We start from the raw sequence: 56948 nt of genomic DNA, 5'->3' as shown, positions 1-56948 counted from the left end.
CTCTTTTGCCATCTTTCAATTCTCCAGAAAAGGAAAAGCAATACGACTCGAAACACCAAGACGCGACGGACGGAACAACAAGCACCAACCGCGCACCCGTAGATGGTGCCCATGGCGGGAATCGGACCCGCGACCTCTCCCTTACCAAGGGAGTGCTCTACCACTGAGCCACATGGGCAGAATTCAGCTCAACACCGACCGGCCTGCACACCAGCACACCCGCGCTTGCCCATGAACCGCTGGAGCGGGAGACGGGAATCGAACCCGCGTCATCAGCTTGGAAGGCTGGGGTTCTACCATTGAACTACTCCCGCCTCGCGCCGCCGGCACCCACGCATCACGCAAGCAAACCGACAACGACTCTGCCGTTCATCGCAAACACTGGTGGAGAGGGCTGGATTCGAACCAGCGTACTCGTAAGAGGGCAGATTTACAGTCTGCTGCCATTAACCACTCGGCCACCTCTCCACGGTGAGCCGGCGATTATGCCATGATTTTTTGACACTGGAAGCCATCACATCCTGCCCGCCTCCAAGCCTGAAGGCCCTCTCACCCGATTGTTCCTTGCGGGCCTCGTTCACCAGGCAATTTCACCCCTCCCCCGCGCGCGCAGGAAGGCATTGGCCTGGCTGAAATGCCCGCACCCCAGGAACGGTTGGGGGCCGCGCAAAGCCGACAGCGGCGAGGGGTGGTTGGCGGTCAGCACCTGATGGCGCCACGCCGATGCATCGGGGGCTGGCCCAGCATTCCCTGGCGCGAGAACTTGCGCGAGGGCCTGCGCCAGCGCCTTTTGCGCGTGCGCGCCCCACAGCAAGAACACCACAGGGCGTTCTTGCGCCGCCACGGCGTGGATGATCTGTTGAGTAAGCACCTCCCAACCCAGCCCCGCGTGGCTGGCCGCCCGGCCCTCTTCCACGGTCAGGCAGGTGTTCAGCAGCAACACGCCCTGATGCGCCCAGCCCTGCAGAGAGCCATGGGGCGGCCAGGCCCAGGGCGCGAGTTGTGGGTCCCGCGCTAATTCCTTGTGGATGTTGCGCAGCGAAGGTGGCGACTTGACGCCGGGCGCGACGGAAAAAGCGAGCCCTTCCGCTTGCCCCGGGCCGTGATAAGGGTCCTGGCCCAGGATGAGCACGCGCACCGCCTGCAGCGGGGTGAGTTCCAGCGCACGCAAGGGTTGGGGCGGGTAGATGATGGCACCAGCTTCCAGGCGCGCACGCAGCGCACCGGCCAGGGACTGGCCGGCCTCGCTGTCGAAAAAAGCGCCCGCCAGCGTCCGCCAATCCGGCGTCAGCGGTACGAGCCAGTCCGCAGGCGCCCAGCGACGCAGTCGCTCGGTCGCAAACAGCCCGTGCGCAGCCGTCAGGTCGTCCCTATCGCGCATGCCGACCTCCGCCCGAACACCGTCAGGCAAACAGCTCGGCCAGCGCCAGCCCCGGCTCGGGCGCGCGCATGAAAGCCTCGCCGACCAGGAATGCGTGCACGCCCGCGTCGCGCATGCGCGCCACGTCGGCGCGCTGCAGAATGCCCGACTCCGTCACCAGCAAGCGGTCGGTCGGCACCTGCTCTCGCAAGGCCAATGTCGTCTCCAGCGACACCTCGAAGGTGCGCAGATTACGGTTATTGATGCCGATCAGCGGGGTCTTGAGCTTGAGCGCCCGGTCCAGCTCGGCGCCGTCGTGCACCTCGACCAGCACGGCCATGCCCAGCGTGTGCGCGATGCTTTCCATGTCCCGCATCTGCGCATCGTCCAGGCAGGCCGCGATCAACAGCACGCAGTCGGCGCCCATGGCCCGCGACTCGTAGATCTGATAGGAGTCGACCATGAAGTCCTTGCGCAGCACGGGCAGATCACAGGACGCCCGCGCCTGCTTCAGATAGTCGGGCTGGCCTTGGAAGAACTGGCGGTCGGTCAACACCGAGAGACAGGCCGCGGAGACCTTGCCGCCCTTGGCAGCATCACCCTCGGCATAACTCTGCGCGATGTCCGCGGGAATGAAGTCCGCGCGCAGCACGCCCTTGCTCGGGCTGGCCTTCTTGACTTCGGCGATCACCGCCGCCTGGCCCGCCGCGATCTTGCCGCGCAGCGCGCCCACGAAGTCACGCGTGAGCACGCGGCTTTCGGCGTCGGCGCGCACGGCCGCCAGCGAGGTCTTGCGAACTGCCGCCGCGATTTCCTCGCGTTTGACGGCGACGATTTTTTCCAGGATGTCACTCATGCCGGTTCGCCTTTCTCACGTCATGCCAGCCGGCTGGCCACGGCCACCAGTTGCGCCAGCTTGACCTTGGCCGCGCCGCTGGCGATGGCGGCCTGGGCCTTCAACACACCCTCCGCCATCGAAGCCACCACATTGGCGGCATACAGCGCCGCGCCGGCGTTCAGGGCCACCAGGTCACTCGCCACGCCAGGTTGGCCGTCCAGCACGCCGAGCAGCATGGCGCGCGAGGCTTCGGGGGTCTCGACCCGCACCTGACGCATGCTGGCCATCTGGAAGCCGAAGTCCTCGGGATGGATTTCGTACTCGCGAATCTGTCCGTCCTTCAGCTCGCCGACCAGGGTCGCCGCGCCCAGGCTGATCTCGTCCAAGCCGTCCTTGCCATGCACAACCAAGGCATGCCTCGCCCCCAGGCGCTGCAGCGCACGCACCTGGATACCCACCAGATCGGGATGGAACACGCCCATCAGGATGTTGGGCGCGCCCGCCGGGTTGGTCAGCGGCCCCAGGATGTTGAAGATGGTCTTGACGCCCAGTTCCTTGCGCACCGGCGCGACGTTCTTCATGGCCGGATGGTGGTTGGGCGCGAACATGAAGCCCACGCCGGTCTCGGCGATGCAGCGCGCGATGGCCTCGGGCTTGAGGTGGATGTTGACACCCAGCGCCTCCATCACGTCGGCGCTGCCGCTCTTGCTGGACACGCTGCGCCCGCCATGCTTGCTGACCTTGGCCCCGGCCGCCGCCGCGACGAACATGGCGCAGGTGGAGATGTTGAAGGTATGGGCGCCGTCGCCACCCGTGCCCACGATGTCCACGAGGTGCGCGGTATCGGCCACCTCGACCTTGGTCGAAAACTCTCGCATCACCTGGGCGGCGGCGGTGATCTCGCCGATGGTCTCCTTCTTCACGCGCAGGCCGGTGGTCAGTGCCGCCATCATCACCGGCGACATCTCGCCGCTCATGATCAGCCGCATGATGTGCAGCATCTCGTCGTGAAAAATCTCGCGGTGTTCGATGACCCGCTGCAAGGCTTCGTGGGGGGAAATGTTCATGGTCCGTTCCTGCATCGTCGTCCGACGGGAAAGTTAAGGTATGGGACGGTCGGACAGCGCCAGGCGCAGACCGAAGCCGAGGAACATGGCGCCGGCCACGCGATCAATCCAGTGGATGCTGGTGCGCACCCAGGCCCGGCGGGCCAGCCAGGCCGCAGCCAAGGCCCAGCCGAAGTTCACGGGGATGCTGACCAGGGTGAACAGGCAGCCCAGCAGCAGAAAGGCCAGGGTCTTGTGCGAGGACTCGGGCACGATGAACTGGGGAAGAAAGGCGAGGAAAAAGATCGCCACCTTGGGGTTCAGCGCATTCGTCAGAAAGCCGCCGGCGTACACGGCGCGCAAGGAGACCCGTGCCTGGCCGCGGGCCATTCCGAACTCGTCACCTAGCCCAGAACCTTGAGGCGCCCGGGACAGCAAGAGTTTCACGCCCGTCCAGCACAGGTAGGCCGCGCCCACCCACTTGAGCACGGTGAACGCCGTGGCGGAGGTCGCGAGCAGAGCGCCCAGGCCCAGGGCGGCGGCACTGACATGCACGAAGCAGCCTGTCGTGATGCCCAGGCCCGCCACCACGCCAGCGCGCGCGCCTTGACGCAGGGCGCTGCTCGCGATGTAAAGCACGTCGGGCCCCGGCGTGAGGTTGAGTAGCAGGCCGGCCAGCAGGAACAGAGGCAGGTGCAGGATGCCCAAAGAGGTGAAATCGAGCGCGATCATGGCTTGGGCCGCTCCAGGAAGTTCTTCAGCATGGCGTGCCCGTGCTCGGTCAGGATGGACTCGGGATGGAACTGCACGCCCTCCACGTCGAGCGACTTGTGGCGCAGGCCCATGATTTCACCGTCGTCGGTCCAGGCCGTCACCTCCAGCTCGGGCGGGCAGCTCGCGCGCTCCACGGCCAGGGAGTGGTAGCGGTTGACGGTGAATTTCTCCGGCAGGCCCGCGAACACGCCTTGCCGCGTGGTGCTGATCTCGCTGGTCTTGCCGTGCATCAGTTGCCGCGCCCGGACCACCTTGCCGCCGAAGGCTGCGCCGATGCTCTGGTGCCCCAGGCACACACCCAGGATCGGCAGCTTGCCCGCGAAATGCTGGATGGCCGCGATCGAGATGCCCGCCTCCACCGGCGAGCAGGGTCCGGGCGAGACCACGAGCCGGTCCGGCTGACGCTGCGCGACGCCATCCACCGTGATTTCGTCGTTGCGGAACACCTCGACCTCGGCGCCCAGCTCACCGAAGTACTGGACGAGGTTGTAGGTGAAGCTGTCGTAGTTGTCGATCATCAGGAGTTTCATGGCGGTGCTTCCTTTCACTCCAAACCTTCTTCGACCAGTTCGGCGGCACGCAGCAAGGCACGCGCCTTGGCCTCGGTTTCCTTCCACTCCAGCTCGGGCACGGAATCGGCCACCACGCCTGCGGCGGCCTGGACATAGAGTCGCCCGCCCTTGACCACGCCGGTGCGGATGGCGATGGCCAGGTCCATGTCACCCGCGTAGCTCAGGTAGCCGCAGGCTCCGCCATAGAGGCCGCGCTTGCTCGGCTCCAACTGGTCGATCAGTTCCATCGCGTGGACCTTGGGCGCGCCTGTCAGCGTGCCCGCCGGGAAGGTGGCCTTGAGCACGTCCATGCTGCCCATGCCCTCCTTGAGCAGCCCTTCAACATTGCTGACGATGTGCATCACGTGGCTGTAACGCTCCACCGCGAAGGCCTCGGTCACCTTGACGCTGCCGATGCGCGCGATGCGGCCGATGTCGTTGCGCGCCAGGTCGATCAGCATCACGTGCTCGGCACGCTCCTTGGGGTCGCTGACCAGCTCCTGCTCGGCGGCCAGGTCCGCCTCGGGCGTGGCGCCACGCGGACGCGTGCCCGCCAAAGGACGGATCGTGATTTTCTGGCCCCCGTCCACCTTTTCCTGCCGCACCAGGATTTCGGGCGAAGCGCCCACGACCTGGCTGTCGCCGAAGTCGTAGTAATACATATAGGGAGAGGGATTGAGCGTGCGCAACGCGCGGTAAAGCGAGAGCGGGTGCGACTCAAACTTCTTGCTGATGCGCTGCCCCACCTGCACCTGCATGAAGTCGCCGGCGGCGATCAGCTCCTTGGCACGCTCGGCGGCCTTCAAATAGTCGGCATTGGCGAATTCACGCTCGGCCGGGTGATGGGCACTGGGCGCCAGCGCCGTGATGGGCGGGGCACTGGCCGGCTGGCGCAGGCGATCGCGCAGTTCGCGCAGGCGACGCCTGGCTGCCGTGTAGGCCTCGGGCTGGGCCGGGTCCACGTACACGATGAGGTAGAGCTTGCCCGACAGGTTGTCGATGACGGCCAGTTCCTCGCACTGCAGCAGCAGGATGTCGGGCATGCCCAGGGTGTCGGGCGGGCAGGATGCCACGAGTTTCCTTTCAATGTGGCGCACGACGTCGTAGCCGAAGTAGCCGGCCAGCCCCCCACAGAAGCGTGGCAGGCCCGGCGTCAACGCGACCTTGAAGCGCTGCTGGTAGGTCGTGATGAAGTCCAGCGGATTGCCGCGGTCGGTTTCGACCACGTTACCGTCGCGCACGACCTCGGTGCGGGCCTGCGCGCCAAAGCCGCTGCTGCGCAACCAGACACGCGCGGGCAGACCAATGAAGCTGTAGCGCCCAAAGCGCTCGCCGCCGACGACGGACTCCAACAGGAAGCTGTTGCGCCCGCCGTCTTGCACATGGGCCAGCTTGAGGTAAAGCGAGAGCGGGGTTTCGAGGTCGGCGAAGGCCTCGGCGATGAGGGGAATGCGGTTGTAACCAGCCTGCACCAGGCTTTTGAATTCAAGTTCGGTGATCAAGGAAGAGCCTCCGGCTCGTGCGGACCTCCCCGCTCAGGGAGGGTCACGCGTTCATTCGGTCAGGCCTCGCGTCGCGAAACCCAGGAGCGCGCGGCGCGCGCCGCGCATCAGCAAGACATGCGTGCAGGCCGACGCCAGGGCCAGGCTCCCCGGTCGCTGCAACCTTTGCTGATGAGGCGATGAATGAACATGACCCGCTTTATAGCACCTTCGGCCCGCGTCTCGCCCTGGGGTTTGGTCGGATGCCAGCCCACGCCTTCAACGCGCGCGCGCGGCCAGATCTACAGCCCAGGCCTCCAACTCCCCCGCGTTCAGCGGATGGCTGTAGAGGTAGCCCTGCCCCTTGTTGATGCCCAGGTACTGCATCAGCGCAGCCTGCTCCAGGGTCTCGATGCCTTCGGCCACGGTCTGCAGGTGCAGAGCCTTGGCCATGCGAATCGTGGCCTCGATCATCACGCGGTGGTAGTTGCTGTCCAATGCCTCGCCGACGAAGGAACGGTCCACCTTGACCTGGTTCACGGGCAAGGCATGCAGGCAGGACAGGGAGGAATACCCCGTTCCGAAATCGTCCAGCGACAACGCCACGCCCAGCGCACTCACCTCCCGCAGCACGCTCTGAACGCCCTCGTCCTGCGCGGCCAGGCTCTCTGTCACTTCCAGCATCAGGGCTTCGGGGCCGATGCCCGTGCTTCTGAGCAACTCGGACAAGCGTGCGACGAAGTCGGTCTGGCGCAGCTGCGCGCGCGAGACGTTGACCGACACCATTTGCGGCGCGCGCTCGCCCAGCATCTGGCGCAGGCGCACCAGCTCATGACAGGCCGTGCGCAGCACGCGCTCACCCAGCGGGCCGATCAGGCCCGAGCCTTCAGCCACCGGGATGAAGGCCAGCGGGGAAATCAAACCGCGCTTGGGATGATGCCAACGCGCCAGCGCCTCCACGCTCGCGAGCCGTCCCGTCGCCAGGTCGATCAAGGGCTGGTAGACCACGCGGATTTCGTCGCGCGCCAAGGCCTGGCGCAGATCGTTCTCCAGCTCCGCGTCGTCGTGCACGCGCTTGCGCAGCGAGGGCTCGAAAAGCTCGTAGCGCCCGCGCCCCTGGCGCTTGGCCTCGTACATCGCGATGTCGGCGTCGCGCAGCACGCTGTCCGGATCGTCGGCCATGTGGGAGGGCGTGACGATGCCGATGCTGGCCGTGGAGCTGACGCGGTGGCCACCGATCTCGTAGGGTTCGGCGAGGGTGATCAGCAGGCGCGAAGCGACCACCTGGGCGTCCTGGTCACTGCGGATGTTGTCCAGCAACACCACGAACTCGTCGCCACCGATGCGCGCCGCAAGCTGCTGCGCGGGCTGGCCCGTCAGCACATCGATGTCGCTGGCCTGGACGAAGGCATCTCCCGCGCGCAGGCTTTCCTGCAAGCGCCCTGCGATCTGGCGCAGCAGCTCATCGCCGGCGGAATGGCCCAAGGTGTCATTGACCTGCTTGAAGCGGTCGAAATCCATGAAGAGCACGGCGAAGCCGTAGCCCGTTTCCCGACGGGTGCGCTCCAGCGCGGCGCGGATGCGGCGCAGCAATTCGGCGCGGTTGGGTAGGTGGGTCAGGCTGTCGATGCGCGCGCTCTGACGCAACTGCTCTTCCAGCTCCTTCTGCGCGCTGACGTCGTAGCACACCCCCGCCATGCGCGCGGCGCGACCCCGGCCGTCACGCGACACCACCGTGCCGGAAAACAGCATCCAGCGCCAACGGCCGTCAGAGTGGCGCACGCGCATCTGCACATGCATGGGGCGGCGCGAATCGCGCAGATTGGCACGCAGGGCCCGCGACATCGCGTCCAGGTCTTCCGGATGGATCAGCGCCACCAGGGTCTGTGCCGTCAGATCCAGTGAGCCGCTGGCGTAACCGAGCAGCGCGTAGAAGCGCTCGTTCACTTCCAGGCGCCCGCTGGCGAAGTTCCATTGCCAGACCCCCAGGGCCGCGCTTTCCACCGCGATCGAGAGCAATTGCTGCTGGTCACGTTGCTCGGTCACGTCGATCACGCTGGAGGCCACGCCCGTCATGCGCCCCGCCGCGTCGCGCAGGGGCTGCGTGTTGGTCAGCAGCCAGCGCACGGGCGCACCCGGCAGAACGATGCCGATGGACTCGGCGCGCAGCGGCTGACCCGTGCGCAATGTGCGCACGGTGGGCCGGTCTTCCTCCGGGTAGGGCGTCATGTCGGCGCGCACGGCGGAGACGTTGTGGCCCGACAGCCCCGCGCGTCCCACCAAAGCGTCGACCGGCAGCCCCAACATCTCGGCGGCCAGCACATTGCAATCCAGCACCTTGCCGTCCAGGTCCTGCAGCACCACGCCCACCGGCACGGCGTCAATCAGCGCGCGCAAGCGCAGGCGCTGGCTCTTGGCCTCGGTGATGTCGGTGGCCACCACCGTGCATCCCAAGTGCTCGCCCAGGGCGTCGCGGATGGGCTGGTAATCCACGTCCAGCCAGGTTTCACGCCCGTCCTCGGCGCGGTGCAGTACCTCGGAGCGCACCGGCTGGCCCTGACTCAAGGCGTCCAGCACGGCATTGGCCCGGGCCTCGCCATCCTCGCCTTGGCCGAGCAACACGCCCTGGCCGCCGATCACCTGCTCGCGCGGCAAGCCCTTGCCACGCTGATAGGCGTCGTTGCACCAGAGTACGTGGCCCGCGCCATCAAGCATGGCCACCCAGTTGGCCGTGCGCTCGGCCACCAGCGCCAGTTGGCGGCGCTGCTCCGTCTGTCGGCGCAGGCGGTCGTTCTGCGCGCCCACGAAACGCACCAGCGGCTCGGCCACGCCCAGCAGCAGAAGCAGGAGGAGCAGCAAGGTGACGAAAAAGGCGGTCTGTATGCCCCGCACGGTTTCGGCCGCGTGGCGCCGGGCGGCGTCTTGCAGCTCCAGCTCCAGACGCTGCAAGGTGTCCGTGAAGGCGTCCAGCTCGACCCGCAGCCGCGCGATGGCCCGGTCGCGCCGCGCCGCGTCTGCGGCATCGACCTGCCAGAGCAGGAACTGCGTGCGGTACCAGAGTCGCTCTCGCTGGTCCTGCCAACGCGTGATGGTTCGCCACAGCGCATTGGCCGGATCGGTGACGGGTCTATTCACGACCTCGGCCTGTCCAGCCAGCAGTTGGTCCAAGGCCGCGGCCTGGGTCTGGGTGAGGTGCACCGTCTCGCTCAGCGCCTGGATGCTGACTTCGGGCGGGTCCAGGCTCGCCTGCAAGCGCGTGAGCTGCAGCCGCAAGCGCTGCGCGAGCATGTCCTGCAGCGTGGTCGCGCGGATGATGTCGGCATCCACTTGCCGCACCTGCTCCAGGCGCATCTGCTGGCGGCTTTGCAACCAGGCCACGAGCCCGACGGCCAGGAGCACGAAATACAGCGCCATGCGCACCCGATGGTGGGTGCGCGCGCGGCGCCAGGCCGAAGACGCGCCCCACCCACGCGCGCGTTTCGCCGGGGGCGCGGCGCGCGCCGGCCCACCGGCCGTGGCGGAGGAAGCATCCGCCATGGATGCGGTGATGGCTTGGCCGTCCTCAGCGAACCAACCGCTGGGCGCCTCTTGCGCAGTCTCAGCGACCCAGGTGTCCGCGTCTGCGACCGTCCGCCTGTCTGCTTGCCGTTGGGCGCTGCGCCACATCCACCACCTTCGCCCCATGTCCACATACCCCTATGGTTTTCCTAGCGTAGCAGGACGGGGCCAGGACCAAAGCCCTTGGATGACGGGCTTAGGCCGTGCTTTTCCGGCTAAGCCAGGGCCCGGCGCATGGCATCCACCACGACCTTGTAGTCCGGTTTGCCGAAGATGGCGCTGCCGGCCACGAAAGTGTCCGCGCCCGCATCGGCCACGCGCCGGATGTTGTCGACCTTGATGCCGCCGTCCACCTCCAGACGGATGTCCTTGCCCGAGGCCTCGATGCGCTTGCGCGCGGCCTCGATCTTGCGCAGCGCCGAGTCGATGAAGCTCTGGCCGCCGAAGCCCGGGTTGACGCTCATGATCAGGATGAGGTCGATGTCCTCGATCACCCAGTCCAGCACGTCCAGCGGCGCGGCGGGGTTGAAGGTGAGGCCAGCCTTCACGCCCTTGGCCTTGATGGCCTGGATGCTGCGGTGCACATGCGGGGAGGCATCGGGGTGGAAGCTGATCAGGTCCGCACCGGCCTCGGCGAAGGCCGCCGCCAGGGCATCGACCGGCTGCACCATCATGTGCACGTCCAGCGGCACGGGCGTGCCGTCCGCGCGCTTCGCATGGGGCTTGAGCGCCTGGCAGATCATGGGGCCGAAGGTCAGGTTGGGCACGTAGTGGTTGTCCATCACGTCGAAATGGATCCAGTCCGCGCCGGCGGCGATGACGTTCTTGAGTTCCTCGCCCAGGCGGGCGAAGTCGGCCGAGAGGATGGAGGGGGCGATGCGGTAGGGCATGGGTGGAGAGGATCTGAGGGCGGGGGCCCGGAGGCGGGCCGTGGTCAGGTGGAGCCAAATCGCATTTTCGCAGGTAGGATGCCGGCTTGCCGGCCCCAGGCCGTGTCCAGACCATACGCCACCCGTCATGTCCGCCCCCACCGACATCCTGATCGAAACCCAGCCGCGCCACCTGCCCGAGCAATCCGATCCGGCACGTGGCATCTACGCCTTTGCCTACACGATCACCATCACCAACCGGGGCGACGTGGCTGCACAGCTCATTTCGCGCAGCTGGAACGTGAACGACGCCAATGGCCACACCGAGAAGGTGCGCGGCCTGGGCGTGGTGGGCCAACAACCCTTGCTCAAACCCGGCATGCGTTTCGAATACACCAGCGGCGCTCGCCTGCGCACGCCCACCGGCACCATGCACGGCAGCTACTTCTTCGTGACGGAGGAGGGCGAGCGCTTCGACGTGGACATCCCGCTCTTCGTGCTCGACGCCCTGAGCACGGGCGGCGGCCAGCGGACCCTGCACTGAACCCCGCGCCAATACACGGCAGGCCATGGCCCTCGGCGAATTCGAACTGATCGCTCGCTACTTTCAACGCCAGGCGGCGCCGGTCCATCCAGCGGTGGCGCTGGGCATCGGCGACGATTGCGCCCTGCTGCAAACGCCGCCCGGCGCGCAACTGGCCATCAGCAGCGACATGCTGGTCGAGGGCCAGCATTTCTTCCCCGACGTCGACCCCGAAGCGCTAGGCCACAAGGCCCTGGCCGTCAACCTCAGTGACCTGGCCGCCTGCGGTGCCCAGCCATTGGCCTTCACGCTGGCGCTGGCGCTACCGGACAGCAACGTCACGCGCGAGGCTTGGATCAAGGCCTTCACCCACGGTCTGTTCGCCCTGGCCGACGCCCAAGGCTGCACGCTGATGGGTGGCGACACCACGCGCGGCCCGCTCAACATCTGCATCACGGTCTTCGGTGCCGTGCCCACCGCGCAGGGCCGCAGTCAGGCCCTGCTGCGCTCGGGCGCCAAGGCGGGCGATGACATCTGGGTCAGCGGCACGCTGGGCGACGCGCGGCTCGCGCTGCTGGTTCTCAAGGCCCAGCGCGGCGAGCGCAGCCCCAGTGCACAGCGCTGGTTGCAGCTGCCACCCGAGGTGCTGAAGTTGGCCCGCGCCCGGCTGGAACGCCCCTCGCCGCGCGTGGCCCTGGGCCTGGCGCTGCGCGGCATCGCCAGCGCCTGCATGGACCTGAGCGACGGCCTGGTCGGCGACCTGCAGCACATCCTGGAAGCATCGGGCTGCGGCGCGCGCCTGCTGGCCCCGGTGCTGAGCGAGCTGCTCGCCACGCACCGCCTCAACGGCACGGTACTGACGCCGCCTGAACGCCTGAGCCTGGCCTTGTCAGGCGGGGATGACTATGAATTGCTGTTCACCGCGCCGTCCACCCAACGCGCGGCCGTGATGGCCGCGGCCGTGTCAGCCGACACGCCCGTCACCCGCATCGGCCAGATCGAAGCGCAGGAAGGACTGCGTGTGGTCGACGCCCAGGGCCAGCGGCTCGCAGGTCGCTTCGCCTCCTTCGACCACTTCGCGTGAGCGCCTCAATGCCGGCCGATGTACAGGCCGGCCAAGGCGCGCTCTCACCCCGCCGCGAGGATGGCTTCGAGCGCGTCGATGAAGCGCCTGGCCACGTCAAAGCCGCTCTGCTCACTGATTTCCTGAAAGCAGGTTGGGCTGGTCACGTTGATCTCGGTCAACTGCTCGCCGATCACGTCCAGGCCCACGAGCAGCAGTCCCCGCGCGGCCAGAATGGGCCCCAAGGCTGTCGCGATCTCGCGATCCCGGGCCGTCAACGGCTGGGCCACGCCCTTGCCGCCCGCCGCCAGGTTGCCGCGCACCTCCCCGCCCTGGGGAATGCGCGCCAGGCTGTAGGGCACGGGTTCACCACCGATGACGAGGATGCGCTTGTCACCCTGTGCGATGGCAGGGATGAATTTCTGCACCATCAGGGTCTGCGCACCCTCCAGGTTCAAGGTTTCGATGATGCTGCCCAGGTTCAGACCATCGTCCTTGACGCGGAAGATGCCCATGCCGCCCATGCCGTCCAAGGGCTTGAGGATGATGTCGCGGTGCTGGGCATGGAAATCGCGCACGGCCTGGGCCTCGCGCGTGACCAGCGTGGGGGCGATGAATTGCGGGAACTCGAGGATGGCCAGTTTCTCGGGATGATCACGCAAGGCGCGCGCCTTGTTGAACACGCGCGCGCCCTCGCGCTCGGCCTGTTCCAGCAGGTGGGTGGCGTAGAAATACTCGCTGTCAAAGGGGGGGTCCTTGCGCATCAGCACGGCGTCGAAGTCACGCAGGGCCACGTCGCGCACGGCGGACTCGTGGAACCAGGCATGGAGATCGCCGGTCAGCGTGATGTCGCGCACCCGCGCCCGCACCGGACCGCCAGCGCGTCCATCGGACGCCCAGCGCAGTTGGCCGGGTTCGCAGGCCGCCAGTTGGTGGCCCCGGCGGGCAGCCTCGCGCATCATGGCGTAGGTGCTGTCCTTGGCGGTCTTGAAGGATTCGAGCGGATCGGCGATGAACAAAAGCTTCATGCCGGGAAGTCTCGCACGAATTGCAAATCGCCCGCATTGCCGGCCCGCAAAGGCCGCAACCGCCGGCCTCCTATGGCTTCAGGCCCAACCCATTGGGCTGGGTGCAAAGCAAAACCCGAGCCAGCTTTCAAGTGGTGTTTAAAATGGTCCTCCCGCCCCGCAAGCGCACTGATCTCGCACCCGGTGGCCCTGTCCAGGTTTTAAAACGGCAAACCGCCCCTCCTCTCCCGAGATGCCTCTGCGCCACTCCCCGTTCACGCTGTTCGCCTTGCTGCTGGCCCTGGCCTGGATTGGTCTTCTGATGGCCATCAGCCTGCCGGCGGACGCCCAGACCCCCGCGACGAGAGCGGGAGCGGCGCCGACGGCGCCGGCCACACCCGCACCGGCCGCCCAGGCCATGCACATCGAGGCCGATGCCCTGCGCTACGACGATCAGCGCCAAATCAGCGTGTTCAGCGGCAACGTCGTGCTGACGCGCGGCGGCATCACGATCGAAGGGGAACGCATCGAAGTGCGCCAGGACCCGCAGGGTTACCAGTACGGTCACATCACCGCCGCCTTGGGTGAACGCGCCCGCCTCACGCAATTGCGCGAAGGCATGAACGAGACTGTGGTGGCGGAAAGCAACACCATTGAGTACGACGGCCGCGCCGACGTGTTCAAGCTGCTGGGCGACGCGCGCCTGCGCCGCCTGCGTGGCGGCGCCGAGGCCGACTACATGAGCGGCCAGGTCATCGTCTACGACAACCTGCGGGACATCTTCACCATCGACGGCGCGAAGACGAATGGCGCCGTGCCCACGCGTCCCAACACCGACACCCGGGTGCGTGCCACCCTGTCCCCGCGCACGGCCGTGCAGCCCGCCCAGACCGGCGCCGCACCGGACCCGAACGGGAACACGGAGTTGAACCTGCGCAATGACCCGCGACTCGCGCCGACGCCCGCGCGCGGCGCCCGTTGAACGCGCCCTTCCGGCCATCTGCACACGCATGAGCGAACTCCACCCCTCCCCCACGAACCCGGCGCCGCCCGCCGCCCCGAGCACCACGGGCAAGGAAACGGCCACCGCCCTACTGCCCGACACCGCCGGCCCCGACGCTGCGCAACCCAGCCGTCTGGAAGCGCGCCACCTCAAGAAGTTCTATGGCAGCCGCGAGGCCGTCAAGGATGTCTCGCTCGCCGTGCGCCGGGGCGAGGTGGTCGGCCTGCTCGGCCCCAATGGCGCGGGCAAGACCACCAGCTTCTACATGATCGTGGGCCTGGTGCGCGCCAGCGCGGGGGCCATCGAAATCGACGGCCAGCGCGTGGAGCACATGCCCATCCATCAGCGCGCGCGCATGGGCCTGTCCTACCTGCCACAGGAAGCGTCCATCTTTCGCAAGCTCAACGTCGAGGACAATGTGCGCGCCGTGCTGGAGCTGCAGCATGACGAACACGGCAAGCGCCTCAAGCGCGACGAGATCGAACGGCGCCTCACCAGCCTGCTGCAAGACCTGCGTGTCGAAAAGCTGCGCCTGTCCCCCTCGCTCGCGCTCTCGGGTGGCGAACGGCGCCGCGTGGAGATCGCGCGCGCGCTGGCCACGCAGCCGCGTTTCATCCTGCTGGACGAACCCTTCGCGGGCATCGACCCCATCGCGGTGATCGAGATCCAGCGCATCATCAGCTTCCTGAAATCGCGTGGTCTGGGCGTGCTCATCACTGACCACAATGTGCGCGAGACGCTGGGCATCTGCGACCACGCCTACATCATCAGCGAAGGCCGGGTGCTGGCCGAGGGCACACCCTCAGAGATCATCAACAACGCCGATGTACGCCGCGTGTACCTCGGCGAGAACTTCAAGATGTGATCCCCATGCCCATCCAGCCCGTCAACGCGCGCAGCAGCGTCCTCCCGGGCGCGCACCAGCGCTGTCCGGCCCACGGGTGGGAAGGCAGAAGCAGCATGCGGCACGCGCCGACGCCGCCCCAAACCTGGCCGCAGCGAGCACGCGCATGAAGCAAAGCCTCTCGCTGCGCATCTCCCAGCACCTGGCGCTCACGCCCCAGCTGCAGCAATCCATACGCCTGCTGCAGTTGTCCACGCTCGAGCTGAACCAGGAAGTGGAGCAGTTGCTGGACGAGAACCCCTTCCTGGAGCGCGCCGACGACAGCGCCGACCGCGAAGCCTTTGGCCTGGACCAGGCCGACGCCCCGCCGATGAACGACGACCACGGTGACACGGCGGGCGGCACGTCGATGGAAGTCACTTCCGATCACGCGCAGGACGCAGGCCACGAGGCACCGGAACTGTCCGGCGAAGAAGCCCCTGCGGGGGACCTGACGCGCGACGGCGACTGGGAGGGTGACGGCAGCGTGGAGCTGGCGCCCGATGACAGCGAATGGGGTGGCGATGCCCCCCCGCGCAACGGCAAGCAGGACGACGACGACGCTGCGGATGCCACTGAATTGGCGCGCGCGCACGAAACCCTGCAGGACCATCTGCGCCAGCAGGCCCTGGCCCTGCGGTTGGCTCCGCCCGACCGCGCCGCGCTGCTTTTCCTGATCGAGTCGCTCAACGACGACGGCTACCTGGAAGACTCGCTCGAAGCGCTGGCCACCAGTCTGGCGGGCGAGGACCTCACGCAACTGGGCGAGCTGCTGGAACACTTCCAGCTCGCTTTGCGCCTGCTGCACCAGATGGACCCCTCGGGCGTGGGTGCACGCTCGCTCAGCGAATGCCTGCGCCTGCAGTTGCAGCAGCGGATGCTGGAACTGCCGCCCGCGCCTGTGCCGACCACCGGCACGCAAGACAGCTGCGGAACGCTGCGGCAGACCCTGGCCCAGGCGCTGCGACTGATCGAGCAGCCCCCCGAGCTGCTGGCGCGGCGTGACCTGCGCCGACTCACCCAGCTCACCGGCGGCGCTGGCGCGGCGGGCGAGGCGCTGACGCGCGAGGCCCTGGCCGTGATCGCGCGCCTGGAGCCCAAGCCCGGACGCCGTTTCGTCGACGTGGAACGCCACATCATCACGCCCGACGTGCTGGTCCAGCGTGTGGGCGGCAATGCGAGCAACGCGCGCTTTCGCGTGATGCTCAACCCCGACGTGATGCCCCGCCTGCGCGTGCACGACATCTACGCCAACGCGCTCAAGGGGCAGCGCGGGTCGGGCGGTGGCACGCGGGATTCCAGCAGCCACGCCGCGCTGCAGCAGCGCCTGCAGGAAGCGCGCTGGTTCATCAAGAACATTCAGCAGCGCTTCGACACCATCCTGCGCGTGGCCAATGCCATCGTGGATCGGCAGAAGAGCTTCTTCGTGCACGGTGAACTGGCCATGCGCCCATTGGTGCTGCGCGAGATCGCCGACGAACTGGGCCTGCACGAATCCACCATCAGCCGCGTGACCACGGCCAAGTACATGGCCACGCCCTACGGCACCTACGAACTCAAGTACTTCTTCGGCTCCGGCCTGGGCACCGAATCCGGAAGCAGCGCCTCCAGCACCGCCGTGCGCGCGCTGATCAAGCAGTTCGTGGGCGCGGAGAACCCCAAGAAGCCGCTGTCCGACAGCCAACTCTCGGACATGCTCAAGGAACAAGGCATCGAGTGCGCGCGCCGCACCGTGGCCAAGTACCGCGAAACGCTGAAGATCGCCCCGGCAAATCTGCGGAAGACGCTATGAGCGTCTTCACCCCCAGGCTTCGCTCCCTTCGTTCGCTACGCCACCCCCCTCTGCTACGCGAGGGGGCGCAGCCGGCAGCCTGGCAAAGCCAGTTCTGCGGCTGCCGCGCTTTTACGATGCGGTGCGCACAACACCTTCTTTCTCATGAATGATCTGCAACTGTTCCTGCCCTGCGCCGCTGGCGTGGAGGATTTTCTCGCGACCGAGGTCCTGGCCATCACGGGCGTTTCCGACGAAGCCCTGCGCAAGGGTCGCGGGGGTGTCGCGGTGCGCGCCAGCTGGCACGACGCGCTCAAACTCAACCTGCACAGCCGCCTGAGTCAGCGCGTGCTGGTGCAACTGGCCCACCGACCCTACCGCGACGAACAGGACATTTACGACGCCGCCGGCGGCGTGGCCTGGGAACTGTGGTTCACCGCCAAGCAAAGCTTCAAGATCGAGCTTACCGCCCAGCACAGCCCGCTCAAGAGCCTGAACTTCGCCACGCTGCGCATCAAGGACGCGGTGGCCGACCGATTTCGCGCCAAGGGAGGCGCGCGCCCGGACGTGGACACGCAGTGGCCCGATGCGCGCATCCACGCGCACTTGACACGCGAGCACGTGACGCTCTACATCGACACCTCGGGCGAACCGCTGTTCAAGCGCGGCTGGCGCGAGGACAAGGGCGAGGCCCCGCTGAAGGAAACGCTGGCCGCGGCGATGCTGGCCGCGTCCGGCTGGGGTGGCGTCTGGAACCCAGGTGCGGCGCCACTGCCGCTCTACGACCCCTGCTGCGGCAGCGGCACCATCGCCATCGAAGCCGCGCAGATCGCCTGCCACATGGCCCCGGGTCGGCAGCGTCGCTTCGGCTTCGAACGGCTGCTGCCCTTCCAGGCCGCAGCCTGGCAACGCATCAAGGCAGAAGCCGATGCGGCGATCACTCCCCTGAGCGAGCCCCTGGTATTCGGCAGCGACGTGGCCCACCGCATGGTGGACTTCGCACAGCGCAACGCCGAGCGCGCGGGCGTGGGCAAGGCCGTGGAATTCCGCGGCGGCGACGCGCTGCAGCGCATGCCGCCAAGCTCGACACCCGGCGTGCTGCTGCTCAACCCGCCTTACAACGAGCGCATCGCGGTGGCCGGTGTCGCGCGTGGAGGCCGTGCTGGCGTGGCGGTGCAGGAAAGCGCGGACAATGGCGCGCGCGCGGTGCGTGAGACCGCGCAGACCGAGGACGGCGGCGAGTTTTTCTCCCGTCTGGCCGCGCACTGGAAGAAGAACTACGCGGGCTGGACGGCCTGGGTGCTCACGCCCGACCTCAAGCTGCCAGGCCGCATGCGCTTCAAGGAAACCCGGCGAGTGCCGCTGTGGAACGGACCCATCGAATGCCGGCTGTTCCGCTTCGACCTCGTGGCCGGAAGAATGGAGACGTCCCCCCATGCCCCCAGCCCATGACACCCGAACCCGGCAACTGACCGCGCTGCTAGGCACCGAACTGCCCATCATTCAGGCGCCCATGGCGGGCTCGCAAGGCAGCGTGCTGGCACTGGCTGTGTGCGCGGCCGGTGGCCTAGGCTCGCTGCCCGCCGCCGCGCTCACGCCCGAGGCACTGCGCGCCGAGCTGACCGTGTTGCGCGAACAAAGTCAGGGCCGCCCCTGGAACCTCAACTTCTTCAGCCATCAGCCCCCCGAGCCGGACGCGGCACGCGAAGCCGCCTGGCGCGCCAGCCTCGCCCCTTATTACGCCGAATACGGCATCGATCCGGCGCAGGTGCCCGCAGGCGCGGGCCGCAGCCCCTTCAGTGCGGCCCTGGCCGACCTGGTGGAGTCCTTCCGCCCGCCGGTGGTGAGTTTCCACTTCGGCCTGCCCGCGCCCGAACTGCTGGCGCGCGTGCGCGGCTGGGGTTCGAAAATTCTCTCCAGCGCGACGTCGGTGGAGGAAGCGTTGTGGCTGGAGCAGCAAGGTGTGGATGCCGTCATCGCCCAGGGCCTGGAAGCGGGCGGGCACCGCGGCCATTTCCTGTCGCGTGATGTCAGCACCCAGATGGGCACCTTCGCCTTGCTGCCCCAGATCGCGCGGGCGGTGCGCATCCCCGTGATCGCGGCCGGCGGCATCGTTGATGCCCAAGGCGTGGCTGCCGCCCTGGCCCTGGGCGCCTGGGGCGTGCAGGCCGGCACGGCCTACCTGCTCTGCCCCGAAGCCAGCACCAGCGCCGTGCACCGCGCCGCGCTGCAGGCCGAGGCCCGGCGCCTCGCCAAGGGCCAAGCCACGCAGGGCACGACGCTGACCACGCTGTTCACTGGCGGCGCGGCACGCGGCCTGGTCAACCGCGCCATGCGCGAACTCGGACCCCTGCACAACAAAGCACCCGCCTTTCCGCTGGCGACGGCGGCCATCGCGCCCCTGCGCGCCGCCGCCGAGAAAGCCGGCCTGGGCGATTTTTCGCCGCTCTGGTGCGGGCAGAACCTCAGTGGCTTGCCGACAGAGAGGGCCTTCGGCGCCGCCGAAGTCACCCACGCCCTCGCGCAGGGCCTGCGCGATTGACCGCCATGACAACGGTCGTGGGGGCGAGGCTCCATTCAACATCCGCTTCACCGCGCCCGTTGAAAGGCTGAGCATGAGTACGCCCGCTCGCCCAGCCAACCCTGCGCTGGTTCTCGACACCAATGTCGTGCTCGATCTGCTGCTTTTCTCCGACCCGGCCACACCCGCCTTGCGCACCGCCCTGGATACCGGGCAACTGCGTTGGGTGGCGACCGCGGTGATGCGCGAGGAACTGCGCCGCGTGCTGGCCTACCCCCACATCGCCGCGCGCATGGACTTCCACCAGCGCCCCGCTGACGTCCTGCTGGCCGACTACGACGCACAGGTAGAGTTGATGGAGGTGGCAGTCAAGGCGCCCTACACCTGCAAGGACGCCGACGACCAGAAGTTCATCGACCTCGCGTACCAGCTGGGTTCGGCCAGCGGCGCCGCCCTGCTGCTGAGCAAGGACAAGGCCGTGCTCAAGCTCAAGAAAAGACTGGCGGCACATGGGGTGATCGTCTCCACCCAACTGGACTATGCTGCGGACACCTTGGTTTTTTGCATAAGGTCAGCACCCCCCCATGAGCAACGACAGCCCGAACACAGCCCCCCACGCGGTCCTGCGCCAACGTCAGGACTATCAATTTGACATCGATTTCGGCGCGCCCAGCCCCACGCTGCTGACCGATGAAAACCCGCCGCTCGGCCAAGGCGCCGGGCCATCGCCGGTGCAACTGCTCTGCGCTGCCGTGGGCAACTGCATGGCCGACTCCCTGCTGTTCGCGCTGCGCAAGTTCAAGCAGCAGCCCGAGCCCATCGGCTGCGAGGTGCGCGCCGAGATCGGCCGCAACGAGCAGAACCGCCTGCGCGTGCTGCGCCTGGACGTGGCGCTGACGCTGGGCGTGCCCGCCAGCCAGCTGGAACACCTGGACCGCGTGCTCGCCCAGTTCGAGGACTTCTGCACCGTGGGCATGAGCGTGGCCCAGGGCATACCGCTGCGCCTCAGCGTGAAAGATGCGTCAGGCCAGCAGCTGAAGTAAGTTGAAGCGCGGTCTTACGCACGCTCTTTCGCGTTGACGAGCGGCTCAGGTGAACCGGTTGTAGGCCCAGCCACCCAGGCTGAGTAACGCGATCAACCACACGAGAACCGCCACCGCCGCCGTCGCGACGCTGACAGGACGGCCCACTCGCAGCGACATCGTCATGGCCCACGATCCTCCGCGCTCATGCGGGCGCTGGCGCGGCCCAGGCGCCATTGACGGCCACGCGCTCCACCACCCGCTCGTCCCCCAAAACAATCAACGCGAACAGCAACTCATCGAGGTTGCGCGCCTGCGCGGTCTTGCGCGCGAGCAGGGGCGTGGCGGCGGGGTTGAGCACGAGGAAATCGGCCTCGTGGCCGGGCTGCAGATTGCCGATCACACCCTCCAGCCCCAGGGCTTTGGCGGCGCCCGCCGTGTGCAGCCACCAGAGCCGTTGCGGGCTCAAGGACAGGCCCGGCTTGGCAGCACCTTCGCGCCCCACGTAGTAGGCCGCCAGCATGGTGCGAAAGGGGCTGAAGCTGGTGCCACCGCCCACGTCGCTGGCCAGGCCATATGCGTGACCCACACGGTCCGCGCCGGTGTAATCGAAGAAGCCGCTGCCCAGGAACAGGTTGCTCGTCGGGCAGACGGCGGCCACCGCGCCGCGGTCGCGCATCAGGGCACGGTCCATGTCATCGACATGGATGCAGTGGGCATAGACGGCGCGCTCGCGCAGCAGTCCGAAGTCTTCATAAACAGCAAGGTAGCTGCGGGACTGGGGAAACAACTCACGCACCCAGGCGATCTCGTCGCGGTTCTCGGCCACATGGGACTGAATCCAGACATCCTTGTACTTCGCGGCCAATTCACCGGCGCCACGCAGTTGCCGCTCGCTGGAGGTAGGCGCGAAGCGCGGGGTGATGGCATAACCCAGGCGGTCCACACCGTGCCACTTGCGGATCAAGGCTTCGGTGTCGATCAGACCTTGTTCGGTGTCATCGCGTACACCGTCGGGAGAATGGCGGTCCTGCAGGACCTTGCCCGTGATCAGGCGCAGGCCTCGCGCCTGAGCCTGGGTCATCAAGGCATCCACAGACTGGGGATGGGAAGTCGCGAAGGTCAGCGCGGTCGTGACGCCGTGGCGCTGCAGCTCGTCGAGAAAGAAGCGCGCGACTTCCGCGGCGTAAGCGGGGTCGCCAAAGCGGCTTTCGTGCGGGAAGGTGTAGTTCTCCAGCCAGGGCAGCAGACCGTCGGCAGGTGAGCCGATCACATCGGTCTGCGGGTAGTGGATGTGCAGGTCGATGAACCCCGGCGCCAGGATGCGGCCCGGCCAATGGGTGACCGGGAGCCCCGGAAAGTCTCTGGCAAGCGCGGCTTCCAGGGCACGGAAATCCCCCGCAAGCTGCACGACCTGACGTCCCGTGGCGTCCGGGCCAATGACGAGCAATCCGTCCTCATCGTAAAGAACTTGGCCTTGTTGATTGAAACGCAACAGCGCGGCTCGATAGGCATGCATCATGCCGATGAGCTTAACCTTTCCGGACCGATTCGAGCCGAAACCCATTAGCATCTTGGTTCATGCGCACCAAGCCGCCAACCGCCAACCGCACGTCGAAGAACGTCGCGCTGGAACTCGGCTTCAGGCGCTGCGCCCAGGATCTGCGCATGCTGCTCCTGACCACGCCCTTGGGCTGGCTGCTGATGGGGTGGATCTGCTGGGATCGCGTGCCCCTGCAACAGCTGGCCTGGTGGCTGGGCGGGTTCGCGATCAGCTGGATGGTCGCGCTGCTGCTGCTGACCCTCCTGCTGCGCCTGCCCTCCCCGCAACGGCGCCGCCACGGTTGGATGCTTTTCGGGGCGGCGGCACTCGATGGCATGGCCTGGGCGTCCATGGTGCCCCTGTTGCTGCGAGACAGCGGCAGCGATGCGCTCCTGCCCTGGCTGATCGTGGTTCTGTGTGGAGTCGCCGCCTTGACGGCCCCCATCTACGTGTCTTACGTCCGCGCTCACTCCGCCTATCTTGGGGGCTTGTTTGGCGTCCTGCTGGGCCATACCCTCTGGCGGTTCCCGGATCTGCCGCACCTGGGCATCACCCTGGGCCTGATCCTTGGCCTTGTGCTGCTGACTTGGCACATGCGCCGCATCGGCCATTCCGCGGAGGAAGCCATGCGCCTGCAGCTGAAAAACACCGCGAAGAACGAGCGTCTGGCTGGCCTGTTGCGTGTCGCGCGCCGCGATGCCGAGACCGACGCACTGACAGGCCTGGCCAACCGGCGTCAGCTGGACAGCACGCTGTCGAGCCGCTGGCAGGCCGGCGGGCTCAACGATCGGCGGGACCGGCCGCTCTCGGTGCTGATGCTGGACCTGGACCATTTCAAGCGCGTGAATGACACGCACGGACATGACGTGGGCGACCAAATCCTCAAGGCGTTCGCGGTCCGCACCAGCAAGCAACTGCGCAAACCCGACTTGTTCGCGCGTTACGGCGGCGAGGAGTTCACCGTGCTGCTGCCCGGCACCGACGCCCCCAAGGCCATGCTGATCGCCGAACGGGTGCGCGCCGCCATCGCGGGCATGCCCTTGATCGCCGAGCCGCCGGTGCCGATCACGGTGTCCATCGGCGTCGCGCAGCGCCAGCCGAACGAAAGCACGGAATCCCTGCTGGCGCGCGCCGACGCCGCGCTCTACGCCGCCAAGCAGGGCGGGCGCAACCGCGTGACGCTAGCGGAGTGAGCGCTCCGGTGCATCGCTCGGCATGCCACGGTCATTTCGGCAAGCGGGTCAGCACGCCCTCGGCCAACCAATTCATGCCCAGGATCTGCGCGTCGTCCAGCCTCTGCCCTCGGGCGATCACCACCCGGCCTTCGTTGTCGCGCACATCGTCCACGGCCTGAAAAGGGTGCAGGCGGCCCGAAGCGATGTCGCGCTGGCGAGCCAACACTTCCTCGCGCACCGAAGCCGGCACCTTGGGGCCAAAACCGTCGACGCGGATCATGCCCTCCTTCACACCGCCCCAGACGTTGCCGCTCTTCCACGTCCCGTCCAGCACGGCCCGCACGCGGCGGGTGTAGTAGTCGCCCCATTGATGGGTAACGGCGACGATCTGCGCATCGGGCGCGACCTTGCGCATGTCGGAGTGGTAGGCCACGGCCAGGGCGCCGCGCTCCTGCGCGGCGATCATCACCGCCGGACTGCCGGTGTGGAAGACCAGCACCTGGGCGCCCTGGTTGAGCAGGCTCATGGCCGCTTCGCGCTCCTTGGGCGGATTGAACCATTCGCTGATGAAGAGCACGCGCACCGTGGCCTGGGGATTGACCGAGCGCATGCCCAAGGTGAAGGCGTTGATGCCCTGCAGCACCTCGGGGATCGGGAAACCCGCCACGTAACCGGCCTGGGTGGCAAGACGGCCTGCCGCCACGCCCGCGAGGTAACGGCCTTCGTAATAACGCGCGTTGGCCGCAGCCACGTTGGGCGCGGTCTTGTAGCCGGTGATCGACTCGAACTTCACATCCGGGAATTCCGCCGCTACGCGCAGCGTCGGTTCCATGTAGCCAAAGCTGGGGGTGAAGATGATCTTGTTGCCTTGCTGAGCCAAGTCGCGGATCACGCGCTCGGCATCCGCGCCCTCGGGCACGTTCTCCACATAGCTGGTGCTGACCTTGCCACTGGCCTTGAACGCAGCCTCGACGGCCAGACGGCCTTCCTCATGCTGGCGCACCCAGCCTGCGTCGGTGAGCGGGGCGACATACACAAAGGCCGCCTTGAGGGGCGCCTGGGCTGCCCCTGGCGTCTGCGCAGTGACGGACGCGGGCGCCGAAGGCCGCGTGGACTGGGAAAAAACAGGGGGGCAAAACAAGGCGGCCGCCAACGCCAGACAGGGCGCGGCCACGAGGTTTTTGTACATGGTGTTCCTCTACATGGTCCCGGAATAAAACGCGCGCGGCCTGGGACACAGCCGCGCGCAGGCTGATTTTCCCACGAAGTTCCAGGGCGCCACGACGCAACGCTGCAGCGTGTTCGCATGTTGTTGCAAGTGCTTATCAATTGCAGGCGAGCCATGCCAGGGTAAGAACCCTGGAAAACTGAAAAAGTCCTCCTAGAATCCGCCCCACGCTTGAGGCAACGTCGTCGCCAGGCTGGTGCGCCGCCTCTTCCTTTCAACACGAAAAGAAGGTGCCCCCATGGTGCAGCTCTCCAGACGCCAGTTCATGAAAGTGACTGGCACCACGCTGGCGGGTTCGAGCCTGGCGCTGATGGGCTTTTCGCCCGCCACCGCCTTGGCCGACGTCCGACAGTACAAACTCTCCGCCGCCACCGTCACCCGCCAGACCTGCACGTATTGCTCGGTCGGTTGCGGCATCCTGATGTACTCGCACGGAGACGGCTCGAAGAACGTGCGCTCCACCGTGTTCCACGTCGAGGGCGATCCGGACCACCCGGTGAACCGCGGCACGCTGTGCCCCAAGGGCGCGGGTCTGCTGGACATCATCAACAGTCCCAACCGCCTGCTCTACCCCGAGTACCGCGCGCCCGGCTCCAACGAGTGGAAGCGCATGTCCTGGGACGAGGCGCTGGACCGCATCGCCAAGCTGCTCAAAGCCGACCGCGATGCCAATTTCGTCGAAAAGACGGCGGACGGCCTGACGGTCAACCGCTGGCTCACCACCGGCATGCTCGCGGCATCGGCCTCTAGCAACGAAGCCGGCTACATCACCCACAAGGTCGCCCGTTCCTGGGGCCTGCTCGCGTTCGACAACCAAGCCCGTGTCTGACACGGCCCGACGGTGGCAGGTCTTGCCCCGACGTTTGGCCGTGGAGCGATGACGAACCATTGGGTCGACATCAAGAACGCGGATGTGATTTTGATCATGGGCGGCAATGCCGCCGAGGCGCACCCCTGCGGATTCAAGTGGGTGACGGAGGCGAAGGCGCACAACAAGGCGCACTTCATGGTGGTGGACCCGCGCTTCAACCGCTCGGCGTCCGTGGCCGACTTCTACGCGCCGATCCGCTCTGGCAGTGACATCGCCTTCCTGGGCGGCATCATCAATTACCTGCTGACGAACGACAAGATCCACCACGAGTACGTGAAGGCCTACACGGACTTCACCTTCATCGTGCGCGAGGATTTCAAGTTCGACGAGGGCATCTTCTCCGGCTACAACCCCGACAGGCGCACCTACGACAAGGCCAGCTGGGATTACGAGCTGGGCGCGGACGGTTTCGTCAAGACGGATCCGACGCTGCAGCACCCGCGTTGCGTCTTCCAGCTGATGAAGAAACACTACGCGCGCTACACGCCCGAGATGGTGGAACGCGTCTGCGGCACGCCCAAGGACAAATTCCTGCACGTGGCCGAGCAGTTCGCCTCGACAGCCGTCGCGGGCCGCGCGGCCACCATCCTGTACGCGCTGGGCTGGACGCAGCACAGCACGGGTGCGCAGATGCTGCGCACCGGCGCCATGGTGCAGCTGCTGTGCGGCAACATCGGCGTGGCCGGCGGCGGCATGAACGCGCTGCGCGGTCACAGCAACATCCAGGGCCTGACGGACCTGGGCCTGCTGTCGGCCAGCCTGCCGGGCTACCTCTCGCTGCCGGGCCAGGCCGAGCAGGACTATGCCAAGTACATCGAGGTGCGCGCGCAGAAACCCCTGCGCGCCAACCAGATGAGCTACTGGCAGAACTACGGCAAGTTCCACGTCAGCCTGATGAAGGCCTGGTACGGCCCCGCCGCCACCAAGGAGAACAACTGGGCCTACGACTACCTGCCCAAGCTCGACAAGCAGTACGACATGCTGCAAGTCTTCGAGCTGATGCACCAGGGCAAGGTCAACGGCTACATCGCCCAGGGCTTCAACCCCATTGCCTCGCTGTCCGACAAGGGCCGCGTGCGCGACGGGCTGTCCAAGCTCAAGTTCCTGGTCGTGATGGACCCGCTGGCCACCGAGACCGCCGAGTTCTGGAAGAACCACGGCGAGTACAACGACGTGGACACGGCCTCGATCCAGACCGAGGTGTTCCGTCTTCCGACCACCTGCTTCGCCGAGGAGGACGGCGCGGTCGTCAGCTCCTCGCGCGTGCTGCAATGGCACTGGAAGGCGGCCGAGCCCCCGGGCGAGGCGCGCACGGACATCCGCATCATGTCCGGGCTGCACCAGCGCATGAAGGCGCTGTACGCCAAGGAAGGGGGCAAGTTCCCCGACCCCATCCAGAACCTGTGGTGGCCCTACGCGCACGCCGACGAACCCACGCCCGAGGAAGTGGCCAAGGAGTACAACGGCCGCGCGCTGGTCGACTTGGTCGATCCGGCGGACAAGACCAAGGTGCTGCGCAAGGCGGGCGAGCAGATCTCCGGCTTCGGTGAACTGCGCGACGACGGCACGACGATCGGCGGCTGCTGGATCTATGCCGGCGCGTGGACGACCGCCGGCAACCAGATGGCGCGCCGCGACAACAGCGACCCCACCGGCATCGGCAACACGCTGAACTGGGCCTGGGCCTGGCCAGCCAACCGCCGCGTGCTCTACAACCGCGCCTCCTGCGACCCCAGCGGCAAGCCCTTCAACGCCAAGCGCAAGCTGGTGGCCTGGAACCCTGCCGCCAACGGCGGCGCGGGCGGCTGGGGCGGCGCGGACGTGCCGGACTTCGGCGGCACGCTCAAGCCCGAGAGTGGCGCGGGCCCCTTCATCATGAACCCCGAAGGCGTGGCGCGTTTCTTTGCGCGCAAGGGCATGAACGAAGGCCCCTTCCCTGAGCACTACGAACCCTTCGACACACCGCTGGGCTACAACCCGCTGAACCCGAAAAACACCAAGGCGACCAGCAACCCGGCCGCCCGCGTGTTCCCGGAGATCTGGAAGACCTTCGGCGAGGCCAAGGATTTCCCGCATGTGGGCACCACCTACCGGCTGACGGAGCACTTCCACTTCTGGACCAAGCACGCCGTGCTCAACGCCATCACACAGCCCGAGCAATTCGTCGAAATCGGTGAGGCCCTGGCCAAGGAGGTGGGCGTGAAGACCGGCGAGCGCATCCGGGTCTCGTCCAAGCGCGGCCACATCGAGGCCGTGGCACTGGTCACCAAGCGCATCAAGCCAATGCAGGTCGATGGCAAGCCGCTGCACCACGTGGGCATCCCCATCCACTGGGGCTTCACGGGTGTGACCAAGAAGGGCTACCTGGCGAACACGCTGACGCCGTTCGTCGGCGACGGCAACACCAACACGCCCGAGTTCAAGACCTTCCTGGTCAAGGTCGAGAAAGCGTAAAGGGAGCACACATCATGTCATTGCAATCTCTCGACATCGTGCGTCGCTCCGCCACCACGACCCCGTCGCCCAGCATCCGCGAGGCGCATTCGGGCGAGGTCGCCAAGCTCATCGACGTGTCCAAGTGCATCGGCTGCAAGGCCTGCCAGACCGCCTGCATGGAGTGGAACGACCTTCGCGAGGACGTCGGCTCCAACCACGGTGTCTACGACAACCCCATGGACCTGACCGAGCACTCCTGGACCGTCATGCGGTTCACCGAGTACGAGAACACGGCCACGGGCAACCTGGAGTGGCTGATCCGCAAGGACGGCTGCATGCACTGCGCCGACCCCGGCTGCCTGAAGGCCTGCCCCTCGCCGGGCGCCATCGTGCAGTACGCCAACGGCATCGTGGATTTCCAGGAGGAGCACTGCATCGGCTGCGGCTACTGCGTGACCGGCTGCCCCTTCGACGTGCCGCGCATCTCCAAGGAAGACAAGAAGGCCTACAAGTGCACGCTGTGCTCCGACCGCGTGGCCGTGGGCCAGGAACCGGCCTGCGTCAAGACCTGCCCGACTGGCGCCATCATGTTCGGCACCAAGGACGCGATGAAGGACCAGGCCGCCGAGCGCATCGAGGACCTGAAGTCGCGTGGTTTTGAGAAGGCCGGCCTGTACGACCCGGCCGGCGTGGGCGGCACGCACGTGATGTACGTGCTGCACCATGCCGATCAGCCCTCGCTCTACGCAGACCTGCCCGACGAGCCGAAGATCAGCCCCATGGTCAGCCTGTGGAAGGGCGTGGCCAAGCCGTTGGCGATGTTCGCGCTCGGCGCGGCCGCGCTGGGTGGCCTGTTCCACTACATCACCAAGGGTCCCAACGAAGTCTCCAAGGAACTGGAGGATGAGATGGAACGCGAAGACCAGAAAGCGAAGGAGGCCTGACCATGCAACGCAATCCCCGCGACTTGCAACGCTACACGGCCTCAGAGCGCGCCAACCACTGGGCCGTGGGCATCTGCTTCATCCTGCTGGCGCTCTCGGGCCTGGCCTTCTTCCATCCCGCCTTCTACCCGCTCACGCAGCTGTTCGGGGGCGGACCATGGACGCGCATCCTGCATCCGTACATCGGCCTGGTCATGGCCGTGGGTTTCGTCATGATGTTCCTGCGCTTCTGGCGACTGAATGTCATCGAAGCGCGCGACAAGGAATGGCTGAAGAACGTGCGCAAGATGGTGGATGGCAACGACCACGACATGCCCGAGCAGGGCAAGTACAACGGCGGCCAAAAAGTGCTGTTCTGGGGCCTGGTGGCCTGCATGGCCGTGCTGCTGATCAGCGGCGTGCTGATGTGGCGGGCCTGGTTCGACCTGCCCGTGACGCTGGTTCGCCTGGCCTCCGTGCTGCATGCCATCGCGGCGGTGGGCATGATCGGCCTGATCATCCTGCACGTCTACGCCGCGATCTGGACGCGCGGCACCATCCGCGCCATGCTCTACGGCACCGTCACCCGCGCCTGGGCCAAGCAGCACCACCGTGGCTGGTACCGCGAGAAGACCGGCGACAATCGCTGACGACGGATTTCCGGTTCCCGCACCCACGCCGCCGATGACCCGGCGGCGTTTTGTTTTCCAGGATCCCCATGCAACGCATCCTCCAACCCGGCGACATCGAGGCGCTCGACCACACCGCCTTCACCCGCGTGCGCCTGCCCGAGCCGACCAGCCTCTACACCGACCGCGCCGCGCGTCTGAGCCAGCTGGCGGAGGGCAACCCGATCGCCGACTACCTGCGCTTCGCGGCCCGCCTGGTGCGTGCCCAAGGCAAGGTCGCGGCCACGCTGGCGCCGCTGTCCTTCAGCGACGCCCAGGTGCAACAGATCGCGCGCGCGCAAGCGCATTCCATGCCCCTGTTGCCGGCCGCCGAACACATCGATCCGACCTGGCGCGAGGTGTTGGTCCAGCTGCTGGACGCGCTGGAACAAGGTGGCGCTTCGTCGAAGCAGCCGGCCGAGCCCCTGCCTGAGGCCATCCAGAGCCTGGTCACGCGCCTGCGTGGTCTGGGCGAAGAGGATATCGACGCGCTGGCGCATCGCATGGTCACGCGCCTGGCCCTGCTGCAGACACCCGGCAAATCCACCGAGGCCGAGGAACTGGCCCTGCAACCCCTGGTGCTGGCCGCGCTGCAAGTCACGTACACCCACCGCGCCAGCCATCTGCGCGCGGCCGATGTTCCCTACACCGACCCGGCCAGCATCTGTCCCGTCTGCGCGGCCCCACCCGTGGTCAGCGTGCTGCGCATCGGCGGCCAGTCCGCCGGCCACCGCTACCTGCACTGCGGCCTGTGCGCCACCGAGTGGCACATGGTGCGCGTCAAATGCAGCCACTGCGAATCGACCGCAGGCATCCACTACCAGGGCGTCGAAAGCCAGGCAGAGGACACCGACGCAGATGCCGTTCGCAAGAACACCAGCGACAAGAAGGAACAGCAGGTCGTGCTGGCGGAAACTTGCGACCATTGCCACGGCTACCGCAAGATCGTCAACCAGGAAAAAGACCCGCTGGCCGAACCGCTGGCCGACGACCTGGCCACGCTGACACTCGACTTGCTGATGAGCGAAACCCCCTACGCCCGCGCCGGTGCCAATCCGCTGCTGGCCTTCGCCGCTGAATAACCTGTGCGAGCACACACCAACGTGATAGCCTGACGGTCCACCACCCTCTTGCGCGAGTGATGAGTTCATCCTCCACCGAATCCCCCAGTCGCGGCCCCGGCCTGCTGGCCAAGTTGCCCTCCGTCGATCGCGTGCTGGCCAAACCGCCGCTGCGCACCCTGTCCGCGCAGTACGGACTAGGCCAGGTCACCGCCACGCTGCGCGCCGTGCTGGACGGCTTGCGCGCGCAGGTCCAGGCCGGTGCACTCACGGCCGAGCAACTGGACACCCATGCCAGCACCGAAACCCTGGCCGGCACCGTCGCGCACCGCCTGGAGGCGAAGTTCGCGCCGCGCCTGCGTGCCGTGTTCAACCTCAGCGGCACGGTGCTGCACACCAACCTGGGCCGCGCCCTGCTGCCCGACGACGCGGTGCAGGCCGTGGTGCGCACGCTGACCGCACCCGCAAATCTGGAGTTTGATCTGGCGACCGGCGGACGCGGCGACCGCGACGATCTGGTTGACGAACTGCTGCGCGAACTCACCGGCGCCGAAGCCGCGACGGTGATCAACAACAATGCCGCCGCCGTGCTGCTCACGCTCAACGCGCTGGCCGCGAGAAAAGAAGTCATCGTCTCGCGTGGTGAGCTGGTGGAAATCGGTGGTGCCTTCCGCATCCCAGACATCATGAAACGCGCGGGTGCGACCCTGGTCGAGGTCGGCACCACCAACCGCACCCATGCCAAGGACTACGCCGAGGCCATCACGCCGCGCACCGCCCTGCTGATGAAGGTCCACACCAGCAATTACGCGGTGACCGGCTTCACCAAAAGCGTGTCCGAAAGCGAGGTCGCTCACATTGCCCACGCGGCCAGCGCGGCGCACCCGCAGGGTGTGCCGCTGGTGGTGGACCTGGGCAGCGGCACCCTGGTCGATCTGTCACGCTGGGGCTTGCCGCACGAGCCCACCGTGCACGAGACCATCGCCGCGGGCGCCGACCTCGTCACCTTCAGCGGCGACAAGCTGCTGGGCGGTCCGCAGGCCGGGCTGATCGTGGGCCGCAAGGACCTGATCGCGAAGATCAAGAAGAACCCGCTCAAGCGCGCGCTGCGCGTCGGCAAGTTGACCCTGGCCGCGCTGGAGCCGGTGCTGCGCCTCTACCTCACTCCCGAGCGCCTGGCCGAGCGCCTGACCACGCTGCGCCTCTTCACGCGCCCGCAGGCGCAGATGCGCGCCCAGGCCGAGACGTTGATGCCCCTGCTGCAGGCGGCCCTGGGCGCCGCTTACACCGTGGACACGGCCCCCATGTTCAGCCAGATCGGCAGCGGCGCCCTGCCCTCGGACACCCTGCCCAGCCACGGCCTGCGCATCCAGCCCGCGCAGGCCAAGGGCGCGGGCCGCGCGCTGGCCCACCTCGAATCCGCCTTGCGCGAACTGCCCCGCCCCGTGATCGGCCGTGTCGCCGACCACGCGCTCTGGCTGGACTTGCGCTGCCTGGAAACGCAAGACGAAGCGGACTTCATCGCACAGCTTGCACATTTGCAAACACCACCAAAAGCATGACCGTGCAGACCTCCAATGGCCGCGGAGCAGGCCATACGCGGGCTCCCGTGGAACCGGCTTTGCCGGGCCGCCGGGAGCGCCCCCTTGAGGGGGGTGGCGCAGCGACACGCAGTGCGCGCAGCCTGGGGGGGAGCCGCTCGTGATCGTCGGAACCGCGGGTCATATTGACCATGGCAAGACCACACTGGTGCGGGCGCTCACCGGCGTGGACACCGACCGGCTCAAGGAAGAAAAGGCGCGTGGCATCTCCATCGAGCTGGGCTATGCCTACATACCCCTGCCCCAGACCACGGGCGAGGATGCCCGCGAGGTGCTGGGCTTCATTGATGTGCCCGGCCACGAGAAATTCGTCCACACCATGGCCGCCGGCGTGGCGGGCATAGCCCACGCGCTGCTCGTGGTGGCGGCCGACGACGGCGTGATGCCGCAGACCCGCGAGCACCTCGCCATCGCCCTGCTGCTGGGTGTGCGCGAAGGCAGCATCGCCCTGACCAAGACCGACCGCGTGGACGCCGCACGCATCGCCACCGTGCGCGCCGAGTTGCAGGCCCTGCTGGCCGGCACGCCCCTGGCCGGCGCCGCGCTGTTTGAAACCACGGCCACGCGCGACGGCGACCCTGGCGTGGCCGCGCTGCGCGCCCACCTTTTCGAGCGCGCGCGCGCGCATGCGGCGCGGCCGGATGACGGGTTGTTCCGCCTCGCGGTCGACCGGGTGTTCACCCTCGCGGGCCAAGGCACGGTGGTCACCGGCACGGTATTCGGCGGCACGGCCCGGATCGGCGACAGCCTGCGCCATTCGGCCAGCGGCCAGTTGGCGCGCGTGCGCAGCATTCACGCGCAGAACCGCGCCAGCGCGAGCGGCCACGCAGGCCAACGGGTAGCGCTCGCTCTCGCGGGCATCGAGAAAGATGCGATCCAGCGTGGCGACTGGATCGCCGACGCACCCGCGCTGCGGGCCACCCGGCGCATGGACGTGCGCTTGCAGCTGCTGCCCGGCGCGGAGATCCGTGCCTGGACGCCGGTGCATGTGCACCTGGGCGCGGCCCACCACCTCGCGCATGCGGTACCGCTGGAGGGCGACCTCGTGCGCCACGGGGACAGCCAGCGAAACACAGACACGGCGGACCAACCATCCGATGCGCCCGCGGCCAAGGGGACCCGTGTGCAATTGGTTTTCGACGCCGATGTGTACGCCACGGCGGGCGACCGCTACATCCTGCGCAACGCGCAGGCCAGCCGTACCCTGGGCGGCGGCCAGGTGCTGGACCCGTATGCACCCGAACGCAAACGCCGCAGCCCCGCGCGACTGGCCTGGCTGGACGCGCTGCAGGCGGCCCTGCACGATGGCGGGCTTGCCCCCCTGCTGGACCATGCGCCACACGGCCTGACACGCAACCACCTGGCCCTGTTGCTCGGTCGCCCTCCCGAATCACTGGCCTGGCCCGCGGACGTGCTGGCGCTGCCCTTGGCCGAGGGCGATGCGCTGCTCGTCGCTACCGCGCACTGGCAGGGCCTACGCGCGCAGGTGCTCGACGCCTTAACGCGCCTGCACACCCAATCACCCGATGAGCCCGGCGTCAACGCCGCGCGCCTGCGCCGCATGGCCTTGCCGAACCTGAACGCGGCCACGCAGGCGCAGGGCGACGCGCTCTGGCAAGGGCTGCTGGCGGCCTTGCTGGCCGAAGGCGCGCTGGCGCAAAGCGGGGCCTGGCTGCACCTGCCCACGCACCGTGTCGAGCTGAGCGCGGCCGAACAGACGCTGGCCGAGCGGCTTTTGCCCGCGCTGCGCGGCGCGAGCCCGGTCGAAGGTTACGACCCGCCCTGGGTGCGCGACCTCGCGCGGGACTTCCAGGTCGGCGAGGAGGTGGTGCGGCAGTTGCTGCGTAAGCTCGCGCGGCAGGGCGCGCTGCACCAGGTGGTCAAGGATCTGTTTTACAGCGCCGAACGCATGGACGAACTGGCCGCGCTGATTGCGCGGCTGGCGGTCGAGGCGGCGTCAGGCCCGGCGCAAGAGAGCGTGGACGCGGTGGCGGTGCCGGCCACGCAGGGCGCCGTGGAGGCGGCCCGGTTCCGCGACGCCACCGGCCTGGGCCGCAAGCGGGCCATCCAGGTGCTGGAGTATTTCGACCGCGTGGGCTACACGCGCCGCGTGCGCGACGCGCACCTGCTGCGGCCCGGCGTGAGCTGGCAGGGCGTCGCCTGAGCGCATCTAGAATCACACCGATGATGCGCCGAAGGAAGGCACACGCACCCGGTGGTGCGCCCGGGCTTCAAACCCGGTAGGGGGCGTCAGTCGCTCCCTGGTAGGTTCGACTCCTGCTGCTTTCCGCCCTGAGCTCACCACGCTTCATTTCCACGCATGAGCGCCCACCCGACCGAACAAGCCAAGGCCCTGTTTCAGCAAGGTCTGTCCCTCACGCAAGCGGGTGACTGGGGAAGGGCCGAACAGTTGTTCGCGCAAGCCCTGGTCCTGGCGCCCGGACGCCCCTCGCTGATGCAGAACCTGGGCATCGCGCGCGTGGTCTTGAAGCGTCACGCCGAGGCCGAGCCGCTGCTGCGCGCCGCGCTCGACCCGCATGCGCCGGCATCACCCGAGACCTTGGGCGCCTGGCGTGCCTTGGCCCAGGCGCAACTGGCGCTGGCGCAGTACCAGCCCGCCCTCACCAGCCTGGAGCGCTGCTTCGCGCTTGGCGAAACCGGCGCCATCCCGCGCGCGCAGTACGCGCAATGCCTGTCGCGCCTGAACCGGGGTGCCGAAGCCATCACCGCCTACCAGCGCGCCCTGCATGCCGACGCTCAGCTGCCCGACGCCTGGACCGAGCTGGGCAATGAGTACCGCCAGGTCGGCCGGCATGAGGACGCCGAGCGTTGTTATCGGGAAGCGCTGGCACGCGGCGGGGACGCAGACATGCTCCACTACTTTCTGGCCGCGATGCAGGGCGATGCCCACGCGATCACCGCCACGCCGCCGCATTACGTGCGGCAACTCTTCGACCAATACGCGGAGCAGTTCGACGAGCACCTGGTGCGGCAACTGGGCTATCGCGGCCACGAACGCCTGATTGACCTGCTGCCGCCCGAGGCGGGAACGCGCTTTGCGCGCGTGCTGGACTTGGGCTGCGGCACGGGCTTGTGCGGCGCTCATCTGCGCGCCACCTTGCTGTTGCGCCACGACGTCCTGGAAGGCGTTGACCTCTCACCCGCGATGCTGGAGAAGGCGCGTGCGCGCCAGGTGTACGACGTGCTGCACTTGGTGGACATCCACGAGTTTCTGGCCACGCCGCCCGAGCAGCCCTTTGACCTGGTGCTTGCCGCGGACGTCTTCATCTACCTCGGCGCGCTGGACCGCGTGTACGCTGCGATGGCGCAGTGGCTACGGCCCGGCGGCTGGTTGGCTTTCACGGTCGAAACACCTGGCGCGCAAGCCACAGCGGCGCAAGGAATGGAACTGCGCAGCAGCATGCGCTACGCCCATGCCCTGGGCTATCTGCGTGCGCTGGCGGCGCGGCACGGGCTGACCGTGATGCACATGCAGGAAGAGGTGCTGCGCCACGACCAGCGGCAAGCCGTGGCAGGGGCCTATGTCTATCTGCGCCGGGATTAATGGCACTTCATGCAAACGCCGCGAAGTAAGCGTCCAGCCGCGCGATTTCGCGCTGCTTGTCCGCGTCGCTCATGAAGCTGGCTTCGAAGCTGTTGCGTGCCAGCGTGTAAGCGTGGCCCGCATGCAAGGCCGGCAGGGCGGCGAAGGTCTGCAGGTAGTTCTCATTGACGTAACCGCCGAAATAAGCCGGGTCGTCGGAGTTCACCGTGGCGCACAGGCCTGCGTCCAGCAAGGCACCGAGGTTGTGCTGCGCGAGCGTCGGAAACACGCAGAGCTTGAGGTTGGACAAGGGGCAGACCGTCAGGGGCACACGGTCCCTCGCGAGCCGTTGCATGAGCGCTGGGTCCTTCACCGACTGCACGCCATGGTCGATCCGCTCGGCACCCAGCAGGTCGAGCGCGCCCCAGACGTAAGCCGGCGGGCCTTCCTCGCCCGCGTGGGCCACGATGCGCAGACCCAGATCTCGGCAACGCGCGAACAGGCGGGTGAATTTCTCGGGCGGATGTCCGACCTCGCTGCTGTCCAGTCCCACGCCGATGAATTGGTCACGGTAAGGCAGGGCGGCCTCCAGCGTGGCCAGGCCATCCTCCTCGCTCAGGTGGCGCAGGAAGCAGAGGATGAGCGCGGCACTGATGCCGAGTTTGTGCTCCGCGTCGATGCAGGCCCGGTGCAGGCCCTGGATGACGGTGGCCATGGGCACACCACGCGCGGTATGGGTCTGAGGATCGAAGAACAGTTCGGCGCGCGTCACCTGGTCGGCTGCGGCGCGCTCGAAGTAGGCCCAGGCCATGTCGTAGAAATCCTGCTCTTGCAGCAGCACGCTGGCGCCCGCGTAATAGATGTCGAGGAAACTCTGCAGGTCGGTGAAGGCGTAGGCGCGACGCAGCTCCTCCACGCTCGCATAGGGAATTGAAACACCGTTGCGCTGCGCTAGTTGGAAGATCAGCTCGGGTTCTAGCGAGCCTTCGATGTGCATGTGCAGCTCGGCCTTGGGCATGCCACGCAGCAGCTCGGGCAGGCGGGCGGCGGGGATGGCGGAGAAGTTCGTGGTCGTCATCATCGGCTCCTGAAAGTGGGCTGAGGCTTAGACAGCGCAGGAACACCCGCGCGCGGTCCTTGCATCAGCAAGTCCCGAAGCGCACACCCAGCTCGCGCAGGTAACGGCGGTAGTGGGACGAGGCCAGGTCGGCCGCGCTGTGCACTTCCTTCACGGGCGCCTGCTCGCTGATGGGCAATAGCTTGGGTCGCTGGGATTCGAGCACGGGCTGGTCTTGCCCGAAGATGGTGTTCTGGAAATCGATCAGCTTCTGGTCCGGGTCCTCGCTGTGGTTCATCGCCATGCGGATCCAGACGCGGCTGCGCTCGGGCTCGACCGGGCAGACAAACAGCGCGATGGACTCGCGAAAGTTGGCCAGCTTCACCGCCGAAGCCTCGGGTACCTTGGTCAGCGCGCAGTGGTAGGGTCCGGCGACCTCGTAGGTGTACTCCACCATGGCGCCGCCCTGGGCATGCACGCTGGACTGGGGCTGCCAGGCGAAGCAATCGGACACGAAGATGCCCGTGGGCGTCTTCTCGACCTTGTAGGGCTGCATGGCCGTGTGGTCGCGCGCACCCAGCCAGCCGGTGTGGACGAAGCCGAAGTGCGACATGTCCAGGAAGTTCTCGACGATGCGCGGCGCGCTGGCCTGCACGTCATACGGACCGGACGTGACCTTGCGCAGGTTTGCGTCGTCCTCCGCGGCGAAGGCCGGCAGCGGCACCGGTACTTGGGCCTGCGTGGTCGCTTCCGCCGGACTCAGACAGACCCAGACCAGGCCATACGCCTCGCGCACCTGGTGCGCGCAGGCCCGGTGCCCCTCGGGCGGCGCGAACTCCGGCACGGCCGGGATCGCGACGCAGCGGCCTTGCGCCTCGAAGCGCCAGCCGTGGTAGGGGCACTCGAGCACGCCCTCCACCACCCGCCCCATGGACAAGGCGGCGCCCCGATGGGGGCAACGGTCGGTGAAGGCGCGAACCTGCCCGTTGGCGTCGCGCCAGAGCACCAGGTCCTCGCCCAGCAGGCGCACGGGCACGGGCTGCTCGTGCACGTCACGGCACAAAACCACGGGATGGAAAAAGGCGCGTTCGATCATGTTCAAAGAAAAACGGGCAACCAGGCTGGCTGGCTGCCCGAGAGAGGATCAGAGAAAACGGAAGGTTGAAGCCGACCGCTCAGTTATTTGCCCGAGGGAATCTTGCCTTCCACGCCCTTGACGTAGAAGTTCACGCTGTCCTTCCAAGCCTGGTCGGCCATCTTGCCCTTGGCCAGCACTTCCTTGCCCTCGTTGGTCACGATGGGGCCGGTGAAGACTTCGAACTTGCCCGACTTCAGGCCGCTCTTGACCTTCTCGACCTGGGCCTTGGTGGCCGCCGGAACTTCGGGCGAGATCTTGATCAGGTCGTTCACGCCTTCGGGCACGCCCAGGATGGTGCGGCCCGTCTTCCATTTGCCAGTCATCACTTCATCGATGGCGCGGACGTAATACGGGCCCCAGTTGGCGATGGCCGAACCCAGGTGGGCCTTCTTGGCGAAGGCGCTCATGTCGCTGTCCCAGCCGAAGGCGTACTTGCCATTCTTCTCGGCGGTCTGCAGCACGGCGGAGGAATCGGTGTTCTGCAGCAGCACGTCGGCGCCCGCGTTGATCAGGCTCTGGGCGGCTTCGCTTTCCTTCGGCGGATCGAACCAGGTGTTGATCCAGACCACCTTGACCTTGATGTTGGGGTTGACCGTCTGCGCGCCCAGGGTGAAGGCGTTGATGTTGCGCAGCACTTCGGGAATCGGGAAGGAGCCGACGAAGCCCAGCGTGCCGGTCTTGCTCATCTTGCCGGCGATGATGCCGGCCATGTAGGTGTCCTGGTAGAAGGAGGCATCATAGATGCGCATATTGGGCGCCGTCTTGTAGCCGGTGGCGTGCTCGAACTTCACGTCCGGGAATTCCTGGGCCACGCGCAGCATGGGTTCCATGAAACCGAAGGAAGTCGCGAAGATGATCTTGTTGCCTTGGGCGGCCAGGTCGCGGATCACACGCTCGGCGTCGGCGCCCTCGGGCACGTTCTCGACGTAGGTGGTCTTGACCTTGGCGCCGAACTTCTTCTCGACTTCCTTGCGCCCGAGGTCGTGCGCGAACGTCCAGCCCGCGTCACCCACCGGGCCCACATAGACCCACGCCGCCTTGAGCGGCTCGGCGGCAAAGGCCGTCAGGCTGGTTGCGGCCAGCACAGCTGCAGCCAGACCCGCCTTGAAGAGAGAACGTTTGTTCATGGTGCTTCCTTCTGAGGAGAAAAAAATGGATGAGGGAATCAAGCAAAAACCACGCCGGGATTATGGCGCGACTGGGCGCCGAACAGAAGTGCGCGTCACCAGCGGGCAGGCGCCAGCGCGTGGCGCGTCCTTGATCATCCCCCCGGGTGGAAGGGCTTGCCCAGGGAAGCGGGCATGTTGACGCGTATCCAGACCGGGTTGCGCGAAATCAGCACCAGCACGACGATGGTGGCCAGATAGGGCAGCATGGCCAGCAACTGACTGGGGATCTGCACCCCCGCGCTCTGCAGCGCGAACTGCATCATGGTCACGCCACCGAAGAGGTAGGCCCCCAGCAGCACGCGGGCCGGCCGCCAGGTTGCAAAGGCGGTCAGCGCCAGCGCGATCCAGCCCCGCCCCGCCACCAAGCCCTGCACCCAGAGCGGTGCGTAGATGACCGACAGAAAAGCCCCGGCCAGGCCGCAGAGCGCCCCCCCCACCAATACCGCCGCGAAACGGATGCGCCGCACCGGGTAACCCAGGGCATGCGCTGCGGCGGGCGATTCACCCACCGCACGCAGCACCAGGCCTGTGCGACTGCGGTAGAGGAACCAGGCCATCCCGGCTGCCAGCGCCATCGCCGCGTAGACCATGGGATGCAGTTGGAAAAAGGCCGGGCCAACAAAGGGAATGTCCGCCAACAGCGGTACCGCGTTCGGCGTCGGGTCAGACAATTTTTTGCCCACCATGCTCACACCCACGAAGGCGGAAAAGCCGGTGCCGAACAGGCTGAGCGCCAGCCCCGTGGCGTACTGGTTGGTGTTGAGCCAGATCACCAACAAACCGAACACCGCCGCCATGCCTGCGCCTGCCGCCGCGCCTGCCACGAAACCCATGGCCGCCTCACCGGTGTGAAAGGCGGCCGCGAAACCGGCGATGGCGGCCACCAACATCATGCCTTCAGCGCCCAGGTTGAGCACACCCGCTTTCTCATTCAGCAGCAGGCCCAGACCCGCCAGCACCAGGGGCGTACCCGATGCCAGGGCGGCTGCGATCAGCAATGCGGTTTCGTTCATGCCTGTGCTCCGCGCGGTTCGTGATTCGCCTCTTTCTTCGCCCCCCCTCGACGCACGGACCAGCGCACGCGGTAATTGATCAAGGTGTCGCAGGCCAGCAGCAGGAAGAGCAGTGCACCTTGGAACACGCTGGTCAGCGCATTGGGCAGGCCCAGGCGCGACTGCGAGAGCTCACCGCCGATCAGCAGCATGGACAGCAGCAAGCTGGAGAACACGATGCCCACCGGGTGCAGCCGCCCGACGAAACAGGCGATGATGGCCGCGAAACCGTAGCCCGTGGACAGGTGCGGCGTCAACTGCCGCACCGGCCCCGCAACCTCCATGGCGCCAGCCAGGCCAGCCATGGCGCCGGACAGCAGCAGGGCCGTCCACAAGGTGCCGCGGCTGGAAAAACCCGCGTAGCGCGCCGCGGCGGGGGCCAAGCCACCCACCTGCAACTGGTAGCCGCGCCAGGACTTGGACAGGAAAAGCCAAAACCCGACCACGGCCACCAACGCCACGACGATGCCCCAGTGCAGGCGCGTGGGGGGCAGCAGCACGGGCATCCAGGTCGAGATGTCGAAGGTCTTGGTCTGCGGGAAGTTGTAGCCTTGCGGGTCCTTCCAGGGACCGAAGACCAGGTAGTTCAGCAGTTGCTGCGCCACGTAGACGAGCATCAGGCTGACCAGGATTTCATTGGCGTTGAACTTGTCGCGCAACCAGGCGACGATGGCCGCCCAAAGCGCGCCGCCCAGGGCACCCGCCAGCAGCACCACCGGCGCGTACAAGCCACGCGGCCCCAGCGGTTCGGGCGACTGGAAGGGCATCAGGGTTTGGCTGTCCAGGTTGTGCATGGTCAACCAGAGCGCCACGCCGCCACCCGTGATGGTGCCCAGCAGGAACTGCCCCTCGGCACCAATGTTCCAGATGTTGGCCCGGTAGCAGGCGGCCAGGCCCAGGGCGCAGAGCATCAGGGGCGTGGCCTTGAGCAGCAACTCAGAAATCGGCCGCAGGCCGCGCAGCGGCTCGACGAAAAACACCGCCAAGCCAGCCAGCGGGTCCTTGTCGAGTGCGATGAAGAGCAGGCTGGCCAACAGCACGGTCAGAACCAAGGCCAACAGGGGCGAAACCCAGGCCATCCACTGGGAAGGCTGGGGACGGGGTTCGAGCCTCAGCATGCGCCGACCTCGTTGCGGGGATCACACCGAACCATGTTTTTCCTTTTCCTGGCCGACCGACTTCGGCCACAGCCCCGACATCCATTCACCGATCTGCTCCGGCGTGGCCTGCGCGGTCGGCAGGCTGGGGCTCAGGCGGCCTTGCGCGATGACGACCAGGCGGTCGCAAATCTCGAACAGCTCGTCCAATTCCTCGCTGACGACCAAGACCGCGCAACCCGCGTCGCGCAAGGCCAGCAGCTCGGCACGGATCTGCGCCGCCGCGCCCACGTCCACGCCCCAAGTCGGTTGCGACACGATGAGCAGCTTCGGAGCCGCGTCGATCTCGCGCCCGACAATGAATTTCTGCAAATTGCCGCCCGACAAGGACTTGGCGGCAGCCCCCGCTCCGCCATGCGGCCCGCCCGCCTTCACCTTGAAGCGCGCGATCACCGAGGCGGCCTGAGCGCGCAACGCGCCATGGCGCAACCACCCCCCTTTGACGTGTTCGCGACGGGTGAGCGGCAGGTTGTCCGCCAAGCTGAGCACGGGTACCGCGCCGCGTCCCAAGCGTTCTTCGGGCACGAAATGCAAGCCCAGCGCGCGCCGCCGGTCGGGCCCCAAGGCTCCCGCGGCGTGGCCAAAGATTTGAATGGCGTGCGGCACGGCGCGGCGGTCTTCGCCCGACAGCGCGTACAGCAGTTCCTTTTGTCCGTTGCCCGACACACCCGCGATGCCCAGCACTTCGCCCGCGCGCAGCTCGAAACCCACGCCGTCCAGGTCAACACCGAATTGGTCTTCGCGCGGCAGACTCAGGCCCTGCACGCGCAGCACCACATCGCCCGCAGCGCGCGCTTTATGTTCGAGTGCGGGCGGCTCCGCGCCGATCATCATGCGACTCAGCGAGGCATTGCTCTCTTGACGAGGATCACACACGCCCGTGACCTTGCCCCCGCGCAGCACCGTGCAGGCGGTGCACAGGGCGCGAATTTCGTGCAGCTTGTGGCTGATGTAGAGGATGCTGCAACCCTGCGCCGAGAGCTGGCGCAACACGACAAAGAGCCGCTCCACCGCCTGGGGCGTCAGTACCGAAGTCGGCTCGTCCAGGATCAGCAGCTGCGGTTCGCCCAGCAGCGCTCGGATGATCTCCACCCGCTGCATCTCGCCCACCGAGAGTGTGTGCACCGGGCGCTGCGGGTCGATCTCGAGCCCATATTCGGCCGCCTTCTCGCGGATACGGGCCGTCACCTCGGCCAAGGTTTGGCGCTGGTCCAGGCCGATCCACACGTTTTCCGCCACGCTCAGCGTGTCGAACAGGCTGAAGTGCTGGAACACCATGCTGATGCCCAGGGCGCGCGCCTCCTGCGGATTGCGGATGCGCACCGGCTGGCCGTTGTAGCGGACCTCGCCCTCGTCGGCCTGCACCGCGCCATAGACGATCTTCATCAGCGTGGACTTGCCCGCGCCGTTCTCGCCCAGCAGGGCATGGATTTCACCGGGCTGCACGGTCAGCGAAACGCCGTCGTTGGCCACCACGGCCGGGTAGCGCTTGGTGATGCCTAAGAGTTCAAGGCGGGGCGGTGGCGGCAGGGGCATGGCGTCGTGCAAAAGAGGCATTAGCTTAAGCGATAACTGTGCCAATTCAGACCCCCACAGAAGGACAGCGGCGCGCCACGCAAGGCCCGGGAAGGCTGGTATGGTACGAGGCTTGCATCGCTCGCCCGCCATGAAACATCCCGTTTTGCAGTTCGTCCATCGCGGCGAGATCGTCCGCCTGGGCGACATACCCCCTAGCCGCACCTTGCTGGAAGTCCTGCGCGAGGACCTGCAGTGCACAGCCGTCAAGGAAGGCTGCGGCGAAGGCGACTGCGGGGCCTGCACCGTGGTGCTGGGTGAGGCCGAAAACGGCAAGCTGCGCTACCGTGCCATCAACAGCTGCATTCGCCTGGCGCATTCGGTGCAAGGCCAAGCGGTCTGGACCGCCGACGATTTGACGACCGGCATGGTGCCGGTTGCGACCACGGGTCCGTCGCACCTCAACGCCACTCCGGCACCTGGGCAGGAGCGTCCCGCCTTGCACCCCTGCCAGCAGGCCATGGTGGACTGCCATGGCAGCCAGTGCGGTTTCTGCACGCCGGGTTTCGTGATGAGCCTGTTCGGCATGTACCAAGGCAAGGTGCTCAAGGGCAAGGCGATGGATCGCTCGACCGCCCAGGCTGATCTGTCGGGCAACCTCTGTCGCTGCACGGGCTACCGCCCCATCCTCGATGCGGCGCAGCACATGGCCGACTTGCCGCGCGTGCAGGTGGACGAAGCGGCGGTGTTGCGGCAGTTGCGCACCTTGACGCCTGAAACGAATCCGAGCTACCTCGCCCCCGCCACGCTGGCCGAGTTGCTGGCCGCGCGCGCCGCGTTTCCCCAGGCGCAGATCGTCGCGGGCACGACGGACGTGGGCTTGTGGGTGACGAAGCAGTACCGGCAGTTCGACCAGGTTCTGGACGTGACACGCGCCGCCGAGCTGCGGCGCATCGAGCGTTATCCCCAGCACATCGCCATCGGCGCGGCCGTGCCGCTGCAGGACGCCTACGCCGCGCTGGAGGCCGACCGGCCGCAACTGCGCAAGTTCGCCGAGCGTTTCGCCGGCCTGCCCGTGCGCAACTCGGGCACCCTGGGCGGCAACGTCGCCAACGGCTCGCCCATCGGCGACTCCATGCCCCTGCTGATCTCTCTGGGCGCCAGCGTCGTTCTGATGGCTGCGCGCAAGGGCCACATCGTGTCCCGCGAACTGCCGCTGGAGAGCTTTTACACCGGCTACCGCAAAAACCAACTCGCGGCCGACGAATTGCTGGCCTGGATCAAGGTGCCTTTGCCCCTCAACACCGAGAAGCTCAGGGTCTACAAAGTGTCGAAACGCCAAGACGACGACATTTCCGCCGTCTGCCTGGCCCTGAACCTGCAAGTGCAGAACGGCCTCATCACACAGGCCCGCATTGGCGCGGGCGGAGTGGCGGCAACACCCGCGCGCGCTTTCCAGACGGAAGCCGCCCTGGAAGGCCGCCCCTGGACGCGGGCCAGCCTGGAACAAGCCTCCAAGGTGCTGGCCCGGGAGTTCGCGCCCATTACCGATATGCGCGCCAGCGCCGATTACCGGCGCGGTCTGCTGACGCAACTGCCTTTGCGCTACTGGGAAGAACTCGAGGGTGACGAGCCTGTGCGCCTGGAGGATCTGTCATGAGTGCCAACGACACCGCGAATCTTCCACTCAGGGCCAACGCCAGCGGCCAGTCCTTGCCCCACGAAAGCGCGCGCCTGCAGGTGCAAGGTCTGGCGCCCTACATCGACGACCTGCCCGAACTGCGCGGCACGCTGCACGCGGCGCCCATCCTGTCGCCCATCGCGCATGGGCGTCTGCACGGCATCGACGCCCAGCTCGCGTTGGCCATGCCCGGCGTGGTCGACGTGGTGCTGGCGGCGGACATCCCCGGCGACCGATACCTCGCGACGCCTGCGCACGACGAACCGATTTTCGCCATCGACACCGTGCAACACGTTGGCCAGGTTGTGGGTCTGGTGGTGGCCCGCACCGTGATGCAGGCGCGCCGCGCTGCGTGCGCCCTGCAGCGGCAATTGGCCAAGGACATCGACGCCCTGCCCGCCGTGCTGGACGCGCGCACCGCGCACGCGAATCAAAGTTATGTGCTGCCACCGGTGACCGTGCAGCGCGGCGCACCCGACGAGGCCCTGGCCCTGGCCGAGCACCGCCTGAGCGGCAGCTTCGAGGTCGGTGGCCAGGAGCATTTCTACCTCGAAGGCCAGATCGCCTACGCCCAGCCGCAAGAAGGCGAGCGCGGCCACAGGCAATGGCTGATCCACAGCAGCAGCCAGCATCCGGGCGAAGTGCAGCACTGGGTGGCGCACGCGCTGGGCCTCGACGGGCACGATGTGCAGGTGGTCTGCCGCCGCATGGGCGGCGGCTTTGGCGGCAAGGAAACGCAGGCCGGGCATCTGGCGGTCTGGGCCGCGCTGGCGTCGCGCAAGACGGGCGCGCCGGTGAAGCTGCGGCTGGACCGCGACGATGATTTCATGGTCACGGGCAAGCGCCATCCCTTCGCCTACGACTACGAGGCTGGCTTCGACGGCACCGGCCGGCTCACAGCGCTGCGGCTGATCATGCTGGTGAACTGCGGCTTCTCCGCCGACCTGTCCGGCCCCGTGGCCGACCGCGCCATCTTTCACAGCGACAACGCTTATTACCTCAGTGACGTGAGCATCCGCAGCTACCGCTGCAAGACAAACACGCAGAGCCACACGGCTTTCCGAGGCTTTGGCGGGCCACAAGGCGTGATCGCCATCGAAACCATCCTGGGCGACATCGCGCGCCACCTCGGACAGGATGCGCTGGACGTGCGGCTGCGCAATCTGTACAGCGACGAAGTCATCCCGCCGCGCAACGCTGCCGAGCCCGTGAAGCGCCGCGACACCACGCACTACCAGATGCGCGTGGAGGACAACATCTTGCAGCCCTTGATGGGCGAGCTTGAAAAGACCGCACGCTACCGCGAGCGCCGCGCCGAGATCGCTGCCTGGAACCGCACGCATGCGGTGATCAAGAAAGGCCTGGCCCTTACGCCGGTGAAGTTCGGCATCAGCTTCACCGCCACGCTTTTCAACCAGGCCGGCGCTCTGGTACATGTCTACGCCGATGGCAGCGTGCTGGTCAACCACGGCGGCACCGAGATGGGCCAAGGCCTGCACACCAAGATTGGCCAGATCGTGGCCGACGAACTGGGCGTGCCGAACGACTGGGTGCGACTCTCGGCCAGTGACACCGCGCGCGTGCCCAACGCCAGCGCCACGGCGGCGTCCAGCGGAACCGACCTCAACGGCCGCGCCGCGCAGTTCGCCGCGCGCAGCGTGCGCGACAACCTGGCGGCCTTCGTCGCCGGACTGGACCATTGCGGCGCGGGTGAAATCCGTTTCGTCGGTGGCCAAGTCTTGGGCCCAGGCCGAGACGGCCAACCCTCCATGCGCGACTTCCGTGAGGTGGTGAAGGCGGCTTACGCCAACCGCATCCAACTCTGGAGCGATGGTTTCTATCGCACGCCCAAGATTCACTACGACAAAACCACGCTGACCGGCCGACCCTTTTATTACTTCGCTTACGGCGCGGCGTGCAGCGAGGTCGCCATCGACACGCACACGGGCGAGACACGCGTGCTGGCGGTGGACATCCTGCACGACGTGGGCCGCAGCATCAACCCGGCCATTGACCTGGGGCAGGTGGAAGGCGGCTTCATCCAAGGCATGGGCTGGCTCACCAGCGAGGAGCTGGTGTGGGACGGCCAGGGGAAACTCGCCACACATGCGCCCAGCACGTACAAGATCCCCGCGACAGGGGATTTGCCGCCACGTTGGCGCGTGGACTTCTGGCCCGAGGCCAACCGCGAGGACAACGTGCACGGCAGCAAGGCCGTGGGCGAACCCCCCTTCATGCTCGCCGTCAGCGTGTGGGAAGCGATACGCGATGCGATCGCGGCGGGGCGGCATGCGTCACGGAGCCAACCCACCACCCGACCCGACGGCGACACGGCCCGCTCAGGCAAGAACGCCCCAGTTCTCATCGATGCCCCTGCGACGCCCGAGCGCGTGTTCAGGGCACTGCGAGCCTGAGCGGCCCCTCGCGTCCCGCCAATTCCAATTGCTAACGCGAACGGGCGCAAGGCGGACCTGGGACAAACACCTGATGAGACTCGTCCACTGCGCGACATCCAGCGGTCAAATGCGGCGCTTACCATCGCGGACCCGCCTCGTTACCAGGAGCGTCCCATGCTGTTCACACGCCGTGCCGCGACCGCCGCGGCCCTCATGCTGACCACGGCCCTGAGCCTGTTGGCCGGCTGCGCCGCGCCGAGCGACTCATCTTCCATGTCCGATTCTTCCGCGACCTACCCGCCCATCGTCTTCGTGCACGGCAACGGCGACAGCGCCGCGCTGTGGCTGACCACGCTCTGGCGCTTTGAATCCAATGGCTGGCCGCGCGAGCGCCTGCATGTCATCGAGCTGCCTTACCCGCTGGCGCGTGACAACGACACCAAGGCGCAGCCGGGCCGCAGCGGCACCGCCGAGCACATGGCCTACCTGAAGGCTGAAGTCGAGCGGGTGCTGCGCGCCACGGGTGCCTCGCAGGTGGTGCTGATGGGCAACTCGCGCGGCGGTTACGCCATCCGCAACTACATCCAGAACGGCGGCGGTGCGGCCACTGTCTCGCACGCCATCCTGGGCGGCACGCCCAACCACGGGGTCTGGGCCATCAAGGGCTACAACGAAGGCAGCGAGTTCTCGGGCACCGGCGCCTTTCTGACTGGACTGAACGCGCCCAAGAACGCCACCGGCGATGAGGTCACCGGCCCGGTGCGCTGGATGACCGTGCGCAGCGACAACAACGACAAGTACGCGCAACCGGACGGCGTTTGGATCGGCGCCAAGGGCACGCCGACGAACGTGGGCTACGACGGCCCCGAACTCAAAGGCGCGCGCAACGTGGTCATCGCGGGCTTGGACCATCGCGAAACCTCGTTCGCGCCCACGGCGTTCGCGGCGGCGTTCCAGTTCCTGACCGGCCGTGCGCCCGAGGCGGACATCGTTCCCGAGGCGCGGGTGGTATTGAGCGGTACCGTCTCCGGTCTGGGCCTGAACCCCAACGACCCCGCCAGTGGGGACTATGTGAACAACCTGCCGCTCGCGGGCGCTGAGCTGACCATCTACGAAACCGAGGCGACCACCGGCCAACGCCTGGGCGCGCCGGTGTACACGCACAAGACTGGACCCGACGGACGCTGGGGTCCGTTCAACCCTCGCGCGGGCGTGGCCCATGAGTTCGAGCTCAAGGCCACGGGTTACGCGACCACCCACATCTACCGTAGCCCCTTCCCCCGCTCCAGCGGCATCGTCAACCTGCGCCCCGAACGCGTGACGGCCGCCGCCGACAAAGAGGCCCAGGCCCTGGTCATCTTCACGCGCCCGCGCGGTTACTTCGACGCCCGGCGCGACACCGTGCGCTTCGATGGCAGGACGCCGCCGCCCGGCGTGCCGCCTGCAGGCGCGGGCGTGTCGAGTTCACGCTTGCGCCTGGACAGCGCGGCCGACCGCGCGATCACGGCTGAGTTCAACGGTGAACGGCTGGCAGGCCGCGTCTGGCCTGCGGCGGCGGGCCATGTGTCGGTGCTGGAACTGAGCTACTGAATGATCGAAGGCCTAGCGGGCTCCGAGAAGGCACACTCCAAGCGGTTCGCGCTCACATGGCCTTGAACAAATGCGCGTAGAGACGGCTGACCGGCAATTTTTCCGGTCTCGCCTTCAAGGCCAGGGACAGCTTGCCCGCCTCGTCGCGAAGCACGCTCTCGATCGCGGTGGCGCGCACCACGGTGCCCCGGTGCACTTGCCAGAAGACGGACGGTTCCAGCTGCGGGAGCAATTCCTTCAAGGGCGTGCGCAGCAAGACCTCGTGATCGGCCGTCACGACCCGCAGGTACTTGTCGGCGGCCTCGAAGTAGAGGACGTCCTCCATCGGCACCAGACGCAAGGTGTTGCCCACGCTGGCCTGGATCACCTTCAGCGGCGACGAGGCCTGGGCCGTCGCATCAGGCGCGGCAGCGTTCAGGGCAAGCAGGCTGCGCAGCTGCGCCAGAGTGCGGTCCATCGCGGGCGCGGCGTGACGCGTCAGCAGCTCGCGCAGCTTTTCCACGGTCTTTTGCAGGCGCGCGGGCTGCACGGGCTTGAGCACGTAGTCAACGGCCTGGGCCTCGAAGGCCTGCACGGCGTACTGGTCATAGGCGGTGACGAACACCAGGGCGGGAAATGGCAGCTCGCGCGGCCAGGCGTCCGCCAGGTCGACCGCGGCATCCAAACCGCCCAGGCCCGGCATGCGGATGTCGAAGAACAACACATCGGGTCGGTGTCTCAAAGCGGCTTCCACCGCCGCCGCGCCATCGCCCACAGTGGCAACGATGGCCAGTTCTGGCCAGGCACGCGCCAGTTCGGCCTGCAGTGCTTGGGCCAGCAGGGGCTCGTCTTCGGCGATCAAGGCGGTCGGCGTGCTCATGGGATCTCGTGCGAATTCATGCACTCAGCGGCAAGGTGATGCAGGTGCGCGCGCCCGCGCCGGGTGCGCTCTCAAATTGATAGCTGGCAGCATCACCGTACAGCGTGGCCAGGCGCTGGCGCACTTGCGCGAGGCCAAAGCCACCAAGGCCTCGGTCCGCGCCGCCAGATTCAGCCACCGCCTGACCCACGCCACTGTCACGGACTTCCAGCACCAGCCGCGTGCCGTCACGACGCGCTTGCACCTCGATGCGGCCGCCTTGCACCTGGGGCTCCAGCCCGTGCCGGATGCTGTTTTCCACGATGGGCTGCAACAACAGAGGCGGCACGGCCTGCTTCGCCAGCTCCGGGGGCATGTCCAATTCGTAGGCCAGGCGTGGTCCCATGCGGATCGCCATCAAGGCCAGGTAATCACGGAGCCGGTCAAATTCGGTTTGCAGCGAATGCGTGGTGGTGCGCGACGCGTCCAGCGTCGCGCGCAGGTAGGCGATCATGTGGTCCAGCATCTGCTGCGCGCGAGGCGGGTCCAGCGCGATCAGCGCGTGCAGATTGGCCAAGGTGTTGAACAGCATGTGCGGCTCGAGTTGCGTTTCCAGCAGCTTCAGACGAGCCTCGTCAGCATGGCGCTGCGCCTCGTTCATCTTGCGCTCAAGATGGCTGCGCCGCGCCGCGCTCAAGAAGTAATAGCTGCCGGCGATGCCCGCCAGCGCGGTGATCAGCACCGATTGGCGCGCCTGCGCCACCGGGTCCGGCCGTGGGCCGCCGTGCAGCCCTAGCGTTCTGCACAGCGTGTCCCCCAGCGCCGTGCCGACGAAATAGCCGATCGCGATGCCCACGCCCATCAACACCACGCCCTCCAGCCCCCGGGGCCAGCCGGTCTCAGCCGCTGAAGGCAGGAGATGGCGCGGAAAGTCGATGCAAGCCCAGGTGATCAGCCCGATGCACAGAGAGTAGACCAACAGCACGCCATAGCTGCGCTCCGGCAAAAAGGCGTACTGGATGGTCGCGATCGCCAAGCAGAAGGCCAGCACCTGCAACAAGTGCCGCAGCTTCGCGACGGGATCGATCCTCATCGCTGGGTACGCCGCAGACGTTCGCGCTCGCGTTCGATCAGGCGCTCACGCACGCCGCTGCCAGGACCCAGGACAAAGACCGCGATGCCATGCAGCACCACGCCCAGTCCCCAGCCCAGCGCTGGGTAGACGCTCCAATGCCGGTGGCCCACGCCGAACTCTGAGAGGACAAAAAAAGCCCCGTTGAACAGCAGGTACACGCCGGCATGGACGTACCAGCCCAGCTTGGCGCCCGCGCGGCGGCGGGCGAGTCGTTCGATCTGTTCGGGGCTGAGAGGGGTAGCCATCGTGAAGATTCTAGGTTTTAGGCACCACGTTCTAGGGCAGCAGGTGTTGTTCCAGGTATTGGATGATGCGTTCATGGGCCTGGGGCACTTGGGCACGGTCGAAACCGGGCGGGTCGGCCAGCAAGCGCGCCACCTGTCCGCTCAGGTCTGGGACTTGCGGGGAAATGAGTGACCCATGCCCAGCCGTTGGCAAGTCCATCACCAGGGTGCAAGGGGCGCAGGCCTGGCGCACCGGGTCCACGTGGTAGGCCGGCTTGAGCCAGGCATCCTGCGCATTGCGCACCAGCCCCAGCGGCACGGCGGGCCGCGCCAGGGACGCCAGGTCGAAGTCCGCCGCGAAGGGCACTTCGGCCACGACGGCCGCGATGCGCGGGTCGGTGTGTCCGTACCACTGCGTGTCGTCCAGCAAGAAGCCGATGAAGAAAAGCGCCACCGATTTCTTCATACCGTCGGCCCAGTTGCCTTTCAACTCCAGTGTGAGGCCCACGCAGGCGGTGAAGTCATCGTCGATGTGGGCCTCGCAATGCGCGCGCAGTGCCGAAGGCGACCAACGCCCGCCCGCCAGCGTCAGCGCGGTGTGCCCGCCGGCGGACATGCCCCACATGCCGACACGATCCAGTCGCACCAGGGGCGCGAGCTGCGGGTCGGCGCCCACCACGTCGATGGCACGGGACACCTCGTGCGGACGCCGTTTCCAGGACGGGGGACCGATCATGCCGTGGTCGTGCCAGTTGTCGCCTTTGTGTTCGGGCAGCGCGACGACAAAACCCGCCCGCACCAGTCGGATCGCGAAGTCGCTGTAGATCCAAGGCGAACCACCCGAGCCATGCGAGAGCACCACCAATCGACCATTGCCCCGCGTGGGCGTGGCATCCGCTGCGACCTGGATGGTGAAAGGCCCGCGCACCGTGGGCTGGGCCGGTGCATCGCTCGGGTAGAAGACCGTGACCGGCCCATCGCCTGACAAGCCAGGCAACTCTCGCAAGCCCACTTGGGCTTGTGCCGCGACGGCCGTGAAGACTGCTAGGCAGGGCAGGAGGCTTCGCACTTGGCGCCAGGATGGAAAGTTCATGACGGCGTGCCTCCGGGCTGTTTCATCAGCCGGCGGCGCTCGCGCTGCACCAGGCGCTCATGCACGCCAGTGGTAAGCACGAACACCACCAGGCCGTGGATCGCAAGGCCCATGCCCCAGCCCATCGCCGGATAGATGGCCCAGCCGCGCGGGCTCTGCGCCGACAAGAACATCAGCAGCAGGTTGACGGCAACGTAGATGGTGGCGTGGATGTACCAGCCCAGCTTGGCGCCCGCGCGGCGGCGGGCCCGGCGCTCAAGGTCGTTCATTTCAGGGTCATGGGATCGCATGGTGCTGCTCCTGGGTGCGAGGATCGGTGTGTGTAGACGGTCGAATTCAGACGGCAAAGGCGCGGCGGTTCGGCAAGGCCAACTTCCAGAGCCGAGCGGCACGGCCGACGAAAAGACCGGTGAAAGCACCGTACAGGGCGGCCACGGTCCATGCATAAGAGGACTCATGCATCAGCTGCGGGGCCATGACCAGGTCCACACCGACGACATACTTCACCAGGAAAATCCCCAACATGAGCAGCAAGGGCACCACGCTGCCGGGAATGGCGTAACTGCGGGTGGCAGCGTCGTAGCGGGCACGCGCTGGCAAACGCGCCACGAGAGCGAAGACGGTCAGGGCCACCATGATCCAAACACCCAGAGCCTGCGCCAGCAGGGGCGAAGCGCGCAAGGCAGACACCGTGCCCCAGATGGAAAACGCGGTCATGGCCAGCGGCATCAAGGAGACACGAGTCAGACTGGCCTGACGATCCTTCAGTTGGCTGGCGCCCAGCACGGCCAGGCCAGCGGCGACACCCCAGACCCAGCCTGGCGTGCCGTGGATGACGGTTGGCAAGGCTTCAGGGTGTTGAACGATGAGTTGAATCAGCATGGACTACTCCTGTGGTCGATGGGCGCACTCTGCAGCGCCCGCCCCAGGATGACCAGCGGAATGTGACGAAATGGGGATGGCGGGGTGTGAAATGCCTCCGATGAAGAGCAAGACGTGGCCGTATTTAGTCTTTACTTAGCGGCTTGTACTGAGCTGCGATGGTGTGGCGCGCAGGTTTTCGTCCAGGAAGGACTCCATGGCCGTGAAGAACTCAAGGCGATGCTCATAGCGACTCAGGTAATGGTCGCCGCCTTCCTGCTCAATGTAGCGGTATGGCTTGCCGGCACGCTTCAGCGCCTTGACCATGGCTTCGCTCTGCTCAATAGGAACTGCACGGTCCACAGTGCCATGCACCAGCAGCACGGGTACGCGGATGTGCTCGGCCTGGCGCGCCGGCGAGGTGGCCTGAAGGCGCGCCCGGTCCCCCCAAAATCGTCCGATCTGTTCCTCGCCCCATTCATCGCCTCCAATGTAGTTGCCCCAATGCCTGATCAGGTCGGGCAAATCCGACACACCGGCGAAACTCACCGCGCATCGGTACAGCTCAGGCGTTTTCACCACGCCCATGAGCGCCGCATAGCCGCCGTAACTCGCACCGACGATGCACACGCGCGCGGGATCCGCCACGCCTTGACTGACCGCCCAGGCCACGCCATCGGCCAGGTCATCCTGCATTTCCAACCCCCAACGTTTGAGACCGGCAGCACGGAAGTTGTATCCATAGCCGTCAGAGCCGCGGAAGTTGACCTGCAACACCGCATAACCGCGACTTGCCAGGAACGCCGTCCATGGGTCGAAGTCATCATCGTCCGCAATCTGCGGCCCGCCGTGGGGTAACAACACCAAGGGCAGCGGCGCGCCGCCATCTCCGACAGCCCGATCCTTGGGTAGGGACAAAAAGCTGTCGAGTTCGAGACCATCACGGGCCTTGATTCTCTGGCGCCACTTGCCTGCAAGCAACGTCACGTCAAGATCGGGATAGGTGCCCCCCAGTAGCGTGACTCGACCTGTCCGGCGATCGCCCATGTAGAACTCGCGCGGCTGTCGACTGCTTTCCGAGCTGATGAGATACAGCTGCCCGTCGCGGCTGATGTCGATCAGCAGATTTTCACGCTGCGGCAGGGCGGCATCGATGGCCTGCATCTGCGCGCGCCAGATGGGCTCCCACAATTCGGCACGTATCTGGCCGCTCTCATCGTCGTCAGGACTACGCCGCAAACCAATCACCTCCTGGGTGACGGGCGAGCGCAGCAGATCACCATGAACATCCTGTGTAGGGTGCGCAAACCGCAGGGTTTTCTTGAGCGATAGGTCATCGAGTCGCACCGAAAACACTGCACGGCGGCCTTCGTGGGCAGCCAGGACATAAAGCTCATTGGGATCCTGGCCAAAGCCCAACGGCCAGACTTCGTCTTGCCCAAGACTGAAAGTCCAAAGCGTACGCCATTCCTTACCATCGGCACTGGCCACGCGCACCTCGGATGTTCCGTCTTCGTGCCGCACACCTGCGCGCACCCGGCCCTGCGCATCCGTCACCCACCACTGCACATGGCGCTCAGGCACTTTAATGATCGTTCGTTGTCCGGTGTTGACGTTGACCTTGTAGACGGCAGGCGCCTCTGAACCCGGATTCGACAAGGCCAGCAGCAGGTGCTGGTCATCGGTAGGCAACCAGTCGATCACCCGATCCTGGATCTGCCTCACGATGGTGGCGCGGCGTGCACTGCCTGACACACTGTCTGCTCGCACGAGGTTGACAACTTCGCCCCCCTCGGCCTTGATCGACAGCAAACGTGTCTCAATCGTCCCCACAAAATTGCGTCGCGAGGCGAACCGGAGGCTGACCACGATACGATCGTTGTTAACCCAACGGATCCAGTTGAAGTGGTACTCCTTGTTGTCGCTGTGCAGCAATGCTTTCGGAGCGTCGTTGCTTGCAGTGGCACGCGTCACGAGGTAGGTGCTACCGCCACGGTTCATCAGCATGGCGAGCTTCTGACCATCAGGGGACAGCGTCACCTGTGACAGCAACGGCAGGGCCGCGAATCGCTCCAGGGCCAGCGACTTGTTCATAGGCTGGACTGCATGCTGGGGCCGGATCTCGAGATCGCCCGCGTGCGCCTCGGACTTTAAGTTCGCCAAAACCACGGCTACCGTGGCGGCGAATACAACCATAACGAGTTGTCGGCAACGCCGCACGCGAATACTTTGTGCCATCTGCTTCCCTGTCACCTAAAGAAGTAAGTATGCCAAACCAACGTATCCAGGCGGGAGAACGCTGCAGTCAGCAACGAATGTCAATGAGTTTCGGTATCAACCGCCTGTCTGGCTTGGCTTGCAGCACAATCCATGCATGTCTGCAAACGATTCGCGGCCGATGGATTCACAAATCGCGAAAGGGATCCAGCAGTTGCCATGGCGCCCTTTTCTCACCACACTGATTGTTTTCCTGCTGGCGGGCTGCGCGGGCAGCTCCGTCTTCGTACCTTACCCCGCCACGGCCCAGACCTACCGGCAGGCCCTGGAAACCGGCAAACCCGAAACCGCCGTCAAGGCCATAGGCAGCAAGACCAAGAGCGCCGACGGTACGCTCTACTTGCTGGAACGCGCGCGCATCCAGCAACTAGAAGGCCAGACCGAAGGCAGCAAGACCGACTTTGCGGCGGCGATTGCGCGCTTCCAGGCCCAGGACGATCGCGCCACCATCTCGGCCTCGGCGCTGGCGACTTCGGGGCTGAGCCTCTACAGCAACGACAACGCGAGGCCTTACCAGGGGCGCACGTATGAACGCGTCTTCGTCCACCAGTACCAGGCCCTGAACTACCTGGCACAAGGTGATGTGACCGGCGCGCTGGTGGAAGTCCGCCGCGCCAACCAGGTGCAGGTGGAGGCGCTGGCCAAGAAGGCCAACGCGGTGGACGAAGCGCGGGAGAAGTCAGAACGAGAAGCCCAGTCCAAGGGACTGAACGCCGGCGACTACGACAAGTTCTTCAGCGACATGGACCTGGCCGCAGGTCGCGTCAAGTCCGGCTTCCAGAACGCGGCGACGTTTTACCTCTCGGGCCTGATCTACGAGGCCACGGGCCAGGCCAACGACGCCTACATCGACTACCGCAAGGCACTCGAGATCGTGCCCGACAACCCTTACCTGCGGCAGGACGCGGTACGCAGCGGGGCGCGGGCCGGCATGGACGATGTCCAGAAACTGGCCCGGCAGTACCAGATTCCCCTGCCCAGCCGACCCACGGCAGCCGACGCGGCGCAAGGCGAGCTGGTGGTCTACCTGGAGGAAGGGCTGGCGCCCGTCAAGCAAGCTGTCACCATCCCGGTCTACACCAACCGCACCGCCAACTATGTCAGCTTCCCAGTGTACCGCTCGGTCGCCGCGCCTCAGCCCCTCACACTCACGGTGAACGGCCAAGCACATCAGACTGCCTTGTTGACCGACACCCGCGCGCTGGCCGTGCGCACGCTCAAGGACGAGGTCTGGGATCTGCTGGTGCACTCCTTCCTGCGCTTGATCGCCAAGCAGGAACTGCAACGCAACGCCATGCGCAGCAGCCAGAAGAGCGACGAAGCCCTGTTGTTGGGCCTCGCCACCATGCTCTTTACAGTGGCCACGGACCAGGCGGACCTGCGATCCTGGCTCACCCTGCCCGGCAGCGCGCAGGTGCTACGCCTGCCGCTGGCCGAAGGGGAACATCAGATTGCCCTGCCTGGTCGGCCCGGACAGGAACCGATCAAGGTCGAGGTGCGCAAAGGCAAACCCACGCTGCTGCACCTGACCGTTTTGCCGGGTAGTATCTACAGTCGGGTTTATCCTCTGTGATGGAGTCACCATGAAACAAGTCCTGTTCTTTCCCTTTCTGGCGGGCGCCGGACGCGTCGGCCTGCCCTTGCTCTTGAGCCTGCTGCTGGCCGCCTGCGGTTCATCCACGCTGATTGACTACCGCGGAGGCGCTTTCGAGGACGACATTGAGGTCGAAAAAACATCCCTCTCACTGGTCGAGGGCGGCTTGCCGTTGGCGCGTGCCGTATTGGTCAATGACAGCCGCAAGGAACTGAAGTTCGAATACAAGTTCGTCTGGCTGGACACCGAAGGCGTGCCGCTGGACGAAACCGATCGCCCCTGGCGGCCGGCCAAGCTGGCGGGCAAGGACCGCATGACGGTCACCGGCACGGCACCTTTTGACCGTGCACGCCGCTTCCAAATCCAGATCCGCGAACCGCAGGAAATCACGAAGTGAGCCTCCCCATGAACCTCATCCTTGCCAACAAACTGAAAACCTCTGCCTCCACGGCCCTGCTGGCCGTCGCCGCGCTGGGCCTGCTTGGCCTGTCCGGCTGCGCCTCCAAGGTGGAATACGGCGACGCCACCGGCGTGGAAACCGTGAACACCGATTTCGGCTCCAGCGATCTGCAAATGATCGCCGAGAAGATGGTGGACGATCTGCTGTCCTCGCCCGCGATGCGCGACATCGCGCCGAATGGCGAACGCCCGATCTTGTTCATTGAGAGCATCAAGAACAAGACGATCGAGCACATCGACACCGAGTCCATCACTGACACCATCTCGACCAAGCTGCTGAATTCCCGCCGCTTCCGCTTCGTGGACATGAGCCGCATGGACGCGGTCCAGAAGCAGTTGGACTACCAACGCAACAGCGGCCTGGTGGACGAGACCAAGGCCGCGCAGATGGG

At 66.6% G+C, this 56948-nt stretch carries 47 protein-coding genes and 4 tRNA genes (1 of these 51 only partly in view); 24 read left to right on the top strand and 27 right to left on the bottom strand.

What is annotated here, in order from left to right:
- Positions 1–103: 103 nt before the first annotated feature.
- The 11 genes from AZ34_RS03005 to rpe form a co-directional block, all read right to left on the bottom strand.
- Positions 104–178, bottom strand: a tRNA-Thr gene (locus AZ34_RS03005).
- 62 nt (positions 179–240) lie between these two features.
- Positions 241–314 (bottom strand) — tRNA-Gly (locus AZ34_RS03000).
- Positions 315–382: 68 nt separating this feature from the next.
- Positions 383–468: transfer RNA gene (locus tag AZ34_RS02995), tRNA-Tyr, on the bottom strand.
- A gap of 109 nt (positions 469–577) precedes the next feature.
- Complete coding sequence (locus AZ34_RS02990) at positions 578–1381, bottom strand: uracil-DNA glycosylase (protein ID WP_051509488.1); 804 nt, start codon at positions 1379–1381, stop codon at positions 578–580.
- Between the two features lie 22 nt (positions 1382–1403).
- Complete coding sequence (gene trpC / locus AZ34_RS02985; RefSeq protein ID WP_035604639.1) at positions 1404–2216, bottom strand: indole-3-glycerol phosphate synthase TrpC; 813 nt, start codon at positions 2214–2216, stop codon at positions 1404–1406.
- A 20-nt stretch (positions 2217–2236) separates the two neighbouring features.
- Positions 2237–3265 (bottom strand): anthranilate phosphoribosyltransferase, encoded by a 1029-nt coding sequence (gene trpD / locus AZ34_RS02980; protein ID WP_035604638.1) that lies wholly within the window; start codon positions 3263–3265, stop codon positions 2237–2239.
- Positions 3266–3298: 33 nt separating this feature from the next.
- Positions 3299–3976 (bottom strand): LysE family translocator, encoded by a 678-nt coding sequence (locus AZ34_RS02975; RefSeq protein ID WP_035604637.1) that lies wholly within the window; start codon positions 3974–3976, stop codon positions 3299–3301.
- Positions 3973–4548 carry an aminodeoxychorismate/anthranilate synthase component II gene (locus AZ34_RS02970; RefSeq protein ID WP_035604636.1) on the bottom strand — a complete coding sequence of 192 codons (576 nt, stop codon included), beginning with the start codon at positions 4546–4548 and terminating at the stop codon, positions 3973–3975. Before AZ34_RS02970 ends, AZ34_RS02975 begins: the two co-directional genes overlap by 4 nt.
- A gap of 14 nt (positions 4549–4562) precedes the next feature.
- On the bottom strand, positions 4563–6071 hold the full coding sequence (gene trpE / locus AZ34_RS02965) for an anthranilate synthase component I (protein WP_035604635.1): 1509 nt from the start codon (positions 6069–6071) through the stop codon (positions 4563–4565).
- Between the two features lie 258 nt (positions 6072–6329).
- Positions 6330–9587, bottom strand: a complete 3258-nt coding sequence (locus AZ34_RS17505) for an EAL and GGDEF domain-containing protein (RefSeq protein WP_197026489.1) — start codon at positions 9585–9587, stop codon at positions 6330–6332.
- Between the two features lie 236 nt (positions 9588–9823).
- Positions 9824–10498, bottom strand: coding sequence for a ribulose-phosphate 3-epimerase (rpe, locus tag AZ34_RS02955; RefSeq protein ID WP_035604633.1), 675 nt, complete (start codon positions 10496–10498; stop codon positions 9824–9826).
- Between the two features lie 127 nt (positions 10499–10625).
- Between rpe and apaG the strand changes: the two genes are divergently transcribed.
- Positions 10626–11021, top strand: a complete 396-nt coding sequence (gene apaG, locus AZ34_RS02950; RefSeq protein WP_035604632.1) for a Co2+/Mg2+ efflux protein ApaG — start codon at positions 10626–10628, stop codon at positions 11019–11021.
- A gap of 25 nt (positions 11022–11046) precedes the next feature.
- Complete coding sequence (thiL, locus tag AZ34_RS02945) at positions 11047–12084, top strand: thiamine-phosphate kinase (RefSeq protein ID WP_035604631.1); 1038 nt, start codon at positions 11047–11049, stop codon at positions 12082–12084.
- A 44-nt stretch (positions 12085–12128) separates the two neighbouring features.
- Here the strand turns inward: thiL and gshB are convergent, their stop codons facing one another.
- On the bottom strand, positions 12129–13091 hold the full coding sequence (gene gshB, locus AZ34_RS02940; RefSeq protein WP_035604630.1) for a glutathione synthase: 963 nt from the start codon (positions 13089–13091) through the stop codon (positions 12129–12131).
- Between the two features lie 232 nt (positions 13092–13323).
- On the opposite strand from gshB, the gene lptA reads away from it, so the two are divergent.
- From lptA to AZ34_RS02905, 7 genes are all read left to right on the top strand, one after another.
- Positions 13324–14052 (top strand): lipopolysaccharide transport periplasmic protein LptA, encoded by a 729-nt coding sequence (gene lptA, locus AZ34_RS02935; protein WP_051509486.1) that lies wholly within the window; start codon positions 13324–13326, stop codon positions 14050–14052.
- 28 nt (positions 14053–14080) lie between these two features.
- The gene (lptB, locus tag AZ34_RS02930) at positions 14081–14938 is read left to right on the top strand and encodes an LPS export ABC transporter ATP-binding protein (RefSeq protein WP_231495446.1); all 858 of its coding nucleotides are present in this window, start codon (positions 14081–14083) and stop codon (positions 14936–14938) included.
- A gap of 145 nt (positions 14939–15083) precedes the next feature.
- On the top strand, positions 15084–16748 hold the full coding sequence (rpoN, locus tag AZ34_RS02925; protein ID WP_035604629.1) for an RNA polymerase factor sigma-54: 1665 nt from the start codon (positions 15084–15086) through the stop codon (positions 16746–16748).
- 144 nt (positions 16749–16892) lie between these two features.
- Positions 16893–18179, top strand: a complete 1287-nt coding sequence (locus AZ34_RS02920; protein WP_035604626.1) for a THUMP domain-containing class I SAM-dependent RNA methyltransferase — start codon at positions 16893–16895, stop codon at positions 18177–18179.
- The gene (locus AZ34_RS02915) at positions 18163–19269 is read left to right on the top strand and encodes an NAD(P)H-dependent flavin oxidoreductase (RefSeq protein ID WP_051509485.1); all 1107 of its coding nucleotides are present in this window, start codon (positions 18163–18165) and stop codon (positions 19267–19269) included. The genes AZ34_RS02920 and AZ34_RS02915 overlap by 17 nt, the downstream gene beginning before the upstream one ends.
- A gap of 73 nt (positions 19270–19342) precedes the next feature.
- Entirely contained in the window at positions 19343–19900 is a 558-nt protein-coding gene (locus AZ34_RS02910; RefSeq protein ID WP_081767052.1) for a PIN domain-containing protein, read from the top strand.
- Entirely contained in the window at positions 19833–20291 is a 459-nt protein-coding gene (locus AZ34_RS02905) for an OsmC family protein (protein WP_051509484.1), read from the top strand. Before AZ34_RS02910 ends, AZ34_RS02905 begins: the two co-directional genes overlap by 68 nt.
- Positions 20292–20475: 184 nt before the next feature.
- Here the strand turns inward: AZ34_RS02905 and guaD are convergent, their stop codons facing one another.
- Positions 20476–21789 (bottom strand): guanine deaminase, encoded by a 1314-nt coding sequence (gene guaD, locus AZ34_RS02900; RefSeq protein WP_035610711.1) that lies wholly within the window; start codon positions 21787–21789, stop codon positions 20476–20478.
- Between the two features lie 62 nt (positions 21790–21851).
- On the opposite strand from guaD, the gene AZ34_RS17500 reads away from it, so the two are divergent.
- Positions 21852–23006, top strand: coding sequence for a diguanylate cyclase (locus AZ34_RS17500; RefSeq protein ID WP_051509483.1), 1155 nt, complete (start codon positions 21852–21854; stop codon positions 23004–23006).
- 31 nt (positions 23007–23037) lie between these two features.
- Here AZ34_RS17500 and AZ34_RS02890 read toward each other — a convergent pair whose 3' ends face one another.
- Entirely contained in the window at positions 23038–24177 is a 1140-nt protein-coding gene (locus AZ34_RS02890; protein ID WP_035604624.1) for a BMP family ABC transporter substrate-binding protein, read from the bottom strand.
- 277 nt (positions 24178–24454) lie between these two features.
- Here AZ34_RS02890 and fdnG point away from each other — a divergent pair, with 277 nt between their 5' ends.
- The 8 genes from fdnG to AZ34_RS02850 all read left to right on the top strand — a co-directional run bounded on the left by fdnG (position 24455) and on the right by AZ34_RS02850 (position 35341).
- Positions 24455–27541: a formate dehydrogenase-N subunit alpha gene (gene fdnG / locus AZ34_RS02880; protein WP_155831704.1), complete on the top strand. Its 3087-nt coding sequence runs from the start codon at positions 24455–24457 to the stop codon at positions 27539–27541.
- 11 nt (positions 27542–27552) lie between these two features.
- The gene (gene fdxH, locus AZ34_RS02875) at positions 27553–28467 is read left to right on the top strand and encodes a formate dehydrogenase subunit beta (protein ID WP_035604619.1); all 915 of its coding nucleotides are present in this window, start codon (positions 27553–27555) and stop codon (positions 28465–28467) included.
- A 2-nt stretch (positions 28468–28469) separates the two neighbouring features.
- Positions 28470–29096 (top strand): formate dehydrogenase subunit gamma, encoded by a 627-nt coding sequence (locus tag AZ34_RS02870; protein ID WP_035604617.1) that lies wholly within the window; start codon positions 28470–28472, stop codon positions 29094–29096.
- Between the two features lie 68 nt (positions 29097–29164).
- Positions 29165–30196: a formate dehydrogenase accessory protein FdhE gene (gene fdhE / locus AZ34_RS02865; RefSeq protein ID WP_035604614.1), complete on the top strand. Its 1032-nt coding sequence runs from the start codon at positions 29165–29167 to the stop codon at positions 30194–30196.
- A gap of 59 nt (positions 30197–30255) precedes the next feature.
- The gene (selA, locus tag AZ34_RS02860) at positions 30256–31737 is read left to right on the top strand and encodes an L-seryl-tRNA(Sec) selenium transferase (RefSeq protein WP_051509482.1); all 1482 of its coding nucleotides are present in this window, start codon (positions 30256–30258) and stop codon (positions 31735–31737) included.
- A gap of 139 nt (positions 31738–31876) precedes the next feature.
- Positions 31877–33940, top strand: a complete 2064-nt coding sequence (selB, locus tag AZ34_RS02855) for a selenocysteine-specific translation elongation factor (RefSeq protein WP_035604612.1) — start codon at positions 31877–31879, stop codon at positions 33938–33940.
- Positions 33941–33973: 33 nt separating this feature from the next.
- A tRNA-Sec gene (locus tag AZ34_RS18165) sits at positions 33974–34066 on the top strand.
- 30 nt (positions 34067–34096) lie between these two features.
- Complete coding sequence (locus AZ34_RS02850) at positions 34097–35341, top strand: tetratricopeptide repeat protein (protein WP_035604604.1); 1245 nt, start codon at positions 34097–34099, stop codon at positions 35339–35341.
- A 7-nt stretch (positions 35342–35348) separates the two neighbouring features.
- On the opposite strand, the gene AZ34_RS02845 is transcribed toward AZ34_RS02850, so the two are convergent.
- The 6 genes from AZ34_RS02845 to AZ34_RS02820 all read right to left on the bottom strand — a co-directional run bounded on the left by AZ34_RS02845 (position 35349) and on the right by AZ34_RS02820 (position 42450).
- Positions 35349–36401, bottom strand: coding sequence for an adenosine deaminase (locus tag AZ34_RS02845; RefSeq protein ID WP_035604602.1), 1053 nt, complete (start codon positions 36399–36401; stop codon positions 35349–35351).
- Between the two features lie 61 nt (positions 36402–36462).
- The gene (locus AZ34_RS02840) at positions 36463–37473 is read right to left on the bottom strand and encodes an aromatic ring-hydroxylating oxygenase subunit alpha (RefSeq protein WP_035604599.1); all 1011 of its coding nucleotides are present in this window, start codon (positions 37471–37473) and stop codon (positions 36463–36465) included.
- A gap of 83 nt (positions 37474–37556) precedes the next feature.
- Entirely contained in the window at positions 37557–38642 is a 1086-nt protein-coding gene (locus tag AZ34_RS02835) for a BMP family ABC transporter substrate-binding protein (RefSeq protein WP_035604596.1), read from the bottom strand.
- Between the two features lie 134 nt (positions 38643–38776).
- Positions 38777–39697: an ABC transporter permease gene (locus tag AZ34_RS02830; RefSeq protein WP_035604594.1), complete on the bottom strand. Its 921-nt coding sequence runs from the start codon at positions 39695–39697 to the stop codon at positions 38777–38779.
- Positions 39694–40854: an ABC transporter permease gene (locus AZ34_RS02825; protein ID WP_051509481.1), complete on the bottom strand. Its 1161-nt coding sequence runs from the start codon at positions 40852–40854 to the stop codon at positions 39694–39696. The genes AZ34_RS02830 and AZ34_RS02825 overlap by 4 nt, the downstream gene beginning before the upstream one ends.
- A 21-nt stretch (positions 40855–40875) precedes the next feature.
- Positions 40876–42450: an ABC transporter ATP-binding protein gene (locus tag AZ34_RS02820; protein ID WP_051509480.1), complete on the bottom strand. Its 1575-nt coding sequence runs from the start codon at positions 42448–42450 to the stop codon at positions 40876–40878.
- Positions 42451–42559: 109 nt separating this feature from the next.
- On the opposite strand from AZ34_RS02820, the gene xdhA reads away from it, so the two are divergent.
- From xdhA to AZ34_RS02805, 3 genes are all read left to right on the top strand, one after another.
- Positions 42560–44068: a xanthine dehydrogenase small subunit gene (gene xdhA, locus AZ34_RS02815; protein WP_035604589.1), complete on the top strand. Its 1509-nt coding sequence runs from the start codon at positions 42560–42562 to the stop codon at positions 44066–44068.
- Positions 44065–46503 (top strand): xanthine dehydrogenase molybdopterin binding subunit, encoded by a 2439-nt coding sequence (gene xdhB / locus AZ34_RS02810; protein WP_035604587.1) that lies wholly within the window; start codon positions 44065–44067, stop codon positions 46501–46503. Before xdhA ends, xdhB begins: the two co-directional genes overlap by 4 nt.
- Positions 46504–46659: 156 nt before the next feature.
- Positions 46660–48075, top strand: a complete 1416-nt coding sequence (locus tag AZ34_RS02805) for a twin-arginine translocation pathway signal (RefSeq protein WP_035604584.1) — start codon at positions 46660–46662, stop codon at positions 48073–48075.
- A gap of 52 nt (positions 48076–48127) precedes the next feature.
- Here AZ34_RS02805 and AZ34_RS02800 read toward each other — a convergent pair whose 3' ends face one another.
- The 7 genes from AZ34_RS02800 to AZ34_RS02770 all read right to left on the bottom strand — a co-directional run bounded on the left by AZ34_RS02800 (position 48128) and on the right by AZ34_RS02770 (position 54320).
- A complete protein-coding gene (locus tag AZ34_RS02800; RefSeq protein WP_035604582.1) occupies positions 48128–48934 on the bottom strand; it encodes a LytR/AlgR family response regulator transcription factor in 807 nt (268 codons plus the stop codon).
- Positions 48935–48950: 16 nt separating this feature from the next.
- Complete coding sequence (locus AZ34_RS02795; RefSeq protein ID WP_035604579.1) at positions 48951–50006, bottom strand: sensor histidine kinase; 1056 nt, start codon at positions 50004–50006, stop codon at positions 48951–48953.
- Positions 50003–50293 carry a 2TM domain-containing protein gene (locus AZ34_RS02790; protein ID WP_035604572.1) on the bottom strand — a complete coding sequence of 97 codons (291 nt, stop codon included), beginning with the start codon at positions 50291–50293 and terminating at the stop codon, positions 50003–50005. The genes AZ34_RS02795 and AZ34_RS02790 overlap by 4 nt, the downstream gene beginning before the upstream one ends.
- Positions 50294–50324: 31 nt before the next feature.
- Complete coding sequence (locus tag AZ34_RS02785) at positions 50325–51365, bottom strand: alpha/beta hydrolase family protein (protein WP_081767050.1); 1041 nt, start codon at positions 51363–51365, stop codon at positions 50325–50327.
- Positions 51362–51655, bottom strand: coding sequence for a 2TM domain-containing protein (locus tag AZ34_RS02780; RefSeq protein ID WP_035604569.1), 294 nt, complete (start codon positions 51653–51655; stop codon positions 51362–51364). The genes AZ34_RS02785 and AZ34_RS02780 overlap by 4 nt, the downstream gene beginning before the upstream one ends.
- A 46-nt stretch (positions 51656–51701) precedes the next feature.
- Positions 51702–52247, bottom strand: coding sequence for a DUF6622 family protein (locus AZ34_RS02775; protein WP_035604566.1), 546 nt, complete (start codon positions 52245–52247; stop codon positions 51702–51704).
- 135 nt (positions 52248–52382) lie between these two features.
- The gene (locus AZ34_RS02770) at positions 52383–54320 is read right to left on the bottom strand and encodes an alpha/beta hydrolase family protein (protein ID WP_051509479.1); all 1938 of its coding nucleotides are present in this window, start codon (positions 54318–54320) and stop codon (positions 52383–52385) included.
- 304 nt (positions 54321–54624) lie between these two features.
- Here AZ34_RS02770 and AZ34_RS02765 point away from each other — a divergent pair, with 304 nt between their 5' ends.
- The 3 genes in view from AZ34_RS02765 to lpoB are tightly spaced (at most 10 nt apart) and all read left to right on the top strand, a layout consistent with a single transcriptional unit that may run on beyond the window.
- Positions 54625–56076, top strand: a complete 1452-nt coding sequence (locus AZ34_RS02765) for a COG3014 family protein (protein WP_035604563.1) — start codon at positions 54625–54627, stop codon at positions 56074–56076.
- A 10-nt stretch (positions 56077–56086) separates the two neighbouring features.
- Positions 56087–56494, top strand: coding sequence for a DUF1425 domain-containing protein (locus AZ34_RS17495; protein ID WP_051509478.1), 408 nt, complete (start codon positions 56087–56089; stop codon positions 56492–56494).
- Between the two features lie 8 nt (positions 56495–56502).
- On the top strand, positions 56503–56948 hold the 5' portion of the coding sequence (lpoB, locus tag AZ34_RS02755) for a penicillin-binding protein activator LpoB (RefSeq protein ID WP_051509477.1). Its footprint extends 187 nt past the window's final position; the window shows 446 of its 633 coding nt (coding positions 1–446); its start codon is at positions 56503–56505; the stop codon falls past the right edge of the window.

The sequence above is a fragment of the Hylemonella gracilis str. Niagara R genome (genome assembly GCF_000600295.1).
Taxonomy (GTDB): Bacteria; Pseudomonadota; Gammaproteobacteria; order Burkholderiales; family Burkholderiaceae_C; genus Hylemonella; species Hylemonella gracilis_A.
Note: the sequence above shows the minus strand (reverse complement) of the source record. Positions and strands in the feature narration are given on the sequence as shown.

Excerpts from the sequence above, each read along its gene's own strand:
- AZ34_RS02780 (WP_035604569.1), bottom strand. The coding sequence starts at position 51,655 with ATGCGATCCCATGACCCTGAAATGAACGACCTTGAGCGCCGGGCCCGC.
- xdhB (WP_035604587.1), top strand. The coding sequence starts at position 44,065 with ATGAGTGCCAACGACACCGCGAATCTTCCACTCAGGGCCAACGCCAGC.
- AZ34_RS02840 (WP_035604599.1), bottom strand. The coding sequence starts at position 37,473 with ATGATCGAACGCGCCTTTTTCCATCCCGTGGTTTTGTGCCGTGACGTG.
- AZ34_RS02975 (WP_035604637.1), bottom strand. The coding sequence starts at position 3,976 with ATGATCGCGCTCGATTTCACCTCTTTGGGCATCCTGCACCTGCCTCTG.
- AZ34_RS02990 (WP_051509488.1), bottom strand. The coding sequence starts at position 1,381 with ATGCGCGATAGGGACGACCTGACGGCTGCGCACGGGCTGTTTGCGACC.
- apaG (WP_035604632.1), top strand. The coding sequence starts at position 10,626 with ATGTCCGCCCCCACCGACATCCTGATCGAAACCCAGCCGCGCCACCTG.
- AZ34_RS02770 (WP_051509479.1), bottom strand. The coding sequence starts at position 54,320 with ATGAACAAGTCGCTGGCCCTGGAGCGATTCGCGGCCCTGCCGTTGCTG.
- lptA (WP_051509486.1), top strand. The coding sequence starts at position 13,324 with ATGCCTCTGCGCCACTCCCCGTTCACGCTGTTCGCCTTGCTGCTGGCC.
- AZ34_RS02835 (WP_035604596.1), bottom strand. The coding sequence starts at position 38,642 with ATGAACAAACGTTCTCTCTTCAAGGCGGGTCTGGCTGCAGCTGTGCTG.
- AZ34_RS02775 (WP_035604566.1), bottom strand. The coding sequence starts at position 52,247 with ATGCTGATTCAACTCATCGTTCAACACCCTGAAGCCTTGCCAACCGTC.
- AZ34_RS02845 (WP_035604602.1), bottom strand. The coding sequence starts at position 36,401 with ATGATGACGACCACGAACTTCTCCGCCATCCCCGCCGCCCGCCTGCCC.
- AZ34_RS02910 (WP_081767052.1), top strand. The coding sequence starts at position 19,343 with ATGAGTACGCCCGCTCGCCCAGCCAACCCTGCGCTGGTTCTCGACACC.
- thiL (WP_035604631.1), top strand. The coding sequence starts at position 11,047 with ATGGCCCTCGGCGAATTCGAACTGATCGCTCGCTACTTTCAACGCCAG.
- AZ34_RS02920 (WP_035604626.1), top strand. The coding sequence starts at position 16,893 with ATGAATGATCTGCAACTGTTCCTGCCCTGCGCCGCTGGCGTGGAGGAT.
- AZ34_RS02805 (WP_035604584.1), top strand. The coding sequence starts at position 46,660 with ATGCTGTTCACACGCCGTGCCGCGACCGCCGCGGCCCTCATGCTGACC.
- guaD (WP_035610711.1), bottom strand. The coding sequence starts at position 21,789 with ATGCATGCCTATCGAGCCGCGCTGTTGCGTTTCAATCAACAAGGCCAA.
- rpe (WP_035604633.1), bottom strand. The coding sequence starts at position 10,498 with ATGCCCTACCGCATCGCCCCCTCCATCCTCTCGGCCGACTTCGCCCGC.
- AZ34_RS17505 (WP_197026489.1), bottom strand. The coding sequence starts at position 9,587 with ATGGCGGATGCTTCCTCCGCCACGGCCGGTGGGCCGGCGCGCGCCGCG.
- fdhE (WP_035604614.1), top strand. The coding sequence starts at position 29,165 with ATGCAACGCATCCTCCAACCCGGCGACATCGAGGCGCTCGACCACACC.
- AZ34_RS02800 (WP_035604582.1), bottom strand. The coding sequence starts at position 48,934 with ATGAGCACGCCGACCGCCTTGATCGCCGAAGACGAGCCCCTGCTGGCC.
- trpD (WP_035604638.1), bottom strand. The coding sequence starts at position 3,265 with ATGAACATTTCCCCCCACGAAGCCTTGCAGCGGGTCATCGAACACCGC.
- AZ34_RS02970 (WP_035604636.1), bottom strand. The coding sequence starts at position 4,548 with ATGAAACTCCTGATGATCGACAACTACGACAGCTTCACCTACAACCTC.
- AZ34_RS02915 (WP_051509485.1), top strand. The coding sequence starts at position 18,163 with ATGCCCCCAGCCCATGACACCCGAACCCGGCAACTGACCGCGCTGCTA.
- trpC (WP_035604639.1), bottom strand. The coding sequence starts at position 2,216 with ATGAGTGACATCCTGGAAAAAATCGTCGCCGTCAAACGCGAGGAAATC.
- selA (WP_051509482.1), top strand. The coding sequence starts at position 30,256 with ATGAGTTCATCCTCCACCGAATCCCCCAGTCGCGGCCCCGGCCTGCTG.
- AZ34_RS02905 (WP_051509484.1), top strand. The coding sequence starts at position 19,833 with ATGAGCAACGACAGCCCGAACACAGCCCCCCACGCGGTCCTGCGCCAA.
- xdhA (WP_035604589.1), top strand. The coding sequence starts at position 42,560 with ATGAAACATCCCGTTTTGCAGTTCGTCCATCGCGGCGAGATCGTCCGC.
- AZ34_RS02795 (WP_035604579.1), bottom strand. The coding sequence starts at position 50,006 with ATGAGGATCGATCCCGTCGCGAAGCTGCGGCACTTGTTGCAGGTGCTG.
- AZ34_RS17495 (WP_051509478.1), top strand. The coding sequence starts at position 56,087 with ATGAAACAAGTCCTGTTCTTTCCCTTTCTGGCGGGCGCCGGACGCGTC.
- AZ34_RS02890 (WP_035604624.1), bottom strand. The coding sequence starts at position 24,177 with ATGTACAAAAACCTCGTGGCCGCGCCCTGTCTGGCGTTGGCGGCCGCC.
- AZ34_RS02765 (WP_035604563.1), top strand. The coding sequence starts at position 54,625 with ATGGATTCACAAATCGCGAAAGGGATCCAGCAGTTGCCATGGCGCCCT.
- AZ34_RS02850 (WP_035604604.1), top strand. The coding sequence starts at position 34,097 with ATGAGCGCCCACCCGACCGAACAAGCCAAGGCCCTGTTTCAGCAAGGT.
- AZ34_RS17500 (WP_051509483.1), top strand. The coding sequence starts at position 21,852 with ATGCGCACCAAGCCGCCAACCGCCAACCGCACGTCGAAGAACGTCGCG.
- gshB (WP_035604630.1), bottom strand. The coding sequence starts at position 13,091 with ATGAAGCTTTTGTTCATCGCCGATCCGCTCGAATCCTTCAAGACCGCC.
- AZ34_RS02830 (WP_035604594.1), bottom strand. The coding sequence starts at position 39,697 with ATGAACGAAACCGCATTGCTGATCGCAGCCGCCCTGGCATCGGGTACG.
- AZ34_RS02790 (WP_035604572.1), bottom strand. The coding sequence starts at position 50,293 with ATGGCTACCCCTCTCAGCCCCGAACAGATCGAACGACTCGCCCGCCGC.
- AZ34_RS02870 (WP_035604617.1), top strand. The coding sequence starts at position 28,470 with ATGCAACGCAATCCCCGCGACTTGCAACGCTACACGGCCTCAGAGCGC.
- AZ34_RS02785 (WP_081767050.1), bottom strand. The coding sequence starts at position 51,365 with ATGAACTTTCCATCCTGGCGCCAAGTGCGAAGCCTCCTGCCCTGCCTA.
- AZ34_RS02820 (WP_051509480.1), bottom strand. The coding sequence starts at position 42,450 with ATGCCTCTTTTGCACGACGCCATGCCCCTGCCGCCACCGCCCCGCCTT.
- rpoN (WP_035604629.1), top strand. The coding sequence starts at position 15,084 with ATGAAGCAAAGCCTCTCGCTGCGCATCTCCCAGCACCTGGCGCTCACG.
- AZ34_RS02825 (WP_051509481.1), bottom strand. The coding sequence starts at position 40,854 with ATGCTGAGGCTCGAACCCCGTCCCCAGCCTTCCCAGTGGATGGCCTGG.
- lptB (WP_231495446.1), top strand. The coding sequence starts at position 14,081 with ATGAGCGAACTCCACCCCTCCCCCACGAACCCGGCGCCGCCCGCCGCC.